43 protein-coding genes and 1 pseudogene (1 of these 44 cut by a window edge) are annotated in these 43,577 nt (G+C 50.7%); 17 read left to right on the top strand and 27 right to left on the bottom strand.

Features of this window, described 5'->3' with window-relative positions; all coding sequences use genetic code 11:
- Positions 1-410: 410 nt before the first annotated feature.
- The 3 genes from Q0P86_RS03085 to Q0P86_RS03075 are packed head-to-tail and all read left to right on the top strand — an operon-like array spanning position 411 to position 3,517.
- Positions 411-1,787 carry a DUF4433 domain-containing protein gene (locus Q0P86_RS03085; RefSeq protein ID WP_295037373.1) on the top strand — a complete coding sequence of 459 codons (1,377 nt, stop codon included), beginning with the start codon at positions 411-413 and terminating at the stop codon, positions 1,785-1,787.
- Between the two features lie 2 nt (positions 1,788-1,789).
- Positions 1,790-2,407, top strand: a complete 618-nt coding sequence (locus Q0P86_RS03080; protein ID WP_295037372.1) for a DUF4433 domain-containing protein — start codon at positions 1,790-1,792, stop codon at positions 2,405-2,407.
- 39 nt (positions 2,408-2,446) lie between these two features.
- Positions 2,447-3,517 carry a macro domain-containing protein gene (locus Q0P86_RS03075; protein WP_295037371.1) on the top strand — a complete coding sequence of 357 codons (1,071 nt, stop codon included), beginning with the start codon at positions 2,447-2,449 and terminating at the stop codon, positions 3,515-3,517.
- Positions 3,518-3,558: 41 nt separating this feature from the next.
- On the opposite strand, the pseudogene Q0P86_RS03070 reads toward Q0P86_RS03075, so the two are convergent.
- A pseudogene (locus tag Q0P86_RS03070) lies at positions 3,559-3,693 on the bottom strand (IS256 family transposase); the annotation flags it as partial.
- A 932-nt stretch (positions 3,694-4,625) separates the two neighbouring features.
- Between Q0P86_RS03070 and Q0P86_RS03065 the strand changes: the two are divergent.
- The 7 genes from Q0P86_RS03065 (at position 4,626) to Q0P86_RS03035 (ending at position 13,346) form a co-directional block, all read left to right on the top strand.
- The gene (locus Q0P86_RS03065; RefSeq protein ID WP_295037367.1) at positions 4,626-4,856 is read left to right on the top strand and encodes a BrnA antitoxin family protein; all 231 of its coding nucleotides are present in this window, start codon (positions 4,626-4,628) and stop codon (positions 4,854-4,856) included.
- Between the two features lie 220 nt (positions 4,857-5,076).
- Entirely contained in the window at positions 5,077-5,313 is a 237-nt protein-coding gene (locus Q0P86_RS03060; protein WP_294111967.1) for a hypothetical protein, read from the top strand.
- Positions 5,314-5,325: 12 nt separating this feature from the next.
- The gene (locus tag Q0P86_RS03055) at positions 5,326-5,811 is read left to right on the top strand and encodes a DUF3990 domain-containing protein (RefSeq protein WP_295037364.1); all 486 of its coding nucleotides are present in this window, start codon (positions 5,326-5,328) and stop codon (positions 5,809-5,811) included.
- Entirely contained in the window at positions 5,808-6,041 is a 234-nt protein-coding gene (locus Q0P86_RS03050) for a hypothetical protein (RefSeq protein WP_173381094.1), read from the top strand. The genes Q0P86_RS03055 and Q0P86_RS03050 overlap by 4 nt, the downstream gene beginning before the upstream one ends.
- A gap of 405 nt (positions 6,042-6,446) precedes the next feature.
- A complete protein-coding gene (locus Q0P86_RS03045) occupies positions 6,447-8,768 on the top strand; it encodes an NADP-dependent malic enzyme (protein WP_295037362.1) in 2,322 nt (773 codons plus the stop codon).
- A gap of 193 nt (positions 8,769-8,961) precedes the next feature.
- Entirely contained in the window at positions 8,962-10,221 is a 1,260-nt protein-coding gene (gene sbcD / locus Q0P86_RS03040; RefSeq protein WP_295037360.1) for an exonuclease subunit SbcD, read from the top strand.
- An 11-nt stretch (positions 10,222-10,232) separates the two neighbouring features.
- Complete coding sequence (locus tag Q0P86_RS03035) at positions 10,233-13,346, top strand: AAA family ATPase (protein ID WP_295037359.1); 3,114 nt, start codon at positions 10,233-10,235, stop codon at positions 13,344-13,346.
- A gap of 59 nt (positions 13,347-13,405) precedes the next feature.
- Here Q0P86_RS03035 and gmk read toward each other — a convergent pair whose 3' ends face one another.
- The 4 genes from gmk to Q0P86_RS03015 form a co-directional block, all read right to left on the bottom strand.
- Positions 13,406-13,966 (bottom strand): guanylate kinase, encoded by a 561-nt coding sequence (gene gmk / locus Q0P86_RS03030; RefSeq protein ID WP_294985541.1) that lies wholly within the window; start codon positions 13,964-13,966, stop codon positions 13,406-13,408.
- Between the two features lie 136 nt (positions 13,967-14,102).
- On the bottom strand, positions 14,103-15,017 hold the full coding sequence (locus Q0P86_RS03025) for a glycosyltransferase family 2 protein (RefSeq protein ID WP_290992029.1): 915 nt from the start codon (positions 15,015-15,017) through the stop codon (positions 14,103-14,105).
- Positions 15,018-15,024: 7 nt separating this feature from the next.
- Positions 15,025-17,586: an NPCBM/NEW2 domain-containing protein gene (locus Q0P86_RS03020; RefSeq protein ID WP_295037355.1), complete on the bottom strand. Its 2,562-nt coding sequence runs from the start codon at positions 17,584-17,586 to the stop codon at positions 15,025-15,027.
- A 78-nt stretch (positions 17,587-17,664) separates the two neighbouring features.
- On the bottom strand, positions 17,665-18,738 hold the full coding sequence (locus Q0P86_RS03015) for a hypothetical protein (RefSeq protein WP_295037352.1): 1,074 nt from the start codon (positions 18,736-18,738) through the stop codon (positions 17,665-17,667).
- 209 nt (positions 18,739-18,947) lie between these two features.
- On the opposite strand from Q0P86_RS03015, the gene Q0P86_RS03010 reads away from it, so the two are divergent.
- From Q0P86_RS03010 to Q0P86_RS02995, 4 genes are all read left to right on the top strand, one after another.
- Positions 18,948-21,020, top strand: coding sequence for a transketolase (locus tag Q0P86_RS03010; protein WP_295037350.1), 2,073 nt, complete (start codon positions 18,948-18,950; stop codon positions 21,018-21,020).
- A gap of 156 nt (positions 21,021-21,176) precedes the next feature.
- Entirely contained in the window at positions 21,177-21,620 is a 444-nt protein-coding gene (gene nrdR, locus Q0P86_RS03005) for a transcriptional regulator NrdR (RefSeq protein ID WP_072977912.1), read from the top strand.
- 157 nt (positions 21,621-21,777) lie between these two features.
- Positions 21,778-22,731 carry a class I SAM-dependent methyltransferase gene (locus tag Q0P86_RS03000; RefSeq protein ID WP_295037348.1) on the top strand — a complete coding sequence of 318 codons (954 nt, stop codon included), beginning with the start codon at positions 21,778-21,780 and terminating at the stop codon, positions 22,729-22,731.
- 83 nt (positions 22,732-22,814) lie between these two features.
- The gene (locus tag Q0P86_RS02995) at positions 22,815-22,979 is read left to right on the top strand and encodes a hypothetical protein (protein WP_295037346.1); all 165 of its coding nucleotides are present in this window, start codon (positions 22,815-22,817) and stop codon (positions 22,977-22,979) included.
- Between the two features lie 179 nt (positions 22,980-23,158).
- Here Q0P86_RS02995 and Q0P86_RS02990 read toward each other — a convergent pair whose 3' ends face one another.
- The 22 genes from Q0P86_RS02990 to Q0P86_RS02885 form a co-directional block, all read right to left on the bottom strand.
- A complete protein-coding gene (locus Q0P86_RS02990) occupies positions 23,159-23,563 on the bottom strand; it encodes a hypothetical protein (RefSeq protein ID WP_295037344.1) in 405 nt (134 codons plus the stop codon).
- 7 nt (positions 23,564-23,570) lie between these two features.
- Positions 23,571-24,542, bottom strand: coding sequence for a hypothetical protein (locus Q0P86_RS02985; protein WP_295037342.1), 972 nt, complete (start codon positions 24,540-24,542; stop codon positions 23,571-23,573).
- The gene (locus Q0P86_RS02980) at positions 24,535-25,884 is read right to left on the bottom strand and encodes a phosphopantothenate--cysteine ligase family flavoprotein (protein ID WP_295037340.1); all 1,350 of its coding nucleotides are present in this window, start codon (positions 25,882-25,884) and stop codon (positions 24,535-24,537) included. The genes Q0P86_RS02985 and Q0P86_RS02980 overlap by 8 nt, the downstream gene beginning before the upstream one ends.
- Positions 25,885-26,191: 307 nt before the next feature.
- Complete coding sequence (locus Q0P86_RS02975) at positions 26,192-27,265, bottom strand: hypothetical protein (protein WP_295037338.1); 1,074 nt, start codon at positions 27,263-27,265, stop codon at positions 26,192-26,194.
- Between the two features lie 13 nt (positions 27,266-27,278).
- The gene (locus tag Q0P86_RS02970; RefSeq protein WP_295037336.1) at positions 27,279-27,731 is read right to left on the bottom strand and encodes a hypothetical protein; all 453 of its coding nucleotides are present in this window, start codon (positions 27,729-27,731) and stop codon (positions 27,279-27,281) included.
- A gap of 4 nt (positions 27,732-27,735) precedes the next feature.
- A complete protein-coding gene (locus Q0P86_RS02965) occupies positions 27,736-28,566 on the bottom strand; it encodes a hypothetical protein (protein WP_295037335.1) in 831 nt (276 codons plus the stop codon).
- On the bottom strand, positions 28,563-29,150 hold the full coding sequence (locus Q0P86_RS02960) for a putative phage tail protein (protein WP_295037333.1): 588 nt from the start codon (positions 29,148-29,150) through the stop codon (positions 28,563-28,565). Before Q0P86_RS02960 ends, Q0P86_RS02965 begins: the two co-directional genes overlap by 4 nt.
- Positions 29,150-30,355, bottom strand: a complete 1,206-nt coding sequence (locus Q0P86_RS02955; protein WP_295037331.1) for a hypothetical protein — start codon at positions 30,353-30,355, stop codon at positions 29,150-29,152. The genes Q0P86_RS02960 and Q0P86_RS02955 overlap by 1 nt, the downstream gene beginning before the upstream one ends.
- Complete coding sequence (locus tag Q0P86_RS02950) at positions 30,339-30,662, bottom strand: phage GP46 family protein (RefSeq protein WP_294111915.1); 324 nt, start codon at positions 30,660-30,662, stop codon at positions 30,339-30,341. Before Q0P86_RS02950 ends, Q0P86_RS02955 begins: the two co-directional genes overlap by 17 nt.
- Positions 30,659-31,168: a hypothetical protein gene (locus Q0P86_RS02945; RefSeq protein ID WP_294111914.1), complete on the bottom strand. Its 510-nt coding sequence runs from the start codon at positions 31,166-31,168 to the stop codon at positions 30,659-30,661. Before Q0P86_RS02945 ends, Q0P86_RS02950 begins: the two co-directional genes overlap by 4 nt.
- A complete protein-coding gene (locus tag Q0P86_RS02940) occupies positions 31,169-31,633 on the bottom strand; it encodes a hypothetical protein (protein ID WP_295037329.1) in 465 nt (154 codons plus the stop codon).
- On the bottom strand, positions 31,630-32,637 hold the full coding sequence (locus Q0P86_RS02935; RefSeq protein WP_295037327.1) for a phage baseplate assembly protein: 1,008 nt from the start codon (positions 32,635-32,637) through the stop codon (positions 31,630-31,632). The genes Q0P86_RS02940 and Q0P86_RS02935 overlap by 4 nt, the downstream gene beginning before the upstream one ends.
- On the bottom strand, positions 32,627-33,907 hold the full coding sequence (locus Q0P86_RS02930; protein ID WP_295037325.1) for a DNA circularization N-terminal domain-containing protein: 1,281 nt from the start codon (positions 33,905-33,907) through the stop codon (positions 32,627-32,629). Before Q0P86_RS02930 ends, Q0P86_RS02935 begins: the two co-directional genes overlap by 11 nt.
- Positions 33,908-35,878, bottom strand: a complete 1,971-nt coding sequence (locus tag Q0P86_RS02925; protein WP_295037324.1) for a phage tail tape measure protein — start codon at positions 35,876-35,878, stop codon at positions 33,908-33,910.
- A 78-nt stretch (positions 35,879-35,956) separates the two neighbouring features.
- Complete coding sequence (locus Q0P86_RS02920; protein ID WP_295037322.1) at positions 35,957-36,490, bottom strand: hypothetical protein; 534 nt, start codon at positions 36,488-36,490, stop codon at positions 35,957-35,959.
- Positions 36,490-36,840, bottom strand: a complete 351-nt coding sequence (locus Q0P86_RS02915; RefSeq protein ID WP_173346909.1) for a hypothetical protein — start codon at positions 36,838-36,840, stop codon at positions 36,490-36,492. Before Q0P86_RS02915 ends, Q0P86_RS02920 begins: the two co-directional genes overlap by 1 nt.
- Positions 36,841-36,850: 10 nt before the next feature.
- Complete coding sequence (locus Q0P86_RS02910; protein ID WP_295037317.1) at positions 36,851-38,284, bottom strand: phage tail sheath subtilisin-like domain-containing protein; 1,434 nt, start codon at positions 38,282-38,284, stop codon at positions 36,851-36,853.
- Entirely contained in the window at positions 38,281-38,844 is a 564-nt protein-coding gene (locus Q0P86_RS02905) for a hypothetical protein (protein WP_295037315.1), read from the bottom strand. The genes Q0P86_RS02910 and Q0P86_RS02905 overlap by 4 nt, the downstream gene beginning before the upstream one ends.
- Positions 38,841-39,287, bottom strand: a complete 447-nt coding sequence (locus Q0P86_RS02900) for a DUF1320 domain-containing protein (protein ID WP_295037313.1) — start codon at positions 39,285-39,287, stop codon at positions 38,841-38,843. The genes Q0P86_RS02905 and Q0P86_RS02900 overlap by 4 nt, the downstream gene beginning before the upstream one ends.
- A 9-nt stretch (positions 39,288-39,296) precedes the next feature.
- Positions 39,297-40,376 (bottom strand): hypothetical protein, encoded by a 1,080-nt coding sequence (locus Q0P86_RS02895; RefSeq protein WP_072807706.1) that lies wholly within the window; start codon positions 40,374-40,376, stop codon positions 39,297-39,299.
- 3 nt (positions 40,377-40,379) lie between these two features.
- Positions 40,380-40,844, bottom strand: a complete 465-nt coding sequence (locus Q0P86_RS02890; protein WP_295037312.1) for a hypothetical protein — start codon at positions 40,842-40,844, stop codon at positions 40,380-40,382.
- A 10-nt stretch (positions 40,845-40,854) separates the two neighbouring features.
- Entirely contained in the window at positions 40,855-42,144 is a 1,290-nt protein-coding gene (locus tag Q0P86_RS02885) for a hypothetical protein (protein WP_295037310.1), read from the bottom strand.
- A 96-nt stretch (positions 42,145-42,240) separates the two neighbouring features.
- On the opposite strand from Q0P86_RS02885, the gene Q0P86_RS02880 reads away from it, so the two are divergent.
- The 3 genes in view from Q0P86_RS02880 to Q0P86_RS02870 are tightly spaced (each overlapping or abutting the next) and all read left to right on the top strand, a layout consistent with a single transcriptional unit that may run on beyond the window.
- The gene (locus tag Q0P86_RS02880) at positions 42,241-42,474 is read left to right on the top strand and encodes a hypothetical protein (protein ID WP_097035758.1); all 234 of its coding nucleotides are present in this window, start codon (positions 42,241-42,243) and stop codon (positions 42,472-42,474) included.
- Positions 42,471-42,878 (top strand): phage terminase small subunit-related protein, encoded by a 408-nt coding sequence (locus Q0P86_RS02875; RefSeq protein ID WP_294111896.1) that lies wholly within the window; start codon positions 42,471-42,473, stop codon positions 42,876-42,878. The genes Q0P86_RS02880 and Q0P86_RS02875 overlap by 4 nt, the downstream gene beginning before the upstream one ends.
- A protein-coding gene (locus Q0P86_RS02870; protein WP_295037307.1) for a terminase family protein crosses the window boundary here: on the top strand, positions 42,878-43,577 show its beginning. Its footprint extends 707 nt past the window's final position; the window shows 700 of its 1,407 coding nt (coding positions 1-700); it begins with the start codon at positions 42,878-42,880; its stop codon lies beyond the right edge, outside the window. Before Q0P86_RS02875 ends, Q0P86_RS02870 begins: the two co-directional genes overlap by 1 nt.

Raw genomic sequence — 43,577 nt, 5'->3', positions numbered from 1 at the left:
TTTTTTTCAACTAAGGAACCGCGCTTTTACCGTCTAAAAATTTCCGACCGGCTTATTCACAACAATCAAATTCTTTATTTAACGTTCCGTATTATTCGAACTCTTTTCAGCAACTCAAAATATATTGCAGGATTTGCAAAGCCCCTACTCTTCTTTGGCGCAAAAAATAGAATCAATCGCTCGAGAATGATTAATCCACTATTCACACATCGTTTCAGCATAATCATCCGTATGCAGAGAAAATGTTTACATTTACTCAAAGATCCCTTGGAATCTTCACTCATTACGAGAAACCATACAAAACTACTTGACAGATAATCCTTAATAGCCTAGATTTATACTAGTTAGCGTTTCAAATTCAACTAAAAATAGGACTGGTTCGGATTTCAGAATAACGGGGTTGAGTAAAAATGGCAATACCTGACGAACATAAAGGAAAATATATCTTTCACTTCACTGATTATCGAAACCTTAATTCCATTATCGAGAATGGTTTGTTGTGTACTAACATGAAGGATGAGCAAGGAGTAAAACACTATAATATAGCAAATCAGGCTATACAGGAACGTAGGGCTGATACGGATGTCACAGCAGGGCCTGGTGGTAAGATTCACGATTATGTGCCTTTTTATTTTTCTTCTAGGAACCCGATGCTACTTTCTCTGCTGAATCAAAAAAATTGTGACCAGAATTGGATTATCTATCTGTGTGTTAAGATAAATCGTCTTGACAAGGATGATGCTGTGTTCACCAACTCATCGGCCAATACCGCTGTTCCACCAACCTTTTATGACAATCCGAGTCATCTTAACGATTTGGATTGGAAATTGATATTAAGTTGGAGGTGGGGAAAGTGGACAGATGATGAAAAGCATAAGAAGATGGCTGAGGCTTTAATCCATACAAGGGTTGATATTAGTGAGATTGATTCTATTGTGGTATACAACGAATGTATAAAAAATGAAGTTAAAAATTCTTTTAAACGGAACGGAATAAGTGCTCCTAAAATTCTTTTTCATAATCAGATGCCTGGGTATGAATTCTATTATACTAAGCATTTCTTTGGAAACAATAAAGACTTTTACGACAGAAAAGACGAGACTCTTGTCACAGGACCATGCGATCTTTTGAGTCTTTACAAAAAACTAATTGAAGATGTGAAGAAAGCTAGGTTTGCAAAGCGAGGAAGTTGTCCATATGAAACGGTCAAAATTCTCGTGGAGGCTCTGAACCAAGATATAACTATATTGCCTGAGACGAAGGCCGCAGCGGAAATCCTTCAGAACTATCCACCTCATAACGATTTCGTTGGCGACCACACCAAGAAAGTGGTCGAAGAGATGCAGAATACCGACTACTATAAGAACGCCTCAAAAGATGTGAAGAACGTATTATTGTTGGGCGCTTACCTCCACGACATAGAAAAAGGTCCGGCTAGTAAATGGGAAAAAGATAACGGTGTGATGGTTCGGGCTTATCCCGACCATCCTGCCGATGCCATACCTATGCTCAAGCGCATATTGATAGAAGATATAGAGACATTAAGCGATGATGAAATACGCAGGCTTTGTATGCTTGTGGTTTATCACGACATTATTGGCGAATGTTGCGGGAAAGGCCGCAACAAGCAGCAAATCGCCGATTTGATTGAGGGTGAAGATGATTACGACATGCTAACAGCTATATCAATAGCAGATACAACAGCCATCATTAGCTCCTGGAGAGAAAATATCATCATCGGAGCCAAAGCGATGAAAGCTGAAGTAATGGAACTTAAAAACGGATAGTTATGGCAAATCAAATCAAATACGCTTTCCGTATGACGCATATAGACAACATACCGCACATTGTACGTTGTGGTTTGGTTCACGCCTCATCACCTTTGCACGACGAACACTATGTGAGCATAGGCGACAATCAGGTTATTAATCGTCGAAATGAAAGTCCAGTCAATGGCTATCACTTAAACGACTACATACCATTTTATTTTGGCCCCCGTTCACCTATGTTATATGTGATACAGCATGGGTACAATGGTGTACGCCGTGTGGAACCGGAAAATATCGTTTACTGTGTAGTCGGAATCGACGATTTAATCAGCAACAATGTAAATTGTATTTTCACAGATGGTCACGCATTGAATAAATTTACCGTTTTCTATGCGAAAGAGCAGTTGTCAAGCATCAACGAGATTGTGAAATATGACGATGTATACTCTACGCAGTGGAATCCTGAGAATGATCTCGACCTGAAACGCCGCAAGGAGGCCGAACTGTTGATAGAAGAAGACTTACCACCACAATATGTGAAAGGATATGCCGTTTATAATGAAATAGCTAAGCAAAGATTAGTAGATATGGGCGTTGTCCTAGAAAAAATCTCCATTAAACCGAATTACTATTTTTAATAAGGCTTGCTTATGATACACTATGTAAAAGGAAACCTATTGGAAAGCAAGGCTGAAGCCTTGGTTAACACCGTGAATACGGTAGGAGTGATGGGCAAAGGGATAGCCTTACAATTTAAGGAGGCTTATCCAGAAAATTTCCGTGTCTATTATAACGCCTGTCGGAAGAATGAACTGCATATTGGGAATATGCTGGTAGTAGAGGATTCTAACCTGACCAGCGGGTCTAAGATAATAGTAAACTTTCCGACCAAGACCCATTGGCGTTATCCGTCTGAATATTCATATATAGGGCAAGGTCTACAATCACTGCGCAGGGAAATCATCTCTCGCCACATCCGTTCGATTGCAATCCCCCCGCTTGGTTCACACAATGGTGGCCTTGACTGGCTACGGGTAAAACAGATGGTGGAGCAAACCCTAGCTGATGTCGAATGCGAAATATATTTATATGAACCGTCAGAAGCCATTGTGGAGCGATTGAAGACTGAACGAGTCAAATTGACTCCGGCTAGAGCCATGCTCTTGCTGATGTTTGCCGACATGATCCACTGTGGAGAGTTCGCTTCCGTATTTGCCGCAGAAAAACTGATATATTTTTTGCAACGATTGGGCGCAAAAAACGTCTTCCACATAGAATTCAAGCCCTATTTTTATGGACCCTACTCTGGCGGGAAGGTGACACATATGCTTTACCATATGAACGGCAGCTATGTGAAAGGGATGGGGGGGATGGATGTTCGACCCTTTGATTACATCTGGCTGACTGATGATGCTGCATTAGAGGCGCAGAAATACATAGATGATTATAAAGATTGCCGCTTACGCGAAATATGTGATAAGGCGAAAAAATTCTTGCGAGGTTATTATTCCAATTATTCACTAGAACTGCTTTCCACTGTAGACTACTTGTTAGAGAACCAGCCCGAGATGAAGGATTGGAAGTACACAGACGAGCATAAAGTAACAGATATTCTTATGCAGAAGATACAGCAATGGAGCCGGCGTAAAGAGAAACTGTTTAATCCTTCGCATGTAACCTTTGCGATAAAAGCACTAAAAGAACTAAATGGTAGTGTAAATCAAGCTGTGTCATCGTCTGTTGTTTGATTCCTTGGTAAAACGAACCGGTCTCCGAACCAGATGCACACCTATTGCGCGATTAGCGACCAGTTTGCCAACGGCATCGTCCATTTTTTACTGATATTGCGATAGGCGAGACGGACTAATTTGACGAGGGCGTCGTCGGATGCGAACACGCCATTCTTGAACAATTCCTTGACCTTGACCATTACCAAGCCAAGAGCGCTGTTTGCCATTATCACAATCCTTTCCCTACATTATAGTATGGTTAGAGGTGGGGTGGATTGTGATACAGTTTAGTTTACAGACTCTTTTTTGCTATATATTACCCACATAGTCTACTTTTTTCACTTTTTTAGGTGCTTTTTTGAAATGAGGCTTATAAAAAACATAAAAAGATTTATAAAGTACAATAAGGTTATCTCAGTATGCTTTGCAACATCTTTTGCAATCATCGTTCTGTATATTTTCTCTCTAAATGAGACGGAATGGTTTCCGCATGCAGGCGACTGGTTCAATGTTTTATTTCAACTATCTATAGGCTTTGTAATTAACTTTATTTTCTATGTAACGCAGGTTTATATTCCCCGGCAGAATCTCTCTCGACAAGCGAACCGCTGTATTCAGGAACGAATTCAAAATGTTGTAGACAAAATGGACGATATATTTAGGCGAATTGTTGACAAATACGAAAGTCCTTATAACAAACAGAATATGACAAGTGAAAAAATATTAGAAATCCTTCATAAAATAAAAACTCTTGATAGGATTAATGTTGTTGCCGCAAAGAGATCGGGCTGTACTCGCGAAGCTTGGCAACGGATAGTCCCGTTACCTTTTCGGCATTCTTTTCTACCAGAGCAAAGGAATCCATTTTCGCCTCGTGGAACAGTTATCTTGTTACCCAACTGTGGGTAGCGGATCTCCCGCTACTATAAATTACAGCAATTTTCTACAAAAAAATAGAATTTTGTTCTACAAATTGTAGACATAATTTTGGGCTTCCGGCTGGGCTGATCCACAGCAGGCGCTCCAGCACCGGGCCCGGACAAGATCTTTTCTTAAAATAAATCTTGATATTATCTAGATAATATCATATATTGTAGACAACCGCTTTCAAGTTGAGGGACAAACAATGGGAAAAATTGACGAAATCGAACGAGACGCAGCCCAAAAGGCCATTGCGGCCTCAAAGCAACGTGCAGCAAAAAAAGCGAGAAAGTCCAAGGTCGGTACAAGCTTCGACCCCGGCGTCCTGGAGGCATTCAAGGCAAAAGCCGAACGCGTGGGCATACCTTACCAGACGTTACTCAATTCCGTTGTCAAGCGGTACACAGAAGGAAAACTTGACATAGAGGTCGCCTAAGGCAACTTTCCTCACCGCCCTGAAACAATAGTTCCAGGGCTTCTTTGTATGGCAGGGGAAACGGGGCCTTTGGGAAAAATGCAGCGGACCTCTTGACAAATGTTGGTCGAAAATCTATTTTTAGTGCACAAGTGAGTAGTCTGTGTAAATTTGGCCAATACCGACGGAAGACCATTGACGCATGGGCTGCGGGAATGTATTTTTGAATGTTGAGGTAAATATGGCCGAGAAATTGACCAAGAAAATGTTCGAGCCAATGGATGGCGCCGTGACCCTTAAGAAAGGAAATGGCCGGCGTGTCTCGTATATGTCGGTCAAACGTTATGCCGATACCCTGAAGGAGATTGCCCTGAAAAGGCGAATCTCAATTGCCGCCGTGCTTAGCGAAGCCTGCCAACAGCCGATTGTAGCAAAACGACCTGCCGCACGAATGAACCCAAAACGAGCAAAGGCTTAATCAGGGGAAGGAATGGGCGAGAGATCTTTGATACTTTACCACGGCACAGATTCCAAGATTTTGACTCCCGATTTGACGAAATGCAATGCATATCGGGACTTTGGCCGAGCCTTCTATTTGTCGTATAACAAGGGACTAGCGAGGAACTGGGCCGAAAAGAAAAACAGGACTCAAGCAAAAGTGAACGGTTATGGTTTAGTCTTGAACAATGTTGAAGATGGCTGTCTGAAGATTAAACGGTTCAAGGCTGACGAGAAATGGGCGAAGTTTGTCTATGAAAACAGAACGAAAGAAGGTTATGTTCGTCCTGACTATGACATCGTTATCGGCCCGATAGCCGACAACACCCTGCAGGACTGGTTCAATAAGCTGGATGAAGAAGGCTTGAGTTTCAGCGCCATCGCCCCGAAGATTCGGTACGAAAAGTTCAAGGACAATCAGTTTGCGTTTTGCTCATCTAGGGCGATAAAACTGCTGAAATGGGTGGCGTGTCAATGACTACCAGTGAAAAACTGTCCTTGATGGACCATTATGTAAAAAAGATGACAATGATGCTTGCAAACGAGTTTAACTTGTCTGTGGAGAGTTCGATGCAATTCGTGCTGGCGTCTTCTTGTTTTAAGGATTTGCACGAAAAGTCTTTTTTGCTTGAAGAAGGAGATCTTTTTCATTTTGATCTTTTGAAGAAGGAGTTCTGCGCCAAGCAGGGGCAATCAACAGTACGCTAGACAGGCCGGATTTGTCCCTCTCAAGGTCATTTATGGATATTCGCCCTGAAACAACCGTTCCAGGGCTTCTTTATTGGAAATTTTTTTAGGAACCGATTGACAACCGCACAAAAACAGTATACATTTGTACAGAGACAATCTAAACGATGGCTTTTGAACGCATGTAAGCCATAAGGGGCAACCAATGAGCGACTTTTACGCCGAGACGCGTGCGGTTGTGGAATCCACGGCGAGCTGCGGGGATAAATTGGGGCTTGATTTAGTCCAAGGCTTCTGACTTAGACATCTCTAATAATAATGTAAGGGTTTTAAAATCTTTACGGTCCCCTTTGTTTTTACTATATTCGCGCGCGAAAAATGAACTTCCGCGCTTTTTTTTGATGGTGGCGGAAATAAGGAGAAAAAATGAGCAAGGATTTAAAAGAAAAAGCTCTTGAATACCATTCCATGGGCAAGCCCGGCAAGATTGAAATTGTGCCGACCAAGCCGCACAGCACGCAGACCGACCTGGGTCTTGCGTACACTCCGGGTGTCGCTGTTCCTTGCTTGGAAATCGAAAAGGATAACAACCTCGCTTACGAATACACGGGCAAGGGTAACCTGGTTGCCGTGATCAGTAACGGTACCGCGGTGCTTGGCCTCGGTGACATTGGCGCTCTCGCCGGTAAGCCGGTGATGGAAGGCAAGGCTCTCCTCTTCAAGATTTATGCCGGTATCGATGTGTTCGACATCGAAATCAACGAGAAGGACCCGAAGAAGTTTATCGAAATCGTGAAGGGGATTGCCCCGACATTCGGCGGTATCAACCTGGAAGACATCAAGGCTCCGGAATGCTTCGAAATCGAAGACACCCTGAAGGCCGAACTTGACATTCCCGTGATGCACGATGACCAGCACGGTACGGCTATCATTTCTTCTGCAGGCCTCTTGAACGCTATCGAAGTGGCGGGCAAGAGCATTCGCGACGTGAAGATGGTGGTGAACGGTGCGGGTGCAGCCGCCTGCGCCTGCACGCGACTCTACTTGTCGCTCGGTCTCAAGAAAGAGAACCTGGTGATGTGCGACAGTAAGGGCGTCATCCGCAAGGACCGCAAGGGCTTAACCGAAGCGAAGGCTTTCTTTGCGACCGACCGCACCGATATCGAAACGCTCGAAGACGCCATGAAGGGCGCCGACGTATTCGTGGGTCTTTCCAAGGGCAACATTCTGACCCGCGAAATGGTCCGCAGCATGGCTGACCAGCCGATCGTTTTCGCGCTTGCCAACCCGAACCCCGAAATCAGCTACGAAGAAGCCATGGCAAGCCGTGGCGACCTGATTTTTGCGACGGGCCGCAGCGACTATCCGAACCAGGTGAACAACGTGATCGGTTTCCCGTACATTTTCCGCGGGGCTCTCGATGTTCGTGCTACTTGCATTAACGAACACATGAAGCATGCCGCCGTGCGAGCCATTGCGGCCCTTGCCCACAAGCCGGTTCCGGATGTGGTGAACATTGCCTACAACGCCCAGCGCTTTACCTTCGGTAAGGAATACCTGATTCCGAAGCCCTTGGATCCGCGCCTCTTGACCGATGTTTCTATCGCCGTGGCGAAGGCCGCAATCGAAAGTGGCGTGGCCCGCAAGCCGATTACCGATTGGGATGCCTACTATGATCGTCTGCGAGACATGATGGGTTACGACAACAAGCTCATCCGTCAGTTCAGCGATACCGCCCGCAGCAACCCGAAGCGCGTGGTGTTTGCCGAAAGCAACCTCAACATGCTCAAGGCCGCCGTGCAGGCCAAGATCGAAGGCGTTGCTCACCCGATTCTGCTTGGCAACCCCGACCGCATCCAGATTATTGCTCAGCGCGAACAGCTGGACCTCACGGGCATCAAGATTGTGAACCCGCGTTCTCCGGAAGAATTCGAACGACGCCGCAAGTACGCCGAAATCTACGCCGAAGAAAACGGCCGTAACGGCGTGACGCTCGACGAAGCCCGCGATGACATGTTCGAACCGAACCACTTCGGTATGATGATGGTGAAGGTGGGCGACGCTGACGCCCTCATTTCTGGCGGCTACTCCAAGTATAGCGAAACGATTGAACTTGCCAAGGAAATCATCGGTATCCGCGACGAATACAATCACTTCGGCGCTATGCATATCTTGAGCACCCGCAAGGGAACGTTCTTCCTGGCCGATACGCTGGTGAACCGCGACCCCGATGCAGAAACCCTCGTGGATATCGTCAAGCTCACTCACGACGCCGTGCGCTTCTTTGCCCATGAACCGGTGATGGCGATGCTCAGCTACGCAAACTTCGGTAGCGACAAGGGTGCTCCGCGCGGAACGTCCAACACCGCCCGCGAAGCCGTGAAGATGATTCACGAACAGTATCCGGATTACATGATTGACGGCGAAATGCAGGTGAACGTGGCGCTCGACAAGGACCTGCGCGATACCAAGTACCCCTTCAACAAGGTCAAGGGCCAGACGGTCAACACGCTTATCTTCCCGTGCCTCTCTTCTGCAAATACCACGTGCAAGATGCTCTTGGAAATGGGCGTGGGCGAATCCATCGGTCCTGTGCAGATGGGCTTGAACAAGCCGGTGCACTTCACCGACACCGACGCCTCGGTGCACGATATCTTCAACCTGACGGTGGCCGCCGTGATCGACGCGATTGTTCAGGAAAAGAAGGACGAAGAAAATAGCCGCAAGAAATACGACAAGATGTGGTAAGGACTTTATAATGGTGCGGTTGTCCTGCACTAGGGCCTTATACTCTTAATTAGAATCGTCTCGGTCAATCCGGGGCGATTTTCTGTTTTAAAGAGGCGAAAAAAATTCTTTTTTTCATTTGACAATTATTGTCTAGAAAGCGATAGTATATTTGGTAAGTGAAAATCGCCGTGGACAACGGCAAAGGAAAAAGATGAAGTTCATCCACACCGCCGACTGGCATTTGGGTAATTCGATGCATGACATCAATCGTAGGGAAGAAGCCAAACAATTCTTGGACTGGCTCCGGGAACGCATCGTTGAATTCGGTGCGGAATGCCTCGTGGTGGCGGGGGATATCTTCGATACGGTGAATCCTCCGGTGGAAGCGCGCCGGATGTATTTCCGTTTTTTGGCGTCGTTGTTGGATACCTGCTGCAAGAACATCGTGCTGGTGGGCGGTAACCATGATTCGGGAACGTTGCTGGATGCGCCGCGCGATCTACTGGATGCCTTGAATATCCAGATGGTCGGTTCCATGGGGGACCGTTCCGTTGAGGACCTGGTCAAGGAACTGACGGATGGCCGTGGCGAGGTGATTGGAATCAGTGCCGCCGTGCCGTATGTGCGTGAGGCGGACTTGCGCCCATATCTGACAGAAGGTGCCGAAAATTTTGCCGACAGTACTTACAGGGGCTTGTATGGGGCTGTCTATGAGGCGGCGGAAAAGCTGCGTGCTGGCCGTGAAATTCCGATCGTCGCGACGGGACACTTGTATGCGGCCAAACTGGAAGGTCGCCCCGATAACGATGACGGTCGCGATATGAAGAATCACGGTGTGCGAGATATCGTGGGAAACCTGGGAACGGTGTCGGTGGGCGTATTCCCCGAGGGGCTTGACTATGTTGCCCTTGGCCATATCCATTACACGACCATGGTGGCGAAGAATCCCAAGGTTCGCTATTCGGGATCTCCGTTCGTGTTGGGATTCGATGAAGCGAAAATGCCGCATTATATCTTGACGGTTGATTTGGCGCAGGGGCAGAATCCTGTTGTGGAAAAGGTGGAAGTTCCGCATTATTTTGAATTCCGCCGTTTGACTGGGGCTACTGCCGAAATCCGTCGTCAGTTGGTGGCGTTGAGGTCTGAAGCTTTGGCAAAACCGGTAAAGTTGGAAATCGTTTATGATTATGATCCGCGGGTAAATGTCCAGGCGGAACTGGAAGATGTCCTTGAAGGTGAAAATTACGAGGTCGTCAGCTGGAAGTCGAATCGCCGGGATTCCTTGAATGCCGCGGACTTTACGGATGATTCTTCTGACGGAATCGAGATCCCCGACGAAAGGGGTGTTTTCAAGTTGCTGCTGATGAAACAGGCTGGCTTGACTGAAGCCGATGAGCAGGTAGAGGCGCAGTATGCCGAATACTTGCCGTTTTTTGAGCAGGTGTTGGAAGAAGTGGAACGCGAAGGCTAAGGGGGCAAGTAATGAAGATTTTGAAAGTTGAATTCGAGAATATCAACTGCATTGCAGGCAAGTGGGAAATCGACTTTACGGATCCTACCTATAAGCAGGCAGGAAACCGTTTTGTCATCAGCGGACTGACGGGCTCCGGTAAGACATCCATTCTGGATGCCATTACGCTTGCTCTTTATGGACGCACGCCCCGTCAGGAAAAAATTTATGGAGCCGAAGGCAACGGAGTGATGACCGCCGACAAGGGCAACTGCTATGCCCAGGTGACGTACCAGTGCAAAAAGGGAATTTTTGTTTCCCGGTGGTCGCAGCGTAAAGGACGCGACCGTGCCGATGGACAGTTGCAGCCGGCCGAAGGGTTGATTTACGGTGTTGAACAGCCGGAATCTCCTTTGTTTAGTCATACGACGGGGGCCCGCGAAGAACTGGCCCAGGCGAATGCGGCAATCATTCAGTTGGACTATTCCGAATTTTGTCGTTCCATTATGCTGGCGCAAGGTGAATTCAGCAAGTTCCTGACTTGCGATGAAGAGGAACGCGCCGAAATTCTTGAGAAATTGAACGGTATGGAAAACTACCGCCGCATTGCGCAGAAGGTCGCGGAACACTGGTCCGTGAGCAAGCGCGCCAAGGAACAGGCGGAATCGAATTTTGGAACGCTGGCGGAATCCATTCCGAGTGCCGAAGAAATTGCGCTGCAACAGAATAAGCTTGTCGAATTCAAGGCGCGCGAAGAATCAATTGGGCAGGAACAGGCGAAGGTTGCATCTCTGCTGGTTTGGCATAAGAATCTGGACGAAAAACAGGGCAAGCTGCAGAGTGCCGAAAAGGCTTTAAATCTGGCGAATGAGTCCAAGGAAAAGTTTGCCGAAAACGAGCTGCGCCTGCAACAGGCCGAAAAAGCGAAGGGTTGCGATTCCCTTTATCAGAAATTCGATCGGTTGCGTAAAGAGGAAAACGTTACTCAAGGCAGCTTGAAAAAGATGCAGGGGGAATTGGATTCTGCGGAATCATCTTTGAAGAAACTTGATGAAGCCAAGAAAAATGCGGAAAAGTCTAAGAATGATGCCAATGATTTCGTTCAGTCGCATCGGGAACTTTGGAACAATGTGCGTGCTCTTGACGTCAAGATTGCGGGAACCGTGGCGAACCTGAGCGCGGAAGAAAAACGTTGCAAGGATGCCGATAAAATCCTGAAAAATTTGCTGGATGAACAGGCCGGAATGCTCCTGAACCTGCAAACATTGGAAGCTCAAGAAAAAGACCTGCAGAAAAAGGTGTCTGATTCCAGTAGCGACGAGGCGCTCAAGGAGGTGTTGCCGAAGGGCGAATTGCAGGTTGCGGAACTGGCGCGCGTGCGGAAGGATTATTCCGATGCTCAGGTTTTGAAAAACAAGGCGACGCAGCTTGCTGCGGAAACGCAGGTGAAGTTGGATGTGGCTTTGACTCGCCGCGAAACCTTGAATGCCGAGCTGCAGGAGCTTTTCCGCAACGATGTCCTAGTGCTTGCAAACATTATCCAGAAACACCTGGAAGAGGGGGCTCCCTGCCCTGTGTGCGGCTCTAAGGAACATCCTGCTTGCAACGGGAACGTCGCAGAACAGGCCTCTTCTGCGGAGGACGAATCCCGTGCGGTTGACGCTGCGTCTAAGGTACGTGCATTGAATGCGAAAATTCAGACTGCCGATGGCGAAATCCAGAATATGCAGAGCGCGAAGGCTCAGGCAGAGTCCGATGAAAGAAGCTATGCAGAATCCTTGGAAAAGTTGACGGAAAGGGCACAAGGCATTATTGATGGCTTGACGGAACTGTGCAAGCCGTGGATTGAATTCGACAGCAAGAATGCCGGAACGCAAATGGATTCGCTTAAGGCGCGCTATGAGGCTTTCTGCAAATCGAAGGAAACTTTGGAACAGGTTTCTGGCAATTTGAAAATCGTTAGGAACAACTACGAAAACAGCGCAGAGGGAATTGGTCGCGCAAAGAATCAACTGGAGCAGGAACAGAGCTCCCTTGCGGAAATTCAGGCTGAACTGCAGAAACTTCAGGCTGAACGTCGCGAAATGTTCGGCGAGCAGAATGTCCAAGAAGTTGTCGAAAAGGCCGAGGCCGATTTAAAAACGGCAACGGATCGCTTTGCCGTTGCGGACAAGAATTTCCGCTTGGCCGAAGATAAACGCAATGGTCTCTTGACCCGTTTGACGACCATGAAGGAAAACTTGCAAAAGGTTTCTCTGGAGTTGGAACAGGCTTCTGCCAAGTTTACGGATGCGCTTGCCTCAAAGGGTTTTGCTGGTGAAGACGAGTTCTTGAAGGTGCTGCTTTCGGACGGAGAATTCGATGCGTTGACTCGCCGACGCTCCGAAATCAATGAGGCTTTGGTTGCGTGTAGGCAGTCCTTGCGCGATGCAACGGAAGCTTTGGAAAAGGTTAAAGCTGAAAATCAGGATTCGACTCCGGTCGAAGAACTTGAATCGAAAAAGGCTGCCGTCGATGCCGAACTGAAGAAAATGCAACAGGATGTCGGCGCGATTCAAGAAGCGATTCGCAACTATAATGAACGGCAAAAGCAGCTTGAAAAGCTAAAGGCTGAACTGGATTCCAGGCAGGCGGAATTTAACCGCTGGAATACGATGCGAAGCTGGTTCGGCAGGGCTGACGGTAGCGACTTTGTCACGTTTGTGCAAGGGCTTACCTTCCGGTCGCTGTTGAAATTGGCGAACAAGCAGTTGCTGCGGATGAAAGACCGTTATCAGCTGGTCATGTCGGGAGACCTGGGCTTCCGCGTCAAGGATGACTTTTTCGGGGAGCCGCGCCGAACGAGCAACCTTTCTGGCGGCGAAAAGTTCCTGGTAAGTCTTGCCTTTGCCTTGGGCATCGCGGAATATGCTAGCCGCAATGTCCGTGTAGACTCCCTCTTTATGGACGAAGGCTTCGGTACGTTGGACGCGGATACGCTGGAATGCGTGCTGGATTGCCTGCGTGCGCAGGAACGCTCGGGCAAGATGCTCGGAATCATCACGCATGTGGAATCCGTTGTCGAAAGCATTACGCAGAGAATCGAACTGACTCCGGTTTCTCAGGGCCACAGTGTTATCAAGGGCCCGGGCGTTCGTCAGCTGTAGCTACTGCTGGACGGCTCCGTTGCCGGTCCTGGATGGCTCGGGCGTGAGCCGGGGCCTGCCTAGACCTTCTTCAGGATCGAGCGGAGTTCGTCGGCGGCTCGCTGCAAATCGTCGTTGATGATGATGTATTCGTACTTGCCTTTCGTCTTGGCGAATTCCATTTCCTTCTTCGCGTTCTTGAGACGGAGCTGGATGACTTCTTCGGAGTCGGTTCCGCGGCCACGCAGGCGCTTTTCGAGTTCTTCTTCGCTCGGCGGCAGAATCAGAATGCCGGTAGCGTCGGGGTAGACCTTGTCGAAGTTCACCTTGCCGAAAACGTCCAGGTCGAACAGGACGCGGTTCCCTTCGGCGAGAGTCTTCTCGACAAAGCTCTTGGGCGTTCCGTAGTAGTTGCCGTGGACTTCGTTCCATTCGATAAGGCCGTCTTCTTTGATCAGCTTTTCGAATTCTTCCTTGGTCTTGAAGAAGTAATGGACTCCGTCGACTTCACCTTCGCGCGGGGCGCGTGTGGTGGCCGAAATGGAATACTTGATGTCCGGAAAATCCTTGATGACCAGGTCCTTGAGGGTGGTCTTTCCTGCGCCACTCGCGGCGCTCATCACAAAAAGTTTGTTCTTCATATCGTAGCTTTGAGTTCGCTCGCGTGGCTCGCTTTGAGGTTTGAGTTCGCTCACGTTCGTTCGCTCTGAGGTTTAAGTTAGGCGGCCATGCCGCATTTATTATTGCTCAAAGGGCCTTTGGGCCCGTGCTCGTTGCTCATTCCTTCTTGTCTTCAATGTATAGCGGGCGCTGCTTGACTTCGTCGTAGATGCGTCCGATGTACTCGCCAAGGATGCCGATCGAGATGAGCTGCACGCCCGCGAAGAACACGATGGCGGTCATGAGCGATGCCCAGCCGGGAACCGTTGTCGCGGGAGAAAGAATCTTTTCGAGGATGGACCAGACGAATACGCCGAAACTCACGATGGCGGCGAAAAGTCCCAGGTAGAAACTGAGCTTGAGTGGTGCGGAACTGAAACCGGTGATTCCGTCGAAGGCGAGGCGTACCATTTTCTTGAGCGGGTACTTGGACGTGCCCGCGGTGCGTTCGGCACGGTCGTACTTGACGCCGATTTTCTTGAAGCCGACCCAGCAGACGAGCCCGCGCAGGAATCGGCTGCGTTCCGGCAGGTTCTTGAGCTGGTTTACCACGCAGCGGTCCATGAGGCGGAAGTCGCCGGTATCGGGCGGAATGTCGATGTTCGTGAGTTTGCCAATTAGACGGTAGAATGCGAATGCGGTGAAGCGCTTGAAAATGGTTTCGCCTTTGCGCTTGTTCCTCTGTGCGTAAACGACCTGGTAGCCTTCGCGCCATTTTTCGAGCATTTCGTGAATCAGACTCGGTGGGTCCTGAAGGTCCCCGTCAATAATGACGACGGCATCGCCGATACAATGGTCGAGGCCTGCGCTGAATGCCGCCTGGTGCCCGAAGTTACGGCTGAAGTTGATAATCTTGTTGTTCGGGTTGCTCGGCAGTAGGCTTTCGACAATTTCTCGGGTGCGGTCCTTGGAACCGTCGTTCACAAAAATCAGCTCGTGCTCGATATCCTTGAGTTCATCTTCTAGGACGCGGTACGTTTCCGCGACGATTTCTTCTTCGTTGTAGACAGGAATGATGACTGACAGGAGCATGGTTCGCCTACGGGATAAGTGCTGGATTGATGAAATCGACGTGGTCGCAGTTGATGTTCTTGAGCGGGAGCGCCTTGAGTGTGAGAACTTTTACGTTTTCGATGTTCACATCGATACTCTTCAGCTTTCCGTAGGAAAAACTCCCGCTATCGAAAATCACATTGCCGTCGGCCAGAACTTGTAGCTGCACTCCGTCGCTGCAAAGGGACTCTTCGTCAAGACCGTAGGCCATCTTGAAGGTCTTGTACTTTCCTTCGATATTGTAGACCGTTTCGGAGGCGGCGTGCGTGCCGAAACCTTCGTTGTAGAATTTGTTGTCCACCTTGAAATTGTGGCCTTCGATGCTTTCGTTCTTATGGAGCGTTCCCCAGCCCTGCTTGTGGCTTGTGTAAGGGTATTCGGTGAGCTTGACGGCTCCCGTTTTGCTGTAGAAATAGAACTTCTGGATGTCGACGATAATTTTACCGTTCTTCGGATTCTGGACAACGAATTCCAGCTGGTTGTAGCCTGGGTGGAGTTGTTCTTCCTTGACATTCCCGCTGAAGTTTCCTTTGGTGTACGGTGCGCGTGAAACGGTGTCCCCGTTCACTTGCACGGTATAAATCCACTGGCTAGTAGCGGTCGCCTTTTCGTTGAGGCTGAAACTGTACTGAAGCGCGGATGCGGCCGAATCCCCGGCGGCATTCTGTATGAATTCGGGCTCGTTCACGGTAATGATGTTTGTCGGATTGAAATCCTTGCGCCCGTTGAACTTGGCGATTTGCACCCAGTAGTTGTTGGTAATAAGGATATTCTTGACTCCTTCAAGATCCATGTCGCGTTCGAAAATGTCGCAAGTGGTCGCGATGCGGTGTTCCACCGCCTTCTTGTGGTAAGTGTGGCTGTCCCAGCAGTCGAGCCCGCGGATGTAGTAGACTTCGCCCTGGTACTTGTTGACGAGGTTCTTGAGTTCTTCGGAACTCATTTGCCTTGCGCGGTCATAGTGGATAGAAGATATTCCGTAACCGATGAAATGCCAGGGGCGACCGTAAATAAAGAATCGGTCCTTTTGAGGCTGTTCCGCGAGCCATCCGAGAATCTCGTGTTCCTCGATGGTGAGGTGGTTGCGGTTGTACATGATGTTCTTGTTGAAGTCTTCCTTGTAGTGGAATGTCCAGGCGGTAAAGAGGGCGCCGGCCACGAGGGTCACCAACAGGGCTGTCACTGCGTTCTGCTTGGAATCCTTTCCGCTCATCGAGGCGATGGTCTGTTGGACAAGGTGTGCTACGGGGAGGGCTCCTACAAACGCCATGGACGGAAGCATCACCAGGCTGTAGCGCTGGTTAATCTGGATGCTGAAATCGCCCGAGACGTTTTCAAGAATCATGTAGGTCTGTATGTGGTACAGGAGCAGGAATGCGAGAATTTCCAGGTAGAAGTAGTCTTTTTTCCTTGCACCGAGAATGGCTCGTGCAAGCAGGTAAATGGCGCCTGCGACAAAGAGGTAGTTGAAGTAGGAGAGGAAGGGATTTTCGAGTTCGCCGTTCTTGTTGAGCGGCTTGGTCATTTCGGTCCAGTTGCGTGAAAGGTCTTCAAGGAAGTGGCCGTGCGCTTCGAATTCTCCTCCCTGGAAACCGAATCCCTGGAAATAGCTGATGGTCAGGAGTGCGGGAACCGAGAACAGCGAAAGCGTCACAAAGAACGTGGGGGCCTTGGCGCCCTTGCTGTCAAGAATCTTGGGGAGAGCGAACAAGATAAAGGCGAGCAGGCAGAAGGCTGTTTCTTGGCGGGTCTGTGCGAAAAATGCCAACGAAAGTGCGAGAAGAGCCCAGTGCCTGACGGTGTTGCGGTCGTAAGCCCACTTGAAAATGAGGAGCGAAAGTGCGGAAAGGAAAATGTAGAGGGGTTCCACCGACATGGCGCGGAACTGGAAAAGTACCGTGGGTTGTAATGCCGTAAGGAGGGCGGCGAAGAAGGCGAGCAGGGGCTGTCTTGTCCAGGCGGCAATGGCCAGGAACATCAGGAGTACTGCAAGCGGGAGCATCAGGAGCTCCATGTGGAAAATCCAGTGCAGGTCGTTACCTAGAAGCGGCATGCCGAGCAGGTACAGAAAAGCGAGTCCCTTGGTCTTGAAACTATTGGAAGTCGCGACGCATTTCAAGTTGCCGTTTTCAAAATACCCTTGGTTGCAGGTGCCCGATTCCTGATTGTAATACATGTTCTGGGCGACCGACATGAATACGCTCTCGTCGCTTTGCACGCGATGGCGGGCCTCGATCTGGGTGGCCGCAAAAATGGTGATGACTGCCGTGAAGGCAAGCATCAGGATCGAAATTTTCTTTTCGGGGAGAATTCCCTTGATCCATTCCCTAAAGTCCTTGTTCAGGGTGGCGAACAGGACGATTCCCGCAATGAACTGCACGATGAACAAGGGAAGCGGCAAATAAAGGTCGAGCGTGCGGATGGTATCCTTGTGGCCGACGTTTGGACCGAGGTAAATGAGGAAGGGAATCGCGAGGGAAATAACGAGGCCGACGATTGTGCCCGGGTGCGCGAGATTTTTCAAAAGACCGAGAATATAGGGTTTCATAGGTTAAATATAAATAAAGCAGCAGGAGCCTGCTGCTTTTAATCTTAGAACTTAGGTGATTCGCTTAAGTTCTGCCTACTATTTCTTCTTCTTTGTAGACTTCTTGCTTGCTTTTTTTGTGGACTTCTTTGAAGATTTCTTTGAAGCCTTTTTCGTTGATTTTTTAGAGGATTTCTTTGTAGTCTTTGTGGCGGCAGGCTTCGGCTCTTCTACCGGTGCGGGGACTGCTTCTGGTTCGGGCTCCGGTTCGGTAACGGTTTCGGGCGCCGGTTCCGAAGCGCTCTCTGCGGCTTCTGTCGCTGCGGAATCAGCTTCGCTTTCGTGGCTTTCTTCAACGGTTTCTGTCGTTGCGGTGTCGCTAGTGCTTTCGGCGGGAACCGCGGCTTCCGCAGGTTCGCTCGGCGTTTCGCTGGTTGCCGTGGAATCCGTTTCGGAGGCTTGTTCCGGTTCTGCGTACGGGTTGGTGTATGATTCGTAGCTATCGGAGGATTCGGGTTCCGCAGAATCGCTGCTTTCAAGAATGTTTGTATTAGTTTGTTCTGAATTTTCGGCGGGCTTTGCGGAATCGTCTCCGCCGAGGTTGATGCCGACGGAAAGCTGGATGCCTACGCGTCCCGAGGAAACGCGGAATTCGGTTTCGTTGCTTTTAAAGGATTTCTTGAGGGAAGAATAGTCGTAGACGACTTCAAGGCCGATGTTGTAGGGGAAAACGACTCCCGCACCACCTTCGACCATATAGTTGAGCGGGCTTTCCCACCAGTTTCCGTTGCCGGTGAGGGGGGCTAGCGTGCCGAATCGTGCGACGGCGTAGGGCTGGAACATGGCCTGCTTGTTGAAAAGTCCAAAAGAGGCGCTCAGCCAGACGGGAATGGTGGCCGGCGCGGCGGTTACGTCGCCTTTTTTCTGTGCGCTTTTATAGGCAAGACCGATGCCGTAACGGACATAGTCCGTGTTTGCCAAAAGTTCGGTACCGATTTCGAAGACGAGGTCTGCGTCGACCTTCATGTCGTCTTTTTTGCCGTGGTTTTCCCATGCGATTTTGTCTTTGCCGGGAATCTGGATCTGGGCGAGTGGTCTAACTTCGAGGGCGTTTGCCGTACTGAGCATCCCTGCAACTAAAAAAGCGATAGTGGAGAACGATCTTTTGGACATAATTTTTCCTTGCGGCTAAAAATAGATAATTTTTTGTATGATTTTCATAAGTAACACTTATTTTGCATTTGCCCTTTTTTTGATTTTTTTGAGCTTTTTTATGGCATTTTGTGCCTTTAAACCTTGAGATGGTATTGTAAAAAAACTAAATTTGCGTCGCTATTTTAGGGGCGGCTCATCGCCCTGTAATATAAAGAGAGGTTAAAAAAGTGCAAGACGCGTTGGTTACAAAAGCGGCTGACAACATTCGAATCCTTTCCGCTGCCATGGTGCAGAAGGCAAAGTCCGGACACCCGGGTGGAGCCATGGGCGCAGCAGACGCCATTACGCTCCTGTATTCGGAATTTCTCCGTTTTGACCCCGAAAACCCCTATTGGGAAGCCCGCGACCGCTTCTTTATGGACCCGGGCCACATGTCCGCGCTCCTGTACGGCGAACTTGCCATGCTCGGCAACCTCTCGATGGATGACCTCAAGAATTTCCGCCAGCTTGGCTCCCGCACGCCGGGCCACCCCGAAGTCGAAGTCGCCCTCGGCATCGAAAACTCCTCGGGTCCGCTCGGTATCGGTCATGCCGTAGCCCTCGGTAATGCGATTGCCGAACGCTTCATGGTGGAACGCTTTGGCGACATCCTGCAGCACAAGGTCGTATGCCTCGTGTCTGACGGTGGCCTTGAAGAAGAAATCGCTTACGGCGTGGGCCGTATTGCCGGTCACCTCAAGCTTTCGAACCTCATTTTCTTCTACGATGCCAACCAGGTGCAGCTCTCTTGCAAGGTTGAAGACGTGATGAGCCACGACTTCAAGAAGCAGTACGAAGCATGGGGCTTCCGCGTGATTGACGTGGCGGACGGTCACAACATTGCAGAACTCCGCAAGGCTTTCAAGGCCGCTTGGGCCGAAACCGAAAAGCCGACCATCATCATCGGTCACACCACCATGGCGAAGGGAGCCATCGCCGAAGACGGCAAGTCCTTCGAAGGTGCCGTTTCTACTCACGGTCAGCCGCTCAATGCTGCAGGCGCTTCTACCGACGCAACGGTGAAGAACCTCGGCGGTGATCCGGCCGATGCATTCAAGATTTTTGACGACGTGGAGGCTGGCTTCGAAGCCCGTAAGGAAGAACTCCGCAAGCAAGTCGCCGAATGGAAGAAGGCCAAGGCCGCTTGGGATGCCAAGAATCCCGAAAAGGCTGCCACCCTCAAGGAATGGCTCTCGGGCAAGGCTCCGAAGATCGACCTTTCCAAGCTCGAACTCAAGGAAGGTGTCGCTACCCGCGTGACTTCCGGCACCGTGCTCGGCTACCTCGCCGAAAACGTGAAGAACTGCATCTGCAGCTCCGCTGACCTTTCCAACTCCGACAACACCCAGGCCTTCCTCAACAAGACCGGCATCTTCCGCGCAGGCGACTTCAAGGGCGCCTTCGTCCAGGTGGGCGTTGCCGAACTGACCATGGGCGCCATCTGCTGCGGTATCGCATTGCACGGCGGCCTCTATCCGATTTGTGCTACATTCTTCGTGTTCAGCGATTTCATGAAGCCGGCGATTCGTATGGCTGCCCTCATGAAGCTCCCGGTCAAGTTCATGTACACGCATGACAGCTTCCGCGTGGGCGAAGACGGCCCGACGCACCAGCCGATCGAACACGAAACCCAGATCCGTTTGCTCGAAGGTCTCAAGCGCGAAGACGGCAAGTCCGAAATGTTGGTGCTCCGCCCGGCCGACGCCTTCGAAACCGTGACCGCCTGGGAAATGGCTTTTGAAAACAACGATCGCCCGACAGCGATTATCCTGACCCGCCAGAACGTGAAGACGCTCCCCGGTGACAAGCGCTACGAAGCCTCCAAGGCTTGCCGCAAGGGTGCCTACATCGTGAGCGACAATTGCGGTTCCGCACGCCCGGACCTGACCTTCGTGTCCAATGGTTCCGATGTGCTCCTGACTCACGACGCCGCCGAAATCCTTCGTGGCGAAGGCCTCAAGGTCCGCGTGGTCTCCATGATCAGCCCGGCCCTCTTTATGGCTCAGGACAAGGCTTACCGCGATTCCATCATCGTTCCTTGGACTCCGGTGTTCGCAAAGTCTAGCGGCCTTCCGCTTCTGTTCGCCCAGGTCGTGGGTGGCTTCGGCAAGGTCTCCGGTCTCGAACGCTTTGGCGCTTCCGCTCCGGCAGCAGTGCTCGAAAAGGAATTCGGTTACACTCCGGAAGCCGTCGTGGCCGCCGCGAAGGAATACCTCGCCGAATTCAAGGCAAACGTCGAGGAATTTAAGAAGAACAACTAGCGATGAGGTCGCCTTGCTTTGCAAGGCTTTGAGCTCTGAGGTCGGTGCTACGCGCTTTTGAGGTTCTGCTAGAATAATTAAATTTCTACTAAAGCCTCAAACCTCAAAGGGAGCCGAAGGCGACCGCGCTCAAACCTCAGACCTACAATAAGTGATATGATTTGCCCGTTTTGCAAGAAAGATAACGACAAGGTGGTGGATAGCCGCGTGAGCGGTTCCTCCATTCGACGCCGTCGAGAATGCTGCGAATGCGGCAAGCGCTTTACCACTCGCGAATACATCGAAGTCCAGCCGCTGACCGTAATCAAGCGCAGCGGCGAACATGAACCGTTCCAGCGCGAAAAGCTGCTGCGCGGTATCATGAACTCCTGCAAGAAACGTCCGGTTTCTGTTGCTGACATAGAACAGCTCGCGACCAACGTGGAAAACGCCTTGACCGTGACTGAAAACTTCGAAGTCAGCTATGAGCAGATTGGCAACCTGGTGATGCAGGAACTCAAGAAACTCGATGCCGTCGCTTACGTGCGCTTTGCCTCGATTTACCGCGAATTCAAGGAAGTTGGCGAGTTCGTGGACCAGATCAAGAGCATGGACAAGTAGCGCTGCGCACCTATGAGTTTTGAGCGCGTTCGTAAACTCACTTTGAGGTCGGTGCTACGCACCTTTGAGGATTCAGCTAGGAACAAAAATTTATCTTTCTACTAAAGCCTCTTTCCTCATAGGGAGCTTAAGGCGACCGAGCTCATACCTCATTCCCATGAAAGATTTAATCAATAATTTGGATGCTGCTTATAAAAGACGTGCTCCTTTGCTAGGGGTTACCGAGGCTTTCCGCATTGTGAACGGGGCACCGGACGGTTTCCCCGGCTTGACGCTCGACAAGTTCGGTGACCGTTACCAGATTCAGTTTTTCGGTGATGAACTGCTCCGCGAAAAAAATGCTGTCGTTGCCGCCGTCGCAGAAAAGTTCGCGCCGCTGTGCCTTGTTGTAAAGGAACGCCTTTCCCGTTCGGGCAAGTCGCTGGAGAACCCGCCGATGGAAGTGGCGGTGGGGCGCGCGGAAGATTCTGTAGGCGTCGTTCGCGAAGGTTCTGCGAAATTCCACATCGATTTGCTCGACACGGTGAATCCGGGGCTGTTCCTCGATATGCGCCATATTCGCCTGGAGATGGGCGAGCGTGCGGCCGACCGCCGTATGCTTAATTTGTTCAGCTACACCTGCGCATTCTCGGTGCATGGTCGCCTGGGCGGCGCCGAGATTTCGACGAATGCCGACATCAGCGCGAAGATTCTGGACAAGGGCCGCGAAAACTATGCGCTTAACGGGCTCGAACCCAAGCAGGGCGAATTCTTCAGAGGCAATGCCGTTGAATACGTTCACTGGGCGCAAAAGAAGGGCCTCAAATTTGATTCCATTGTGCTCGACCCGCCGAGTTTTGCCCGCTTCAAGGGCAAGAATTTCAATGTGCGTGAACACCTGATGCCGCTGGTGGCCGACTGCGCCACGCTTCTGAACAAGGGCGGCCTCTTTATGGTGAGCTCCAATTATAGCGAATTTAATTTGTCTGCGTTCTCGCGGAATGCGCTTGCATCAGTTGCATCTGTTCATCCGAAAGCGAAAACGCTTTGGAGCAAGTCGCAGGACATCGATTTCGTCGGCTCCGGCCACACTAAAGACAGCTGCCTTGTGGCAACGCTTATTGAAGTGTAGAAGGTTTTCTTTAGCTCATTTTTAGCTCCGTATTCAAGGTCTTGCAAAACGAAGTGAAATTGTGTAATTTTAGTGCTAGATATATGATTAGCACGATGATGAGAGATGTTGAAAAGGCCAACTGGGAGTACAGTGGTGGCCTTAAGAAAGCCCGTGAAATCGCAAAGAATCTGCTTGAGCAGGGCGTTTCTATTGATGTAATCAAAAAATCGACTCAGCTTTCCGAAAAAGAAATTCGCGAACTTTAATTGCTTAAAAAAAAACTTTGCAAGGCGGTCAAAAGGCCGCTTTTTTCGTGTGTTGTCATCTAGAAACTTGTCTTCCTGGAGGCCGTAGGATCGACGGGATCCAAGTCGCTCCAATCCTGGTTGCATAAAGTATGTTATGCTGCTAAAAGTTGTATTATAATTTTAGCAGAGTCTTTGTATTAATCGTTCATTAGCCGATGGATTTCGGCTTTGACTTTATCGAGATCGCTGTTTGTAAGGATCGGAATCAGTTCGTTGATTTCTTCGACGGGCTTGTCCCACCACTTGAATTTTAACAGGAGTTCCGTCAGTTCTTCGTCGAATCGGTAGCGGAGTGTTTTGGCTGGATTCCCGACCACGACCGCGTAGGGTTCTACGTTGCTGCCGACGACGCTGTTTGCACCAATGATGGCACCGTCGCCAATAAAGTCGTAGTGGTGCATTACGTGGCTTCCGAATTCCGAGTCCGCGATATAGGTGAAATCCCTGACAATAATGTTCGGGTTCTTGATGGTGGGCTTGATGTAGATTTCCTTGTCGTAGCCCGCAATTGGATGCACCGTGTTCGGATTCGGAGCGCTCATGGAGCCTCTACTTGGCGGCGATGGTGAACATTCCGCTGCGCGGAATGTGAATTTTCCACGTAAGCAATTTCATCTGCTTGTCGTTCACCATGAGGTAGGGGTCCACGAGAGCGACACTCTTGGTGCCGGCGAAGTCCATGGCGGTGCCGGCGTTGTCGTCGAAATTCTTGCCCTTGCCGAACACCTGATAGAACAGCGGCTGGCCGAAGGTTACCATGATTTCGGGCTGAATAAAGTCCAGTTCCTTGGTAAGCATCTTGCGGAGCGCGGCTTCCAAAAGCGGCGCGAGCGGGCGTTCGGTAGACTTGAAAAAGTACGTGATGCCGATGTCGTTCTGATTGATGCTTAAGCTTGCGAAAAGGCGCGAAAGCATTTCGCCAACGGGTGTTCCGAAGAAGGTGTCGGTGCTTGTTGCAGAAATGTTTGCGGCCTCGGCCATTTTAATGGCGGGGAGCAGGAAAAGCAGTTTCGGCTTCGCGGGGCCCGCGTAGCGGGCAAGGGCTGTTTCCTTGGCGTACATGGCTTCGCCCTTGATGGATTCGTAGAATGCATCAAGGGTCTCGGCAGATTCAAAGGCGTGGGCACTGCGCTTGACGGTGCGTTCCGTCGGCATGTTGGCTGCGGGAATTGCTGAGGCCTTGGTGTCGACGGCGCCGAAGAGCGAAGGCGCAAATCCGGTGGTGTCCGGAATCGGGGCCTGCTGGATATCGGCAGAGGTACTGGAGGCTCCGGGGGTTGCACTGTTCGGGAATTGCGGCGGCAGGTTGCGCGGCACCGGGCGTACTGCGGAGGCTGCGGCCGGAGTCGGCGGAATGGGACGCGCGGCAACAGCCGGGCGTGTGGCAGGCGCGGGCGCTCCGGGTACGGCAGGCTTGCGCGTGAGTGTCCACGGCTCGTCTAGCAGAAGTTCCGCTTCGCCCAGGTCGATTTGTCCTGAAAGGTAGTTGCGCAGTTCGCTAAAGTCAAATTCGTCAGCCATTCAGGCGCTCCAGGCAAAAGTTCAAAATCGTCTCGGCCAAATCTACCTTCTCGCCCATGGCGAGCGGTGGAACGGGCTTGCCCGTTTCCACCAGGGCGAAGCGCACGCAGTCGCGGCCAAAGCCGGAATCGGCTGCCACGGGCGCATTTAACAGAAGTGCGTCGGCGCCGCTTTTTTCAAGTTTTTCGGCGGCGTGTTCTTCGAAGTGATCGGTCTCAAGTGCGAATCCGATGATCACCTGCTTATGAACGGCGGTTCCCGATGTGGAATCGGTGCGAGTCCTGCGGGCGGCAGTGCAGTCGCGTAGAATATTCGGATTCGGTACAAGTTCAATCGTCAGCTGGCTGCGGCTATCCTTGATTTTCTCGTCGGCGGCGTGGGCGGGGCGGTAGTCCGCTACCGCCGCGCAATGCACGACGGCGTCCGCAGAATCTAACCGCTCCATCACGGCGTCGTGCATGTCCCGGGCGCTTTTCACGCGGTTCACTTTCACGCCGCCCGGGAACGCCGCCTCCATCGGGCCTGCGACGACTTCGACGCTAAATCCGTTGGCGTAGAATACCGAGGCGAGTGCGACGGCAGTCTTTCCGCTGCTGCGGTTGCTGATGTAGCGCACCGGGTCAATGGCTTCTTCGGTGCGACCAGCAGTCAACAGGACCTTCTTGCCGTATCCGGGAAGAGTAGAATCTTTCGTCGGGTCAATGTCTTTTGCGACTGGGCAAGCTGGCGTGGGGGCGTTGCGGGGGACACCCCCGCACGAAGGGGTAGCGGAAGACGCGCAAGCGGCTGCAGCGAGGGGCAGACTTGCCCCTTCCAGCCATTTCACAATTTCCGCTGGTTCCATCAACCGACCTTGCCCGACTTCGCCACAGGCGAGTTCTCCCGCGGGCGATTCCAGTACGGTCGTGTTTTCAAAGCCGCGCAAAATCTCGAGGTTGCGCTTTACCGCTGGGGAATTGTACATGGCCACATTCATCGCGGGTGCAATCACGCGCTGGCACGTGCAGCTCATAAAGCAGAGGCTCACCGGATCGTCGGCGATACCGCAGGCGAATTTACCGATGACATTTGCCGTCGCGGGCACAACCAGGTAAAGGTCCGCCCAACGAGGAAAATCAATATGCTGGAAAGGACGCGCTTCGGCGGCACCGTTCTTCAGGTACACGGGGCACTTGCTGAGGCTTGCGAAAGTGAGCGGTGCCACGAATTCTGTCGCCGCATCGGTCATGCACACGCGAACTTCTGCGTCCTTCTTTTGCAACAGGCGCAACAGCTCGCAGCTCTTGTACACGGCAATGCCGCCCGAGACTCCGAGCAAAATTTTCTTTCCAGCGAGGTTCATACATTGAAAAATAGAAAAATGTACCGGAGCTTGTCTTTCAAGCGTTCCGAATGTCGCTATCTTCCCAAATCAATGAAAAAAATGGTTTTTGGGGTGCCCGAAAAGTCCGTTTTGGGAAATGTGTACCTATAAAACAGATGAATTGTCCTGTTTATAGGTATCAAATTCAATAAAAGTCTCTTTTTTCATGATGCTGATACCTATAAGATTTTTGTATTAGCATTTTTATAGGTCAATATAACGGCGCAGTTGTTGTGAGACAAAAAATCACCTTTCGTGAGACAAAACGAAAGATGATTTTGTTTTTTTAAGCCATAGCATTCCATAGTGTTGTCGAAATTGCGACAAATTTTTTGCTATACCCTGGTGAAATAGTTGCACTTTGGGTGCCACCATAACCAGTCCAATGAATTGTTAAATCGTCATTACCCACATTATGAACAATCAATTCGTCACCAGTTGTAGGAGTGTATTCAGTTAAATAAAAGTCCGTACTCATCCCAACATCCACTCCCTGGTGGCTGTAATGATCAGGAATTCTGAACACATCAAGTGACTTAGGTTCGTAATGAGTCAAATATTTTCCAAGAGTATCTTGAAGGTCATTGGTTGTAAGAGTGTCAGGAATAGCAATATTCCTGTTGATTCTACTTACAGATAGATAGTTAGTGAAGATTTTATGAACATTTAAAGTTTGGGAAATAACCAAAGACCCGTTGATGTTTCCGCCAGTTTTCGCCAAAAAAGTTACTGTAGCTTGATTCAAAGCATCTTCAATTGCCGCGCTAAATGATTGCAATCGATAGATGCCAAACCCATCGCCCGAAATATAATGAAGAAAACTAACGCCTTCAGGCAAATCTATTTCATCATACCAAGTATTACCATTAGCAGAGCACTTCATCTTTATGGTAATTTCGCCAATTGAGCGATTGTGCAAAACAGCCAAATGGTTTCCCTCGGCTCCATTCAAACCAGCCAAAAAAGGAGATTCAATGGTTACGGTGTAACCAGAACCCGAAAAATATATATTGTAATCTTTGTCCGAATTACAATTTAAAGTAGTTGCCTCACCAACACCCATTGGTTCCCATCCAGAAATAACATCTCCTGCAAGCATCAATCCCCCTCTGGTCTCTTTTACCGTAAAGGCTAGGTTGCCAATACGATATGTTGGATGGGTGGCTTGATTGAAGATTTGTGCTAGGAATCTAGGGTTGGAGTCTTCTTCATTTACGCGGACTTTACCTAAATATTCGATTCCTTCGGGAGTGGGAAGGTGTCCCACCTCCTCTTCGCCTTTTTCAAATGAAGGATTTTGGAGAGCGTTCAAGAATTCGGGGGTGATGATATCACCAGTTTTAAAGATCTTTTTGTTCATGTTCAACCTCGTTTTAATGGTAGTTTATTGCATCAGAAGACTGCATCATGCTGATATAGCGGTTCTTGCGTTCTTCGGTCAAAAAGTCGTTTTCAGGAATTTCGGCAAGAGCCAATGTTGCTTCGAAAAAAGCTCCCGCCAACAAACAGGAAAAAACCTCTGATAACGCTAAAAGGATTTCCCTTCCTTGTCCTGAAACACCAAATCTCATCGAATCTTCCCTAAAAATGGCGATAATATGAGATGCCAACTTTTGATTGTAGAGTATTCTGGATAGGTTATCGCCATTGACAGATTCGGCAACGAAAGTGCGTTCGAAGCTAAAATCTTTAGGTGGTTGAATCTCATCACCAAAAACATCTGTGTAGGTTGCTTCTGGGTTTGGGACAGCATTTTCGTCTTTAGAATAAAACTCAGCATCCATCCAGATGCATTTCCCATCAATACTGTAAATTTTGCTAATCATGACCTTACCTCACAATGTTGAATTGGATGTATGGAATGGAACCGTTGTTGTGCGTTGTTCCGGCAACACTATCGGGCCAATTTTCGGCACCATCCTGAATGAAGTTGTTGATAACTCCGGAAACAGCAGTATCACCACTCGCTGGAACTACGCTGCTAACCGATTTTCCAAGAAATCGACCTTGTCCATGTATTGCAACAAATACCCAATAGAACTTCTTTCTGACAATTTCTACAGGTTTGTCGAATACGATTATAGCGTTTTCGCCCAGCTCTTGGTTGACACAAGACAACAGCTTTGTTGCTCCGTTTAACGTTTTTGCGTCATTGCCAAAAATGGCAACATTAGCGCGATTGTCGCTATACGAGCTTCCTTCTATAGGAGAAAAAGCGATAGAGCCAATACTACCCGAAGGGAACTTGATTGGCGCGAACCTTACATCCAGCATCTGTCCGGCTGGAACATTCGATGCATTCACCTCGGTATCTGCCAAAACCTCTTCAAAAGGAACCGCTGGGGTAAGCAAGATTTCTCCGTCATCATCTCTAGTAATTCGGATGATAAGATCATTGTTTTCTTGCGGAGAACCAGGACGATTAACGATTTCCGCAGATAGTCCGGAGCCAAAACTAAGTTTATCAAAAAGATTCCCAGGAACAGCATCTGCGTCAGAAACTTTGATTTTACTATTTGCTAGTCCTGCAAGTTCAGAAAGTAGAATGCAAAAATTCTCCTGTCCGGCAAATCCGGCCAAAGATGCATTTGCGGCCAAGGCCTGAGCCAAGGTTTTTGTTTCCATTTGAGACATTTTTTTGTCTAAGGTTTCTTCGTTCATGTTTCGTTCTCCAGGAGAAGTTGATGTCCGTTTTCAAGAAGCAGGGCTCCGCCATCTTCGAGCAACAAGCGACCTGCAGGTGGCTGTTGGAATTTCCATTTAATTTGAGTAAACGGGATTTTCTGAGCTTCCAATGTCTGTATCAATTTGGTACAAGAAGATTTCAGTCTATCACATGTAACCGTCCAGGTGTATTGTTCATCCTGGTCGTATACTTCAAAGCCTGCTCGGCCAAGGCCCGCACGGAGCATCCTGGGCGGTTTTACAATATCGATATCGAAACCGATTGCCGCTGCAAGCGCCTTGTAATGACGTTCAGCAATGCCTGAATCCCTGTTGATAGTCTCTAAAAGGGCTTGGCGGCGAACTTCCAAGGAGCCGGAATGGCCTAATTCGTAGAGGTCTTCCCACCGTTCGAGAGTCGTTGTTGCTGAACCAGGAAAGATTTCACGGTAAACGGCATCGGCGCTTTCCAGGGCTCGGTCAAGTTCCTTGGCTACGGCATATTCCTCCGCATCCATCTGGAGCGGATAGAGCTGCGTAAGAGCCCTATAGTGCGGACTTTCGAAGGGATTTTCAACCATTACTGTACCACCAGGTCACCGAGAGTAAATTGTTCTGTTTTTCCAGACGGAATAGCGTCTGTTTGCTCCTGGTAGTCTCCGCCATTCTGCTTAACCTCGATTGTGGCATTGGTTCCACCATTTTTAAGGACATAGACCACAATCTGGGCAGGAATAAACAGGTCTCCAGGTTCAAGATCGGCGAAATACTTGACAACGTCTTCCCGGAACGCTTCTTCGTCCATGTTCTGCAATCCTTGTACCGTGACACGCAGGGAAAGAACTGGTTCGGTCGGGACATTTGCCCAGATTTCACGAGGTGCGACGGGGCCTTCGTATTCGCATTTTGCCCGGATAGCTTCACAGCAGCGCATCGAAAGTGAACTCGGACCCATCAGCATGAGAACCGTTCCCACGCCATAGTAGTTCTTGAGGCATCGGGATGATGTCGGGGCCTCATTTGAGTCACTAGGCACATAAATTTCGACGCCGAAACACTTGACCTCGTTCAGGGATTCCGTTTGCCAGCTTTCGAGCGCTTCGATTTCTTCAAGTTCTACCTTGACATACCTGGCAGAAACTTCGCTGAAATCGGTCATTGCCCACCAGTAGGCCGCATCAAGTTTACCCTGACGAGTCCATGCCTGGCCGTCATCGGAAGTAAATACGCCAAAGGTAGCCGGTCGGTTGGTAATAAAACCGAGACCAATTCCAAAGATTTTCTTCGAATCGCCCAAATCAATCATGACATTTTTTTCGGTGTCGCTGGAACCGCATGTAAACGCAATGCCCTCGCGATCGTGCGGCTTGACGGCATTGGCGGCACTCAAATTGGGCATAGTGCCCGTAATCATCGAGGATTCGAGCCCGATAGCCTTGCCAGTAGAAGACGCTTCAAGTGCCCAGCGTTCGTAGTCGCTAGGCTTGCCGCCGCTCTTCGGGTTACGAAGATACGACAGGATGAGTGTCAGGAGTTCGCTTGCGGTCAGGTTGCTGTAGTCCAGCCCACGGTCGTTTGCCCACTGTTCCAGGCTCTCCTGGTTCATCGTGGTCGGGAAAATCTGGTCAAGAGTCCAGTCCATCTGCTTGTAGAGGCCCCAGATGGCAGACGCAGCGGCCGCAAAACGGATATAATTTTCCGTTCCCTGGCTAATTTTGATAGTCGGGTTGTAGTTTTTCGCATCGACAATCATGCGCTGCAAGATTTGATCAACTGTTACGGACATCGCCGACCTCCACAAAACGCTTAAATTCAATCACATTGCCATTGTATGCGACACATACCACATGCACCAGGAGCTTGTCGGAATCGGCATAGGTGGCCGTCGATTCTACGCTTCTAAGGTGCTTGTAGTCCAGCATCCACTTTAGTGCCTCGGTGGCATAAGTTTCGGCTTTGCTCCTGGTGTTCTCGGATGCCACTTCACGGGCAAGTTCTTTGAAACGGTGGCCAAATTCAGGTTTCTTGTAAAATGAACCTTTTGCCACGGTAAGCGAAAGCTGAACTTCTTCTTTAATCTGATCTGTAGTCATTGTAAGGTCTCCGGGAATGGTGACGGGCTGGGTGGTGTCGTGGGCATGGTTTCAGTGACCGTGCAGACGGCGGTTTTCAAGACCGTTTCAATGGCCCCAAAAAGCTTCTTGTAGGGCTTTTGAACTTCCTGCTTGGAGGCCGCCTGTGCGTTGACCAAATTTGTGATGGCCGCCAGAACAGCCGCCTGGACTGCTGCAAAAGTCGGAACGACAGAAACGACGGCCACGCCACCATGAGACGGAATTCCAGGCTTCGGGAGCCCCTGCCAATAGGCGCAGAGCTTGGCGGCCATGTTGGCGGGTGTGCCGCTGGACGGGTCGAGCACCGAAAAGGCACTTTCTAGGAGAGACTTATCCCCACCAGCCGTAAGGTTCGCTCCGAGAATGATGCCGCCCTTGGCGTAGTCATCGTAGGCCTTGGCAAGCTGCGGGGCCACGCTTGTTTTGCCGTCGGCGGCTTTGACAATCCGGGAAAATTCGGAATCGAGAGTGTCCAAGTCAAGCATTTAGGCCCCCGTATCCTGCTGTGTAGGCGGTGCGGTTGGTGCACCGAGGTTGCCCACGTGAGTGTGCTGGTTGAAAGTATCGCGAAGTTTTGAGAGATTTCCGATCTTATCCTTAACTTCGCCATTGACACGCACATCGCCATCGATATCAAGACCGCTCTCGGCCTTGATGGCAATTGTGCCATCATCCTTGAGGATGATATAGTGTGCCTTTTCGCGGTAAATGGCCGTTTCGCCTTCCTTTATGGCGGGATGGTCCTTGCCGTCGCTTGCAACCGCAATGACAACGTTTCCAAATTGCAAGAAAAGGCACCGTTCACCAGCTTTGGGTATGCTGATGAAGCCGAATTGTTGCATCATCTGGCGGCCTTCAAATTCGATACCGTTGGCCTTGCCGCTGATACTGCGGAGCTTGCCTGCCACATCCTTGCAGCTGGTAACCAAACTGGTGAAAAATTTCATCATAACGAGCCTCCGGGCTGTAATTCAAGGCGGGTGCGCTTGCCCTCACTCCTGGAGAGCGTGAACGTGCGGCGTTTAATCAGATACGAGTCAACAGCACCGTTGTAATGGTCCTCTACGTCGCAAAAGGCGTTGATTGTCCAGGGAATACCGTTTTGCGAGTGCCCGGGCATCGTGTATTCGAGCTGGATTGCGGAAGCCTTTTCCGTTGCCAGCTGAAGTTCTGCGGTTTTCTTGGCAGGGCCCTCGTTCTCGTTCCAGTTTACCACAAGAGGGCGATAGAACGGGAAATCGTCATTTTTTACCGAGGCGGCTACATACTTGATGTCGCTATCGTCCTGGCTTTCGCCGATAACCTTGATAAGCGAGTGCTGACCGTTCAATGTCTCGGTGACAGACCCCTCGATATAGTCCATTTTCTCGCCATTTTCAAAGGCATGGATTCTGAAATCGGCCTTGTCACGTTCAACAGGCTTGTCAAAGACCAGGGAGCCGTCAGGAGACGCCCAAAAGAGAAAACCGAGCGAATTGGCCGCTTTCTTCAAGACATCAAAGACGCTATCTCCCGGAGAAAGCTCGACGAACTTGCGCTTGATTTTATCCTTGTCTGACCCGGAGTTGAAAACGAAATCTTTCCTGGAGAGAAACGGCAGGTCCTTCACAAGCCGTTCTGCCAGCTGGGGCAGCGTCCTTGGCAAAGTTCCAAACTTTGTCACGCTGGAGTCGGCTAGCACCGACGCCACCGATCGCCCCTCGATTTCCATCTTGGGCCCGCTGCGAGAAAGGGAACGGCGCACGGTATCGATAATCCCCGCCATGACGCACTTGCGGTTCACAAAGATTTGACACAGGTTGCCGCGGTTCATATCGTACTTAGAATCGCATTCGAACGAGAATGAGCCTTCCGGGGAATAGAGGTCCGCATCGATCGTGTAGCTCACGAACTTGTCCACGCGGGCTCTCCCTTTGGCATTCGCCACAAGCACGATGACTTCATCATTCTGCATAGACAAGCACCTCGCCTTTCATGAACGTGGGATTCTTGGCGTTATTCAATGCGCAAAGGCGTTCAGCCGCCTTATAATTCAGCTTGTTGTCCAGGGCAATCTTGTGGAGCGGTGTTTCGTGGGTCACGTTGATTGTCTTGGTGGTCATGTATTCCAGCTTGATACGAAGCACCGCATCCGACAGCGTTGCAGCCATTTTCTTGAGCCTGTAGGGGCTTACAGCCTGCGGAAGAACCTGTTGGATGAACTCCCTTGCCAAAGCTAACGTATCCTCAAGTTCATCGGGGGAAAGCAGATACGGTTCACTTTCCGAAGCCAGTTCGCGGCCTTCGGCATCGTCAATGGCGACTCGTTCAGCTGCAATCGATTCGCCCATCTTTTTCTCGTCATCAGAAATCTGCTTGGCTGTCTCCGTAGCGACAGTAGCGGCAGCAAGGGTCGCAAATGCAGCCCGAACGCTTGCGGGGGCACCATAAAGGGACGCCAACATCGATGAGGCGTTGGTGACCAAGGTGGCGGTAGATGCCCTGGATTTGCCCTTGTTGGAACCGGCCTTTCTGGCAAGTGTCACGAAAGAATCGCAGCATTCCTGGATAGCCTTTGTCAAGGTTCCTGACAGCGAGTCCATATAATCGATGGTCGTATTGATTGCATCGACAGGGGCCTTTATGGATTCAATTGTTCCCAGGAGTTGCCCCATGGCCTTGTTTGTCGCTTCGCCAAAGCTGCGGGCAGCATCGCCTAATGAGCCCCAAACATCGATAAGCGACCAGTCCGAAGAACCGGGAATATCGGGAACGCCGGTCTGTTGCATCGATACGGCGACACTCTCCTGGACTTCCAAATTGAGAGCCTGTGTTTCTTCAAAATTGGCGTCATACGGGTCCGTATAGCTCTGTGTGTCGGGCTGAATGTTCGAAATTTTGAAATCAAAGGTAAACTCGGCATATCGACGGCGACGATCATTGCTGAATGATACATTCTTGGGATAGCCGAAGAGAGAGCCGTGTTCCGGATGGAAAAGCTCTATAGGTTCCGGGAAAATGGACAAAAACCATTGCCGAAGCTGATAATAGTTGTTGTCGTAATCGTCGTTTAGCAGTACACAGGAGAATTTGAATGATTCCGGGTTTACACCCATGTCTTCAAGATCGGCACCATTCTTGTACGGGTAAACCGTTTCAGCAATGGAATGGCTGATTTCATCGCCTATAGAAACAAGATTCAACTCCCAAGGGCCAAGTGTTGGTTTTGCTTTATCTTCTGCCATTTAAGCCCCCCATCCCGGTGTCGTTTTTCGTCCGCTGACTTTGGGCGGCTTGCCCTTGTCGGTTTCGACGACAGCCTTGCCATTGGAATCCACATTGATAATGATATTCTGGTTCAAAGCCTGCATGTATTCCTGGGGCGACATCATTTTATCGCCCTTTTGAGCCGCGACAGCATTCTTCGTCAGCTGATTGTATAGCCGTAAATCGCCATAAAGCTTGTCAAGTTTCTTTTGTGACGGCAAGAAGCTGTTTTCTTCCTTTTGGATTTCGAGAAGGGTGTCCCCATGCTTCTTACTCCACCTTGCTGCTTCAGGCCCATACCGTTTTTCGAATTCTGCCTGGTTACGGTCTACCATGGCCCGGCTGTTGGCCTCGACATCGGCAACGACATTTCGCCATTCAGCAAATGCTGAAATAAAGTTGCCAATTTGTCCAACAGCCCATGTTGTTGCAGAACCTAAAGCAAACATTCCGACTTTCGTGCGCGCAATACTGTCTAACCAACCTCTTTGGGAAGCAAAATACTTGAATCTGCTCACTTCTTTAGTTGTTTGATTGAAGGTCTCCGCAGTTTGTTTAGCAGATTTCTGCACTGTAGAAAATCCGTCATCATCGTCCATATAGTTATTGCCTAAGCCGCCACCCATGTTGGTGACAAAAACTTTTTGAATGTCATTGGGATGAAACGGAATAACATTAGATGGTTGTTCGTTATGTTGCTGTTTAGAGGAAAGATTCTTAAAAAAATCAAATATTCCCTTTCCTGTTTTGTAACTTTTTACACCAATAAACGATAGTGCTGCACCTCCAAAAAGCAGTTTCAATAAAGTTTGATGTTCGCTCAGGGATTGCAACGCATTTGAAAGAGTATCAATAGGGCCAGCGAGATTGAGGTCCGCAAATTTTAATGCACTAGCCTTAATCTTTTCCATCGACTTGTCGAATGTTCGCGTCGCCCTCTGGTAACGGTTTTCGAGTTCGTCAGTGTTCGACATTCCTTTAAGGCCGGAATCGGTGATGGCCTTCATTTTGGTCCACCCCTTTTGGTAATCAGCCATAAGCGGGTTCAAGACCTTCATGGATTCGCTAGTAAGGCCTATTTGGGCTAGTTTCTTAGCATCCCCATTGACATATTCCATGATGTCGTCAATAATGGACTTCAAGTCGCGAACCTGGTTTTTCCCGTCCACCTTGTCAAAAATTTTGATTCCCTTCTTGCCAAGATCTTTCTGCTTGTCCTTCAGGTCTCGAAAAAGTGCTCCGATAGAGGTGGTGATTTCAGCTTCGCTTTTTATTGACGGGGCTATCGTCTGGAGCATAGCGCCAAAATAGGCGAACTGTTCCTCACTCTTGAGACCAAAAGCTGCTGCACTGGAAAATAGAGCTTTACCTTCCTGGGCAAACTTCTGGAGCGTAAAAGAACCCTGGTCACCCTGAATAATCAACGAATTGAAGTATTTGGATATTTTATCCATTCCCCAACCTACGTTCGCATTGATTGCAGACGAAAGTAGGGCCAAATCCTCCATTGAGGTGTTTGCCGCAAGGGAAGTCTTCGCAAGAGCAATTCCCATATCTTCGGAGAACTTAAAGTCACCAGTTATTTCGCCAACCCTCGAAATACTTGCAAGGATCGCCTTTGCATCGACTCCCGTCTGAATAGCCATATTATGCAGCGATTCGCGAAATACTTCCGTGTCCGCGTTGCTCTTTTTAGCAGCCATGCCGTAATACAGCAATTCTCTAGACAAATCACCAACCGCATTGACGGTATAATGAATGCCTCCTCCTATTAAGAGAGGACCGAGTATAGAGCCAATGTTCATATTACCGATAGATTTACCTACGGCAGATAGTGATGCTTTTGTAACACCAGCAAAGGATTTAACCGTGGATTTAGCCCTATTAAGTCCTGTATTGAGTCCGGCTGCATCAGCCCCGATTCGCAATGTGACTTCGTTATTCGCCAATTGTCTGCCATCCTTTGTCTTCTTCGTTGGGTTCCAAAAGCCCCTTCATCGCAAAGACAAGGAGCCACTGGGCATCAGTTATGCTTGCAACCGGGCAACCAAAGTACGCACTAGCTTCCAGGCCGTATTCAAGCTTACGACTTTCAATTGAACCTGGTCCGGCGTTTTTTTTAGCGTTTCAATGAGAGTTTCGATACTTTCGTCCGAAACTTCATCAAGGCTAGGGTCACATTCTTCCACAAAAGCATTGTATTCGTCGCAGAGTTTCTTCAGTTCGTCGGGGGTACAGAACGAACGCAGGTGCTCCGCAGAGCGGAAAATGCGTTTTCCCGTATCGACATTGTAGAAGGCCCGCCACATGCCGTGCGCCGCTTCTTGTTCGCGGTAATCAGCCTGATTGTACCATGCGACTTCAATGCCGTCGTGTTTGAACTCCAGCTGGTTATCGACCTTTGCCTTACGGGCGTCGGAGAGCGACAGCAGCCGAATTTCAATCTTGATGTCCGGCCTGCCCGGCCAACTCACGACACGCTTGACATCGTGGGAGGCCTTGATGCGTTCGATGAGTTCGTCGGGTTTATCTTCGCGGATAGCTTTTTCGAGTTCCGTCATTAGCTTACCTTGCGAGCGCGGGCATAGAAGTCGAGCTGGGTTTCCTTGGCGGTCTTGCCGTCAATGTCACCCGGAGTCTGTTTCAGGAGACGGCAACCGGTGAACACCACCTTCTTGCCGCCCTTGTACTGCACGACAACAGTGGCGTCGCTGGTTCCGGTCCAATCCCGGTCGGCACCACTGTCGGGCACGACGGTAAGCGAAAAACCGTATTTCGGCGGAACTTCCACCACGTCTTCGCCATCGGCGAGTTCCACGGTCTGGGCTTCTTCGATTTCGTTCTCCTTGAACTGCTTGAAGCCCGTAATCTTGTCGCCGTTAAGGACAACTGTAACTTGGGAAATCTTCATGGTTCACTCCTTAGTTGAGGTAAAGGTCGATGGTGGAATAGATCTGGTTCAGGCCAGGCACGACAGGAGCCGGAATCTGGCAGAGCATACGGCCCGGTTCATCCTTCGATTCCTCGGTGATGAACTGGTCTGCATACTGGTCAATGAAACGCAGAATCTGCACCGCTTCGAGACTCTTTGCCACGGCGATGTTGTCTTCGTTCAGGGCATCGGGCAACAGCTCGTGGATGACCTTGTTCTTGTACTTCACCTTGTGCATGGCGAGAATGGAGTCTCGGAAATAGTCGAGCGAGGCGATGACACCCGTGTCAATGAGCTTGGTGAAGCGGACGCCATCCTTGGTGCTGCGAGTAGTCACTGCACGGACAATGCAAAGCTCGCTATCTGCTTCCACCAGGGGAATCACGCCGCCATAAAGCAGGGCGTCCTGCTCTTCGCCGCTCCACTTGTCGGCAATATCCGGGAGACCGATGCCAGGAATCGGGAGCCCGTTCATGGGCTTGTTGGGCTGGGAATTGCTGGCAAAGATGGCGGCAAGGCCTGCGGCAATTTCCCAGGTAGTGGCGGGAATGGCGTTCTTGACTGCGGCAATGTGCAGGCGTTCGCAGTTGAAGTCGGTTGCAAGGGAAATGGCGTCGCTAGCCCCGTCAACGATTGTAGCCACAATGCCACGCTGGCCACGCTGTTCAAGCGGTTCGGCGGCCTGCATCAAGTGCGTCTTCAAGAGGGTCAAATTGGGCTCATCGGCCGTAGGGAGCACAATCAGGTGGAAACGTTCAGGGAAGGCCGCAGCAAGGGCGCTTTCCACGTCGATTTCGCCAGTTCCCGCAGTAAGAATCGGGTCTGCTGCCGTGATATCGGTGGAAACGACCTCGACCGAGACGTTCACGCCACCCTTGGCGGCAGAAACGTAGACACCGTTTGCCTTGGCGGTAAGGGTCACGACACCCGATGCGGCTTCTGCGGTAAACGGTGCGGCAGCTTCGGCATTCAAGGCGGTGGCGATGCCGTTGGCGACATCCTCGGCAGTATCGCCGATTTTCACGCCGACATTGACATTCTTACCGTTATAGACGACACGGACAAGGCCGCCAACGGTTGCAGCGGTTTCGCCGCTGGGGTTGGAAAGCGTGATGGTCCAGGTGGCGGGGGTTCCCTCAGTAGCCTTGTGGCGCACCAGGGTAATCTGGGCGTACTTCCAGGCATTCTTTGCGGCCCTGTACATCTGGTGGAGTACCGAACCGGCCCCGGCGAGAGCGAGGACCTCGCTTTCGTTGTAGACCGCCGTGGGCTTCGCCACTGCAAGGGTGCCGCCTTCGGCAATGTCGCCGACCAGAAGCACCTTCTGGATGTTCGCCGGGAGTCCGTTCGGGCCGGCAAAGTAGTTGTATTCCGAGTAGGAGCCCGGAATCATAGTTTCCGGGATGTTGTTGGTCAGTGTCATGGTGTTTCTCCGTTATCAAAGTTCACTTTGGATGTAGCGAGTTCCTCGTGCGGCTCCTCTTCGCTCTTGAAGGAACTCCAGATAGAAAGCAGGTTGCGGTAGCTTGCTTCTTCTGTTTCAGGCGTCAGCGTGTACGCCGTTTCAAATTCAATTTCAGCTTCCAGGATCTTGTCGATAAGATGTTCTGGGGTGGTCGTTTCTTTCCAGTTCTTGGCATTCAGCGGCTCGATGTCAAGGCCAAGGTTGTTACCTTGCAGCTTGCCTACCACATACTTGACTGCAGGGTGCAAAAGCTTGCGGCGTTCAACTTCGTTCGCAACATTCTTGAACACCAGGTAAACGATAATTTTGGAAGTCACTTTCAGCTTGTCGGTAGAGTCCTCCGTTTCATAGCTGCCCGATACGACGGCTGCGGAAAAACCCGGGCGCGAAAGGACCGTTACGACGGAGCCAATTTCAACAGCCTTAAACCAAAAGGCATCTCTTTCCTTCGCAGGAGTCTTGCCATTCTCACCGCAAAAGAGTTGATTTATCTTTTCTTCGATATCGAAATCGGTCATAGGGACCTCATGGATTCAAGCGAGAAAATGGCAGGCCCGCCATCCAGCTTTGAAGAGACCTTGAAGCTGGATTCATCGACGGGGCCTATTTCGTCCATCCCTATGGAAACTTCACCGTCGGCGATTCGCTTCAGGAGGGCTATGGCGTTATTGTAGCGGAGCTTCATCCCTTCGGTGATGTTCATCTCCGTCAGGCGCTCGTAAAGGTTGTAAATCGTCAGGTCAACGCAAATCATGCGAAGCACTCTCGGAATACGCGGGAGCGGCAACCTGAAACGCTTGCCTATATAGGCGTCAATCAGGGTAGAACTTTCCTCGATGGCCTTGACCACGATGTTCTCCTTGATTTCACCGTCGGCATTTGGCGTGAGGTCGTCGGTGACCTCCACCAAACGTGCATCAGGCACGTGCCCCCGTATATCGTCGAGAGTGCAGTAGTTCATCAGCTTTCCTTAGGCGTCCTTGAGAACGTCCTTGAGGAGAATGCCAGCACCAGGAGCGGTCACCAGTTCAGCCTGGTAGAAACCAGCCTTCACGATTTCGCCGCCCTTGAGACCAATATTCTTGTCTTCGATGACTTCCACGTAGCGTTCGCCGACCTGGGCAGTCATACCCCAGGCAAGACCTTCCTTCAAGTCGGAAAGTTCTTCCTGGTAGTGTGCGAAGATGTTTTCGCCCCAGCAAGAGGTGAGATCGGGCTTCTTCGGGTTCTTGCGGGTGTTCACGCGGGCCTGACCGACGATGATGCGGTCAACCTCGAAGAGGTCGGCAATCTGTTCGCGGGTAGCGACACCGGAGCCGTTGTTGGTGGGCCAGATGGCGTTAATCACGGACTTGTCGGTACGCAGCTTGTAGAACACCTTGGAACTCATGCCAAGCACGTTCGGACGCACAAGGGCGGATTCCATCATGTCCATAATCAGCTCGAAGATGTTGGAACCTTCAGCACCGATCTTTTCAGAAGCAGAAAGGGTCTTGACCTGCGAGGATTCATAGTTGGCTGCATCTTGAACGATTTTCGCGATGCGGATTTCACGATCCAGGAGAATACGGTCAATCAGGTTTTCAATCGTCTTGTTGACGAATCGGTCCTTGTTCTTCACCTGGTCAAGGTCTTCGTAGGGAACGGGAGTCTGCAAGCCGTAAGCCTTGGCAAGCCCCGGAATCTCTTCACCGCCAAAATACACGACATTCGGAGCGGACATTCGGCCCACCTGGGTATCCTGGGCACCAAATGCGTCGCCCATGTTCCTGCGGAAATACTTGAATGCGAGTTCGTTACCGTCAAGCTGCTTGATTGGCATCACCTCGTCGGCAATCAGGCGACCGTTCTTGAATGCGGTCACAAGGCCGGTCTGCTGTTCGCCAATGGGCAGGATGGTGGCAAAACTTGCGCCTGCGCTACCAAAGCTCAGCGAATCGACGATGAACTGCGGAACGCCGCAGGCGGTAAGCGCGTCGCCACCTGCAAAGGCGCAGACGGTAAGCGCAAAGGTGATGAGGAAAAGAGCGATCTTGGTCATTTTCTTCATGGGTTATGCTCCTTCGTTGGGATTTTCAGGTTCAGTGGGTTCGGTGGGCGTTTCGCCACCTTCAGTTCCACTGGTTTCAAGTTCAGTGTGTTCGTTAGGCGTTTCGTCGCCAGCGGATGCCGTCGCAGCAGAACCGGCGCAGTCCACCTTGATGCGGACCACATCGCCTTCGGAGCCCGAATCAAGGGCTACGATGCCGGATGCACCTTCGGCAGGAACACCGCGACCTTCGGCATCGGAAGAGAGTGCCTGGCCGTAGGTCACGTCGGCACCCAGTTCCACATGGCCGATACCGACGTGCTGCACATCGACGCGGTTGCCTTCCTTGACATCCACATCCATGGACACGCCAAGCACGGCATCGCCGGAACCTGCAAGTTTAACATTGCCTTGGGCTTCGCCAGCCTTGACGAAGCGGAAAGCGGGGACGGCGGTTTCCGCCGTAAAGTTGAGGATATTGCCCTTCATCAGGTACTCCTTATTGATTGTAACATTCTTCCGCAGCTTCGGCGAAACTGAGCTTGCGCCCCTTTGCCAGCTGTTCATCGTGATACTTGCCGATGCGTACCGCCGCAGACTCCGAGCTAGGAGCCGCCGCGGGCGCAAATTCACCGAACTGGACAATCTTCGGTAAGGATTTTACCGTGTCGCCCAGAACCTGCATCGGGTTCATTCGTTCGTCGCCTTCGCCAAAGCAGCCTTCGCCATCAACAGGCAAGGCCTGCATAGCGCCAAAGACCTTCATGAAGCAATCCTTCATCGCCTGGTTGCAACGGCCTTCGGCAATGGCATTGTCTAAAGTCTCAGAGAACGCCGCACCGGCTTTTTGGCGCTGCGACGCAAGCTTGTCGGCCTTGAGCGCCTCGTTTTCAGCCTTGAGTGCGGCATTCTCTTCGCTCAACCGCGTCGCCTCGCTTGAATTACCTTCCGGGATAGATTCGGTCGGTTCGTTACGAGGGGGCGTTGTAGGCTGAGGATTCTGATTCCCGTTCTCCAGCGAATCAGAACCGTCGGTATTCGGTTCACCGAAAGAAGCTGTGGATTCCGCAGGCTTTTCCACGACAGGCTTCGGCTGTTGCGGGAAGTCCTTTGCGTCCTTCAAGACGCTTTCGATTTCTTCGATGTCCTTGATGGCGTATTCCGGGAAAACCTTGTCGGCAGCCTCAATGCCATCCTTCTCGATAAGCTGTTCGCGCTGGCTGCGGAACATACGTCCAATGCCGCTCAGCTTGTACACAAGCGTTTCAAAGACACTGCGAGGCACCAGGCGGTCCCATGCGAAAGGCTCTGCAAAGACGCACACGTCCTGCTCTGTAACGCCCTTGTCGGCTTCAGCAAACATTCCTTCACCGAAACACAGCGGGGCCATACCCTTCATAGCAGGGCCAACCGCACCGAGAGCGCCCAGATGCCGCAAGCCTTTTTTCAAGTTGCTGTAAATGGCTGCGGAAAGATACTTGAAGCCGCCCTTCTTCACCTCTTCGGCAAAGTCCGGGTTCACATCGTCAAGCTTTACCTTCAGCACGTTGTCTTCCACCTTGGAATCGACGATCGAGGCTACACGCGGATCGTCAAGTTGCGGGTGGCCCTTGACCATCGGCGGCTGGTAACCGGCGTCAAGCTGGTTGTGGATACCTTCGTTGAGGTCGTTCAAGTCCGATTCGCTGAACTCGTGTTCCTTGCCTGCCATGTCGGTCACCTTGCCTACCTTGAAGGCTTCGACCCACGGTTCCTTCAGATCAATCGATTTCAAAACTTTCTTGTTCATGGCTCCAAATTTACCCGATTGGCCGCGAAAAAGGGCATGACACTGTCATGCGCTTTGTCAGTGATTTACGGCTACATTTGCACGGAGGTATATACCATGGATAAAACTTTCTGGCAGGAAGCATTGAAACAGTTCGGCATCGGCGTCATTTTCGCGCTGATGCTTGCCATCTTCTACACGAACGAAAACGCAAAGTGGGAAAAGAACGCCGCCAATGACCAGGTGCGCTGGGAAGCAGTGCTGAAACAGTACAGCGACGACCAGAAAAGGGCGCTTGACGCGATACGGGCCTGTTGCATGGAATCGCACACGACAGGGAGGCAACCGTGAGCAAGTCCGAACTCAAGCCCAAGGCGAAAGAATTTTACACCATTCACCAGATGAGCCTAGCTGACATTAGCCGCCGGCTCAACATCTCCACGCGCACCCTTCAGAACTGGAAATCCGAAGAACACTGGGACGAAGCACGTGCCGAAATCAGCGGCAGCGAAAAGAACTTTCACGCGCAGCTGTTCGAGCTGGGCGAAGTAATGGCCCGCAAGATCAAGCAGGACGAACTGGACGGCGTAAAGGTTGCAGCCGAACGCTACACCGCACTCCAGCGAATCATAGACACCGCCGAACACGCACGCAAGTATGAAGCCGTAGCGCCCAAGAAGAACAAGTCTGAACTCTCTCCGGAAGAACGTACCAAGAAGGCGCTCGACGAAATCAAGAAACACCTGGGCGTATAATGGCAGCACTTGACGAATTCTTTTTTCCGTATCAAAAGCGGTGGCTAGCCGACAAGTCGAAAGTCAAGATTTTCGAGAAGTCCCGCCGCATCGGCGGCACGTGGGTGCAAAGCTTCGAAGACGTGCAGTACTGTATCGAGCAGCCCGGACTCAAGGTCTTTTTCAGCTCAGCGGACATGACCGCCGCAGCCGAATACATCGACTACTGCGAATCCTGGATTCAGAAACTCAACGCCATCGCCAAGGCTCTCGCCGAAATCAACTCCGAAGACATCGAGGACTGCGAATTTGCCGACGAGGACAAGGGAATCAAGAGCAAGATAATCGAGTTCAACAACGGCTCCAAAATCTACGTGCTCTCCAGCAACCCCAAGGCGTTCCGAAGCAAGGGCGGTAAAATCGTGTGGGACGAAGCCGCCCACCACGAAAACGACCAGAAGATGTGGGCTGCCGCGAAGCCCGCCGCCATGTGGGGCTATCCCATCCGCATCTTGTCAACCCACAACGGTGTAAACAGTCTGTTCTACAAGCTCATCGAGAAATGCAAAAAAGGTGAACTTGACTACAGCGTGCACACCGTGCCAATCCAGCTCGCAGTAGAGGAAGGAGTTGCCGACCGCATCTGCGGTCGCAAACTCTCCAGGAAAGAACGCGAAGAATGGCTGGAGCAGGAACACAAAGGCTGCCTTACCGAAGCCA

This window comes from uncultured Fibrobacter sp. (assembly GCF_946062555.1).
In the GTDB taxonomy this organism is placed as follows: Bacteria; Fibrobacterota; Fibrobacteria; order Fibrobacterales; family Fibrobacteraceae; genus Fibrobacter.
Note: the sequence above shows the minus strand (reverse complement) of the source record. Positions and strands in the feature narration are given on the sequence as shown.

Coding starts and splice junctions, on each gene's coding strand:
- Q0P86_RS03085 (WP_295037373.1), top strand. CDS start 411: ATGGCAATACCTGACGAACATAAAGGAAAATATATCTTTCACTTCACT.
- Q0P86_RS03080 (WP_295037372.1), top strand. CDS start 1,790: ATGGCAAATCAAATCAAATACGCTTTCCGTATGACGCATATAGACAAC.
- Q0P86_RS03065 (WP_295037367.1), top strand. CDS start 4,626: ATGGGAAAAATTGACGAAATCGAACGAGACGCAGCCCAAAAGGCCATT.
- Q0P86_RS03060 (WP_294111967.1), top strand. CDS start 5,077: ATGGCCGAGAAATTGACCAAGAAAATGTTCGAGCCAATGGATGGCGCC.
- Q0P86_RS03055 (WP_295037364.1), top strand. CDS start 5,326: ATGGGCGAGAGATCTTTGATACTTTACCACGGCACAGATTCCAAGATT.
- Q0P86_RS03050 (WP_173381094.1), top strand. CDS start 5,808: ATGACTACCAGTGAAAAACTGTCCTTGATGGACCATTATGTAAAAAAG.
- Q0P86_RS03045 (WP_295037362.1), top strand. CDS start 6,447: ATGAGCAAGGATTTAAAAGAAAAAGCTCTTGAATACCATTCCATGGGC.
- sbcD (WP_295037360.1), top strand. CDS start 8,962: ATGAAGTTCATCCACACCGCCGACTGGCATTTGGGTAATTCGATGCAT.
- Q0P86_RS03035 (WP_295037359.1), top strand. CDS start 10,233: ATGAAGATTTTGAAAGTTGAATTCGAGAATATCAACTGCATTGCAGGC.
- gmk (WP_294985541.1), bottom strand. CDS start 13,966: ATGAAGAACAAACTTTTTGTGATGAGCGCCGCGAGTGGCGCAGGAAAG.
- Q0P86_RS03025 (WP_290992029.1), bottom strand. CDS start 15,017: ATGCTCCTGTCAGTCATCATTCCTGTCTACAACGAAGAAGAAATCGTC.
- Q0P86_RS03020 (WP_295037355.1), bottom strand. CDS start 17,586: ATGAAACCCTATATTCTCGGTCTTTTGAAAAATCTCGCGCACCCGGGC.
- Q0P86_RS03015 (WP_295037352.1), bottom strand. CDS start 18,738: ATGTCCAAAAGATCGTTCTCCACTATCGCTTTTTTAGTTGCAGGGATG.
- nrdR (WP_072977912.1), top strand. CDS start 21,177: ATGATTTGCCCGTTTTGCAAGAAAGATAACGACAAGGTGGTGGATAGC.
- Q0P86_RS03000 (WP_295037348.1), top strand. CDS start 21,778: ATGAAAGATTTAATCAATAATTTGGATGCTGCTTATAAAAGACGTGCT.
- Q0P86_RS02995 (WP_295037346.1), top strand. CDS start 22,815: ATGATTAGCACGATGATGAGAGATGTTGAAAAGGCCAACTGGGAGTAC.
- Q0P86_RS02990 (WP_295037344.1), bottom strand. CDS start 23,563: ATGAGCGCTCCGAATCCGAACACGGTGCATCCAATTGCGGGCTACGAC.
- Q0P86_RS02985 (WP_295037342.1), bottom strand. CDS start 24,542: ATGGCTGACGAATTTGACTTTAGCGAACTGCGCAACTACCTTTCAGGA.
- Q0P86_RS02980 (WP_295037340.1), bottom strand. CDS start 25,884: ATGAACCTCGCTGGAAAGAAAATTTTGCTCGGAGTCTCGGGCGGCATT.
- Q0P86_RS02975 (WP_295037338.1), bottom strand. CDS start 27,265: ATGAACAAAAAGATCTTTAAAACTGGTGATATCATCACCCCCGAATTC.
- Q0P86_RS02970 (WP_295037336.1), bottom strand. CDS start 27,731: ATGATTAGCAAAATTTACAGTATTGATGGGAAATGCATCTGGATGGAT.
- Q0P86_RS02965 (WP_295037335.1), bottom strand. CDS start 28,566: ATGAACGAAGAAACCTTAGACAAAAAAATGTCTCAAATGGAAACAAAA.
- Q0P86_RS02960 (WP_295037333.1), bottom strand. CDS start 29,150: ATGGTTGAAAATCCCTTCGAAAGTCCGCACTATAGGGCTCTTACGCAG.
- Q0P86_RS02955 (WP_295037331.1), bottom strand. CDS start 30,355: ATGTCCGTAACAGTTGATCAAATCTTGCAGCGCATGATTGTCGATGCG.
- Q0P86_RS02950 (WP_294111915.1), bottom strand. CDS start 30,662: ATGACTACAGATCAGATTAAAGAAGAAGTTCAGCTTTCGCTTACCGTG.
- Q0P86_RS02945 (WP_294111914.1), bottom strand. CDS start 31,168: ATGCTTGACTTGGACACTCTCGATTCCGAATTTTCCCGGATTGTCAAA.
- Q0P86_RS02940 (WP_295037329.1), bottom strand. CDS start 31,633: ATGATGAAATTTTTCACCAGTTTGGTTACCAGCTGCAAGGATGTGGCA.
- Q0P86_RS02935 (WP_295037327.1), bottom strand. CDS start 32,637: ATGCAGAATGATGAAGTCATCGTGCTTGTGGCGAATGCCAAAGGGAGA.
- Q0P86_RS02930 (WP_295037325.1), bottom strand. CDS start 33,907: ATGGCAGAAGATAAAGCAAAACCAACACTTGGCCCTTGGGAGTTGAAT.
- Q0P86_RS02920 (WP_295037322.1), bottom strand. CDS start 36,490: ATGACGGAACTCGAAAAAGCTATCCGCGAAGATAAACCCGACGAACTC.
- Q0P86_RS02915 (WP_173346909.1), bottom strand. CDS start 36,840: ATGAAGATTTCCCAAGTTACAGTTGTCCTTAACGGCGACAAGATTACG.
- Q0P86_RS02910 (WP_295037317.1), bottom strand. CDS start 38,284: ATGACACTGACCAACAACATCCCGGAAACTATGATTCCGGGCTCCTAC.
- Q0P86_RS02905 (WP_295037315.1), bottom strand. CDS start 38,844: ATGACCGATTTCGATATCGAAGAAAAGATAAATCAACTCTTTTGCGGT.
- Q0P86_RS02900 (WP_295037313.1), bottom strand. CDS start 39,287: ATGAACTACTGCACTCTCGACGATATACGGGGGCACGTGCCTGATGCA.
- Q0P86_RS02895 (WP_072807706.1), bottom strand. CDS start 40,376: ATGAAGAAAATGACCAAGATCGCTCTTTTCCTCATCACCTTTGCGCTT.
- Q0P86_RS02890 (WP_295037312.1), bottom strand. CDS start 40,844: ATGAAGGGCAATATCCTCAACTTTACGGCGGAAACCGCCGTCCCCGCT.
- Q0P86_RS02885 (WP_295037310.1), bottom strand. CDS start 42,144: ATGAACAAGAAAGTTTTGAAATCGATTGATCTGAAGGAACCGTGGGTC.
- Q0P86_RS02880 (WP_097035758.1), top strand. CDS start 42,241: ATGGATAAAACTTTCTGGCAGGAAGCATTGAAACAGTTCGGCATCGGC.